At 71.9% G+C, this 57,671-nt stretch carries 45 protein-coding genes (2 of these 45 cut by a window edge); 26 read left to right on the top strand and 19 right to left on the bottom strand.

Going from position 1 to position 57,671, the window contains the following annotated elements:
• On the bottom strand, positions 1 to 1,971 hold the 5' portion of the coding sequence (gyrB, locus tag P2F65_RS08840) for a DNA topoisomerase (ATP-hydrolyzing) subunit B (protein WP_275806094.1). Its footprint begins 198 nt before the window's first position; the window shows 1,971 of its 2,169 coding nt (coding positions 1-1,971); it begins with the start codon at positions 1,969 to 1,971; its stop codon lies off the left edge, out of view.
• A gap of 351 nt (positions 1,972 to 2,322) precedes the next feature.
• Here gyrB and P2F65_RS08845 point away from each other — a divergent pair, with 351 nt between their 5' ends.
• Positions 2,323 to 3,081 (top strand): hypothetical protein, encoded by a 759-nt coding sequence (locus P2F65_RS08845; RefSeq protein WP_275806095.1) that lies wholly within the window; start codon positions 2,323 to 2,325, stop codon positions 3,079 to 3,081.
• A 5-nt stretch (positions 3,082 to 3,086) separates the two neighbouring features.
• Here the strand turns inward: P2F65_RS08845 and P2F65_RS08850 are convergent, their stop codons facing one another.
• Entirely contained in the window at positions 3,087 to 4,520 is a 1,434-nt protein-coding gene (locus P2F65_RS08850) for a protealysin inhibitor emfourin (protein ID WP_275806096.1), read from the bottom strand.
• Positions 4,521 to 4,607: 87 nt separating this feature from the next.
• On the opposite strand from P2F65_RS08850, the gene P2F65_RS08855 reads away from it, so the two are divergent.
• Positions 4,608 to 5,354: a metallophosphoesterase family protein gene (locus tag P2F65_RS08855; RefSeq protein ID WP_275806097.1), complete on the top strand. Its 747-nt coding sequence runs from the start codon at positions 4,608 to 4,610 to the stop codon at positions 5,352 to 5,354.
• Here the strand turns inward: P2F65_RS08855 and P2F65_RS08860 are convergent, their stop codons facing one another.
• The 5 genes from P2F65_RS08860 to P2F65_RS08880 form a co-directional block, all read right to left on the bottom strand.
• Positions 5,355 to 5,891 carry a DciA family protein gene (locus P2F65_RS08860; RefSeq protein ID WP_275807354.1) on the bottom strand — a complete coding sequence of 179 codons (537 nt, stop codon included), beginning with the start codon at positions 5,889 to 5,891 and terminating at the stop codon, positions 5,355 to 5,357. It lies immediately after the preceding gene.
• Positions 5,892 to 5,895: 4 nt separating this feature from the next.
• Complete coding sequence (gene recF, locus P2F65_RS08865) at positions 5,896 to 7,092, bottom strand: DNA replication/repair protein RecF (RefSeq protein ID WP_275806098.1); 1,197 nt, start codon at positions 7,090 to 7,092, stop codon at positions 5,896 to 5,898.
• Between the two features lie 58 nt (positions 7,093 to 7,150).
• Positions 7,151 to 8,197 (bottom strand): phosphogluconate dehydrogenase (NAD(+)-dependent, decarboxylating), encoded by a 1,047-nt coding sequence (gnd, locus tag P2F65_RS08870; RefSeq protein ID WP_275807357.1) that lies wholly within the window; start codon positions 8,195 to 8,197, stop codon positions 7,151 to 7,153.
• 105 nt (positions 8,198 to 8,302) lie between these two features.
• Positions 8,303 to 9,436 (bottom strand): DNA polymerase III subunit beta, encoded by a 1,134-nt coding sequence (gene dnaN, locus P2F65_RS08875; RefSeq protein WP_275806099.1) that lies wholly within the window; start codon positions 9,434 to 9,436, stop codon positions 8,303 to 8,305.
• 640 nt (positions 9,437 to 10,076) lie between these two features.
• Positions 10,077 to 10,814, bottom strand: coding sequence for a TetR/AcrR family transcriptional regulator (locus P2F65_RS08880; protein WP_275806100.1), 738 nt, complete (start codon positions 10,812 to 10,814; stop codon positions 10,077 to 10,079).
• A gap of 111 nt (positions 10,815 to 10,925) precedes the next feature.
• Between P2F65_RS08880 and P2F65_RS08885 the strand changes: the two genes are divergently transcribed.
• Complete coding sequence (locus P2F65_RS08885; protein ID WP_275806101.1) at positions 10,926 to 11,867, top strand: NAD-dependent epimerase/dehydratase family protein; 942 nt, start codon at positions 10,926 to 10,928, stop codon at positions 11,865 to 11,867.
• On the opposite strand, the gene dnaA is transcribed toward P2F65_RS08885, so the two are convergent.
• A complete protein-coding gene (gene dnaA, locus P2F65_RS08890) occupies positions 11,848 to 13,320 on the bottom strand; it encodes a chromosomal replication initiator protein DnaA (protein WP_275806102.1) in 1,473 nt (490 codons plus the stop codon). The two genes, P2F65_RS08885 and dnaA, sit on opposite strands and share 20 nt — an antisense overlap.
• A gap of 439 nt (positions 13,321 to 13,759) precedes the next feature.
• On the opposite strand from dnaA, the gene rpmH reads away from it, so the two are divergent.
• The 8 genes from rpmH to P2F65_RS08930 all read left to right on the top strand — a co-directional run bounded on the left by rpmH (position 13,760) and on the right by P2F65_RS08930 (position 20,026).
• Complete coding sequence (gene rpmH / locus P2F65_RS08895; protein ID WP_013885212.1) at positions 13,760 to 13,897, top strand: 50S ribosomal protein L34; 138 nt, start codon at positions 13,760 to 13,762, stop codon at positions 13,895 to 13,897.
• Between the two features lie 10 nt (positions 13,898 to 13,907).
• Positions 13,908 to 14,291 carry a ribonuclease P protein component gene (gene rnpA, locus P2F65_RS08900; protein ID WP_275806103.1) on the top strand — a complete coding sequence of 128 codons (384 nt, stop codon included), beginning with the start codon at positions 13,908 to 13,910 and terminating at the stop codon, positions 14,289 to 14,291.
• The gene (gene yidD, locus P2F65_RS08905; protein ID WP_275806104.1) at positions 14,288 to 14,545 is read left to right on the top strand and encodes a membrane protein insertion efficiency factor YidD; all 258 of its coding nucleotides are present in this window, start codon (positions 14,288 to 14,290) and stop codon (positions 14,543 to 14,545) included. The genes rnpA and yidD overlap by 4 nt, the downstream gene beginning before the upstream one ends.
• Positions 14,546 to 14,639: 94 nt before the next feature.
• Positions 14,640 to 15,674 carry a membrane protein insertase YidC gene (gene yidC / locus P2F65_RS08910; protein WP_275806105.1) on the top strand — a complete coding sequence of 345 codons (1,035 nt, stop codon included), beginning with the start codon at positions 14,640 to 14,642 and terminating at the stop codon, positions 15,672 to 15,674.
• A gap of 95 nt (positions 15,675 to 15,769) precedes the next feature.
• Positions 15,770 to 16,441 carry a R3H domain-containing nucleic acid-binding protein gene (locus P2F65_RS08915; protein WP_275806106.1) on the top strand — a complete coding sequence of 224 codons (672 nt, stop codon included), beginning with the start codon at positions 15,770 to 15,772 and terminating at the stop codon, positions 16,439 to 16,441.
• 19 nt (positions 16,442 to 16,460) lie between these two features.
• A complete protein-coding gene (gene rsmG / locus P2F65_RS08920) occupies positions 16,461 to 17,249 on the top strand; it encodes a 16S rRNA (guanine(527)-N(7))-methyltransferase RsmG (protein WP_275806107.1) in 789 nt (262 codons plus the stop codon).
• Positions 17,250 to 17,735: 486 nt separating this feature from the next.
• Positions 17,736 to 18,773, top strand: a complete 1,038-nt coding sequence (locus P2F65_RS08925) for a ParA family protein (RefSeq protein ID WP_275806108.1) — start codon at positions 17,736 to 17,738, stop codon at positions 18,771 to 18,773.
• Positions 18,774 to 18,823: 50 nt separating this feature from the next.
• Complete coding sequence (locus P2F65_RS08930; RefSeq protein WP_275806109.1) at positions 18,824 to 20,026, top strand: ParB/RepB/Spo0J family partition protein; 1,203 nt, start codon at positions 18,824 to 18,826, stop codon at positions 20,024 to 20,026.
• A 135-nt stretch (positions 20,027 to 20,161) separates the two neighbouring features.
• Here the strand turns inward: P2F65_RS08930 and P2F65_RS08935 are convergent, their stop codons facing one another.
• The 9 genes from P2F65_RS08935 to P2F65_RS08975 all read right to left on the bottom strand — a co-directional run bounded on the left by P2F65_RS08935 (position 20,162) and on the right by P2F65_RS08975 (position 30,809).
• Complete coding sequence (locus tag P2F65_RS08935; RefSeq protein ID WP_275806110.1) at positions 20,162 to 21,346, bottom strand: N-acetylmuramoyl-L-alanine amidase; 1,185 nt, start codon at positions 21,344 to 21,346, stop codon at positions 20,162 to 20,164.
• Positions 21,347 to 21,505: 159 nt separating this feature from the next.
• Positions 21,506 to 21,832: a thioredoxin gene (gene trxA / locus P2F65_RS08940; protein ID WP_091759046.1), complete on the bottom strand. Its 327-nt coding sequence runs from the start codon at positions 21,830 to 21,832 to the stop codon at positions 21,506 to 21,508.
• Positions 21,833 to 21,908: 76 nt separating this feature from the next.
• Complete coding sequence (gene trxB, locus P2F65_RS08945) at positions 21,909 to 22,928, bottom strand: thioredoxin-disulfide reductase (RefSeq protein ID WP_275806111.1); 1,020 nt, start codon at positions 22,926 to 22,928, stop codon at positions 21,909 to 21,911.
• 142 nt (positions 22,929 to 23,070) lie between these two features.
• A complete protein-coding gene (locus P2F65_RS08950; RefSeq protein ID WP_275806112.1) occupies positions 23,071 to 23,814 on the bottom strand; it encodes a hypothetical protein in 744 nt (247 codons plus the stop codon).
• 85 nt (positions 23,815 to 23,899) lie between these two features.
• Entirely contained in the window at positions 23,900 to 24,472 is a 573-nt protein-coding gene (sigM, locus tag P2F65_RS08955; RefSeq protein WP_275806113.1) for an RNA polymerase sigma factor SigM, read from the bottom strand.
• Positions 24,473 to 24,493: 21 nt separating this feature from the next.
• A complete protein-coding gene (locus tag P2F65_RS08960; protein WP_275806114.1) occupies positions 24,494 to 26,416 on the bottom strand; it encodes a hypothetical protein in 1,923 nt (640 codons plus the stop codon).
• A gap of 126 nt (positions 26,417 to 26,542) precedes the next feature.
• The gene (gene murJ / locus P2F65_RS08965) at positions 26,543 to 28,192 is read right to left on the bottom strand and encodes a murein biosynthesis integral membrane protein MurJ (RefSeq protein ID WP_275806115.1); all 1,650 of its coding nucleotides are present in this window, start codon (positions 28,190 to 28,192) and stop codon (positions 26,543 to 26,545) included.
• Complete coding sequence (locus P2F65_RS08970) at positions 28,189 to 30,351, bottom strand: DUF6049 family protein (RefSeq protein ID WP_275806116.1); 2,163 nt, start codon at positions 30,349 to 30,351, stop codon at positions 28,189 to 28,191. Before P2F65_RS08970 ends, murJ begins: the two co-directional genes overlap by 4 nt.
• Entirely contained in the window at positions 30,324 to 30,809 is a 486-nt protein-coding gene (locus P2F65_RS08975) for an NUDIX hydrolase (RefSeq protein ID WP_275806117.1), read from the bottom strand. The genes P2F65_RS08970 and P2F65_RS08975 overlap by 28 nt, the downstream gene beginning before the upstream one ends.
• 109 nt (positions 30,810 to 30,918) lie before the next feature.
• Between P2F65_RS08975 and P2F65_RS08980 the strand changes: the two genes are divergently transcribed.
• From P2F65_RS08980 to P2F65_RS09050, 15 genes are all read left to right on the top strand, one after another.
• Positions 30,919 to 32,397, top strand: a complete 1,479-nt coding sequence (locus tag P2F65_RS08980; protein WP_275806118.1) for a CCA tRNA nucleotidyltransferase — start codon at positions 30,919 to 30,921, stop codon at positions 32,395 to 32,397.
• 216 nt (positions 32,398 to 32,613) lie between these two features.
• Positions 32,614 to 33,129 (top strand): hypothetical protein, encoded by a 516-nt coding sequence (locus P2F65_RS08985; protein ID WP_275806119.1) that lies wholly within the window; start codon positions 32,614 to 32,616, stop codon positions 33,127 to 33,129.
• A complete protein-coding gene (locus P2F65_RS08990; RefSeq protein WP_275806120.1) occupies positions 33,129 to 33,920 on the top strand; it encodes a PP2C family serine/threonine-protein phosphatase in 792 nt (263 codons plus the stop codon). The genes P2F65_RS08985 and P2F65_RS08990 overlap by 1 nt, the downstream gene beginning before the upstream one ends.
• 5 nt (positions 33,921 to 33,925) lie before the next feature.
• Positions 33,926 to 35,506, top strand: coding sequence for an FHA domain-containing protein (locus P2F65_RS08995; protein ID WP_275807360.1), 1,581 nt, complete (start codon positions 33,926 to 33,928; stop codon positions 35,504 to 35,506).
• A complete protein-coding gene (locus tag P2F65_RS09000; RefSeq protein WP_275806121.1) occupies positions 35,503 to 37,143 on the top strand; it encodes a serine/threonine-protein kinase in 1,641 nt (546 codons plus the stop codon). Before P2F65_RS08995 ends, P2F65_RS09000 begins: the two co-directional genes overlap by 4 nt.
• A gap of 2 nt (positions 37,144 to 37,145) precedes the next feature.
• Positions 37,146 to 37,871 (top strand): hypothetical protein, encoded by a 726-nt coding sequence (locus tag P2F65_RS09005; protein WP_275806122.1) that lies wholly within the window; start codon positions 37,146 to 37,148, stop codon positions 37,869 to 37,871.
• A gap of 53 nt (positions 37,872 to 37,924) precedes the next feature.
• Positions 37,925 to 44,230: a fibronectin type III domain-containing protein gene (locus P2F65_RS09010; RefSeq protein WP_275806123.1), complete on the top strand. Its 6,306-nt coding sequence runs from the start codon at positions 37,925 to 37,927 to the stop codon at positions 44,228 to 44,230.
• A gap of 50 nt (positions 44,231 to 44,280) precedes the next feature.
• Positions 44,281 to 45,249 (top strand): MoxR family ATPase, encoded by a 969-nt coding sequence (locus P2F65_RS09015; RefSeq protein ID WP_275806124.1) that lies wholly within the window; start codon positions 44,281 to 44,283, stop codon positions 45,247 to 45,249.
• A gap of 2 nt (positions 45,250 to 45,251) precedes the next feature.
• On the top strand, positions 45,252 to 46,727 hold the full coding sequence (locus P2F65_RS09020; RefSeq protein ID WP_275806125.1) for a DUF58 domain-containing protein: 1,476 nt from the start codon (positions 45,252 to 45,254) through the stop codon (positions 46,725 to 46,727).
• Positions 46,724 to 49,132, top strand: a complete 2,409-nt coding sequence (locus P2F65_RS09025) for a DUF3488 and transglutaminase-like domain-containing protein (protein WP_275806126.1) — start codon at positions 46,724 to 46,726, stop codon at positions 49,130 to 49,132. Before P2F65_RS09020 ends, P2F65_RS09025 begins: the two co-directional genes overlap by 4 nt.
• Before the next feature lie 14 nt (positions 49,133 to 49,146).
• Positions 49,147 to 53,658 (top strand): FtsK/SpoIIIE domain-containing protein, encoded by a 4,512-nt coding sequence (locus P2F65_RS09030; protein ID WP_275806127.1) that lies wholly within the window; start codon positions 49,147 to 49,149, stop codon positions 53,656 to 53,658.
• A 112-nt stretch (positions 53,659 to 53,770) separates the two neighbouring features.
• A complete protein-coding gene (locus P2F65_RS09035; protein ID WP_275806128.1) occupies positions 53,771 to 54,037 on the top strand; it encodes a WXG100 family type VII secretion target in 267 nt (88 codons plus the stop codon).
• A gap of 72 nt (positions 54,038 to 54,109) precedes the next feature.
• Positions 54,110 to 54,415 carry a WXG100 family type VII secretion target gene (locus P2F65_RS09040; RefSeq protein ID WP_275806129.1) on the top strand — a complete coding sequence of 102 codons (306 nt, stop codon included), beginning with the start codon at positions 54,110 to 54,112 and terminating at the stop codon, positions 54,413 to 54,415.
• 97 nt (positions 54,416 to 54,512) lie between these two features.
• Positions 54,513 to 55,679, top strand: coding sequence for a hypothetical protein (locus P2F65_RS09045; protein WP_275806130.1), 1,167 nt, complete (start codon positions 54,513 to 54,515; stop codon positions 55,677 to 55,679).
• A 47-nt stretch (positions 55,680 to 55,726) separates the two neighbouring features.
• Entirely contained in the window at positions 55,727 to 56,203 is a 477-nt protein-coding gene (locus P2F65_RS09050; protein WP_275806131.1) for a hypothetical protein, read from the top strand.
• Between the two features lie 24 nt (positions 56,204 to 56,227).
• On the opposite strand, the gene P2F65_RS09055 is transcribed toward P2F65_RS09050, so the two are convergent.
• Both P2F65_RS09055 and P2F65_RS09060 read right to left on the bottom strand, forming a co-directional pair.
• Positions 56,228 to 56,926 carry a DsbA family oxidoreductase gene (locus tag P2F65_RS09055; RefSeq protein ID WP_275806132.1) on the bottom strand — a complete coding sequence of 233 codons (699 nt, stop codon included), beginning with the start codon at positions 56,924 to 56,926 and terminating at the stop codon, positions 56,228 to 56,230.
• A gap of 197 nt (positions 56,927 to 57,123) precedes the next feature.
• On the bottom strand, positions 57,124 to 57,671 hold the 3' portion of the coding sequence (locus P2F65_RS09060; RefSeq protein ID WP_275806133.1) for an inositol-3-phosphate synthase. 544 nt of this gene lie beyond the right edge of the window; 548 of the gene's 1,092 nt are visible here — the last part of the coding sequence; its start codon lies off the right edge, out of view; its stop codon occupies positions 57,124 to 57,126.

Genomic DNA, 57,671 nt, shown 5'->3' on the forward strand with positions numbered 1-57,671 from the left:
GTAGCGCTGGATGCCGGCGTCCTTCGGCAGGCGCCAGCCCTGGCTCTGGCCGGCCGCGACCATGGCGTCGCGCTCACGGTCGGAGTAGGCGAACTCGTGCGCGTGGTTGCTCCACTTGAGGCGGTAGAGCGGCGGCTGGGCGAGGTAGACGTAGCCGGCCTCGATCAGCGGGCGCATGAAGCGGAACAGCAGCGTCAGCAGCAGGGTGCGGATGTGCAGGCCGTCGACGTCGGCGTCGGCCATGAGCACGATCTTGTGGTACCGCGCCTTCTCGAGGTCGAAGTCCTCGCCTATGCCGGTGCCGAACGCGGAGATCAGCGCCTGGACCTCGTTGTTGGAGAGGACCTTGTCGATGCGGGCCTTCTCGACGTTGAGGATCTTGCCTCGGATCGGGAGGATCGCCTGGGTGCTGGGGTTGCGACCGCGGACGGCGGATCCGCCTGCCGAGTCACCCTCGACGATGAAGACCTCGGACAGGCTCGGGTCCTTGCTCTGGCAGTCACGCAGCTTGCCCGGCAGGCCGCCGGACTCGAGCAGGCCCTTGCGCCGGGTGGCCTCACGGGCCTTGCGGGCCGCCATCCTGGCCGCCGCCGCCTGCACCGACTTGCGGACGATGTCCTTGCCCTCGTTGGGGTGGGTCTCGAGCCAGTGGCCGAACTCGTCGGTCATGGCGCGCTGCACAAAGCCCTTGACCTCGGAGTTGCCCAGCTTGGTCTTGGTCTGGCCCTCGAACTGCGGCTCACCGAGCTTGACGGACACGACGGCGGTCAGGCCCTCGCGGATGTCGTCGCCGGTGAGGTTCTCGTCCTTGTCCTTGAGGAGGTTCTGCTTGCGGGCGAAGTCGTTGACCAGCTTGGTCATCGCCGCGCGGAAGCCCTCCTCGTGGGTGCCGCCCTCGTGGGTGTTGATGGTGTTGGCGTACGTGTGGACCGACTCGGAGTAGGCGGTCGTCCACTGCATGGCCAGCTCGAGGGAGAGCTGGCGCTCGGTGTCCTCGGACTCGATCGAGATGATCTCGGGGTGCACCGGCTCGGACTTCTTCGAGCCGACCAGGTGCGTCACGTAGTCGACCAGACCGTTGTCGTAGCGGTAGGTGACCTTCTTGACCTTCTGCTTCTTGGGGACGCCGCCCTCGGCCTCGGCGGTGGCCGAGTCGACCTCGACGGTCTCCTCGTCTGCCTCCGCCTCGAGGTTGTCGAGGTCGATGTCGTCCTTGCCCAGCTCGTCCTGCGCGACGCGTTCGTCGGTCAGGTTGATCGTCAGGCCCTTGTTGAGGAAGGCCATCTGCTGGAACCGGGCGCGGATCGTCTCGAAGTCGTAGGTGACGGTCTCGAAGATCTCGGGGTTGGCCCAGAAGGTGATCGTCGTCCCGCTGCGGTCCGACTCCTCCTCCTTGGCCAGCGGCGCGACCGGCACACCGTGGTCGAAGGACATGCGCCAGGCGTGGCCGAGCTGGCGGACCTCGGCGTCGAGCCGCGTCGACAGCGCGTTGACCACCGAGGAGCCCACGCCGTGCAGACCGCCGGAGACCTTGTAGCCGCCGCCGCCGAACTTGCCGCCGGCGTGGAGCTGGGTGAGCACGAGCTCGACGGTGGAGACGCCGTACTGCTCGTTCAGGCCGGTGGGGATGCCACGCCCGTTGTCGGAGACGCGCACGCCACCGTCGGCCAGCAGCGTCACGTCGATGGTGTCGGCGTAGCCGGCCAGGGCCTCGTCCACCGAGTTGTCGACGATCTCCCACACCAGGTGGTGCAGGCCGCGCTCGCCCGTGGAGCCGATGTACATGCCCGGGCGCTTGCGCACGGCCTCGAGGCCCTCGAGGACGGTGATGGCGCTGGCGTCGTAGTCCGACCCCTGGGGGGCTCCAGCGAGCTCTGCTTCCGCTGCAGCCCGGGCCTGCTCCGCCTCGGCGGCGCTCAGGCTCTCGGAACCGGACTCTCTGGGCATGGGCGTGTTGGCAGCCTCAGACACGGTGCTCCTTCTTCAGATGGCAGACAGCGGGCGGGCAGCCTGCGCTGGTGCCGCTCATGGCACGCGACCAGCGTGGAGACCACGGTGGTCGCGGGATCGTCCCTGAGTTTACCGGTCGAAGAGCCGGAAGACGGCTTCAGGAGGCCCGTGAGCCCACTTTCTAGGCAAATGTGGGGGCAGATCCATGTCGGGGATCGCACCCCGACCCCTCAGCGCCCCATTTCGGCGCTCCTCGGCGCTGGTCCGATTCGGCCATACGGGTGAGAACTCGGCCAAACGCGCCGCCCGCCTGGACCTCGCCCCTTATCGTTGCGCCCCATGCGGGGGAGTGCAGGGGGTACCAGGGCTGCGGTGGCGGTCCTCGTCACAGCGGTCGTGTTGACGGGGCTCGCGGGGTGCGGGGTGGTCGAGCGGGTGATGGCGACGCCGACCATCACCGACCTGCCGTCGGCGCCCGACGTCGTCACGCCCACGGCGCCGGTGGACGGCGCCTCCGGATCGGCCCCCGTGGCCACCGTGACGCCGGACGCCTCGGCCGGCGCGACTCCGTCCTCCGCGCCGGACCGGTCGGGGTGGCCCGACCCTTCTCCACTCGAGGCGACCGAGCGGCTGGTGGTGGTCGACAGCCTGGGCATCGGTTTCGCGGCCCCGACCCTGTCGACCGAGATCGACCCCGAGAAGTATGTCGAGGGCTCTGCCGCCCTCGACGAGCTCGCCGGCCAGATGGGCCTGACCCCCTCCCAGCTGCGCAACGGCATGCTCAACCAGCTCGACCGCATGGTGGTGGGGGCCGGCGACGACGGGATGCCGGCGAGCATCGTGGTGACCCGCACGCCGCTGGGGGAGCTGCCCTCGGCGTCGCTCATCCGTCGCGACACTGCCGACCTGCTCGGTGGCACGGTCAGCAAGGTCAGGCGCATCGAGACCCCGGCCGGCCCAGCGGTGCACGCCGTCTACCGGCTCGGGTCGACCTGGGCGAACCAGCACGGCGAGGCCTTCTACCTCGAGACACCCGAGGCCGTGGTGTCGATCAACGTGACCTCCTTCTCGGCGTCCGAGGCCAAGCGCCTGGGCACGCGGGTCCTGACGACGCTGCGCATCATCGAGTAGGCGCGTCAGCCGTCGGTGCCGGCGAGGGTCCGTTCCAACAGGCCCCGCACCTCCTCGGGCAGGCGGGGCTCGGGCAGGCTCACCTGCGTCGGGGGCGCGTCGCAGCGCACCTCGTAGCAGTACGCGTCCGGCCGGGCCGGGCCGTTGGCGAAGGCCGACAGCCGGCGGTCCGCGAGCAGGTGGGCCCACTGGTCGGCATCCTCGCGCGGCAGCTCCTCGAGCCGCACGGCCCGCTCCCGGGTGAGGCCGGCGAACCCGCCCGTGCGGCGGACCAGCACCTCGGTGCCTTCCCTCGGGGCGACCTCACCACCGGGGGCGCCCTCGGGTGAGCCGGCCGCGCCGCCGAGCACGCCGACCTGCCCCCAGGCGGACTCGACCGCCTGCGCGACCGCCGACCCGGCGCCGTGCTCGCCGCGTGCCGCCTCCACGGTCAGGGCGGCGAAGGTGGCGAAGTCGCAGTCCGCGCGGATCCCGGGGCCGGTCAGCACGGCATACCAGGTGCGGCCCACGGTCTCCCAGGCGTAGCCGCCGACCGCGGTGGCCGCGAGGTGGAAGGCGCGGTTGGGGATGCCGGAGTTGATGTGCACCCCGCCGTTGTCGTCGCGGGTGACGACGAAGTCGTCCATGTGCGCGGGCTGGGGGTCGCGGCCGAGCACCGGGTCGTCATAGGCGGTGCCGGGCGCCGCCATCGAGCGCAGCGCCACGCCCTGCACGGCGTCGGTGAACAGGTCTGCGCCGATGAGCCAGTCGGCCTCGTCGGCGCGCTGGCCGAGCAGCCGCTGGCGCACGAGGGAGCCGAACACGTCGGACACGCTCTCGTTGAGTGCTCCGGGCTGGCCGCGGTAGGTCAGCCCCGCCGTCAGCTCGGTGACGCCATGGGCGAGCTCGTGGCCGATGACGTCGAGGCTGGCGGTGAAGCGGCGGAAGTAGCGGCCGTCGCCGTCTCCGAACACCATCTGCGTGCCGTCCCAGAAGGCGTTCGCGTAGTCGCGGCCGTAGTGGACGGTCGCCAGCATCGGCATCCCTCGCCCGTCGAGGGAGTTGCGCCCGTATGCCGCGGCGAAGAGCTCCCAGGTCGCGCCGAGGCCGTCGTAGGCCTCGTCGGCCGCGACGTCTCCCGTCGGCGGCTCGCCCTCGCCGCGCAGCACCGTGCCGGGGAGCCGTTCGCCGTTGGCGGCGTCGGAGACCACCCGCTGCGGCGACCCGGGACCACCCGGAGGTGGTGCCACTTCCGGCGGCAGGCCGGGTGCCGGCGCCACCCCGGGCCGACCCTGCCGGCGGGCCCGCAGGACGGCGTCACGCTGCAGGGCCTCGGCGGCCCGGGCGGCGGCCACGGGGTCACTGGACTCCGCGATCGCCTGGAGCACGTAGGGCGGGATGATCGAGCAACGCTGGTGACGGTCTGGTCGGCTCGGCATCGGTGCTGGTGTTCCCCTCATGGAGCCAGTCTCCGCCGCGACACCGACAGCGCCAGCCGGGCAGGAAAAGGCATGACCTCCCTTTGACCTGCGCCCTAGCCTTCGGGCATGGCCGCCACCGTTGCTGTGCTATCCGACGTCCACGGCGTGCTGCCCGTGCTCGAAGCCGTGCTCGCCGAACCCGACGTGGCCGGCGCCGACCTCGTCGTCGTCACCGGTGACCATGCGGCAGGTCCCATGCCCGTCGAGACGCTTGACCTGCTCACCTCCCTGGGGGAGCGGTGCGTGCTCGTGCGCGGCAACGCCGACCGTGAGCTGGTGGGCCTCACCCGCGGCGAGTCGTGCGAACACCCCGAGTCGGTCTGGGCGGCGGCGCAGCTCCGGCCGGACCAAGTCGCCCTGCTCGACGCCCTTCCGCACCCGGTCACCCTCGACGTCGACGGCTTCGGGCCGGTGCTGTTCTGCCACGGCAGCCCCCGCGACGACGACGAGGTGGTGCTGGTCGACACCCGCCTCGAGCGCTGGGCCGAGGTGTTCGCCGACCTCCCCGAGACCGTGCAGACCGTCGTCTGCGGCCACACCCACATGCCCTTCGTCCGGCTCGTCGACCGCCGACTGGTGCTCAACCCCGGCAGCGTCGGCATGCCCTACGGCCGCCCCGGAGGCGGGTGGGCCCTGCTGCGCGGCGGCCAGGTCAGCCTGCGTCACACGCCCATCGACGTGGACGCCACCTGCGCCCGCATCGTCGCCGAGTCGACCTACCCCGACAGGCGCGACTGGGCCGATGAGTACGTCCGCTCCCGGCACAGCGACGCCGTGGCCCTGACCGTGTTCGCCCCTCGCGACGGCCGGTGACTACCCGTAGGTGTCGCGGGGGCCGGGGCCCTGCGACCGACGCGGTCCCTTCGACCACGAGGGCGCGCTGGGGCCGACGACCCTGAGCTCGGCGACCGTGCCCTTGCCGACCTCTCCCTCGAGGCGGCCGAGGATCGACGAGGTCAGCAACCGGATCTGGGTGGCCCACGCGGTGGAGTCGGCCCGCACGGTGAGCACGCCGTCCTCGAACGTCACCGGCGTGCAGTGCTGGGCCACCTCCGGGCCGACGATCTGCGGCCAGCGTCCCATGACCGAGCCGACCGCCACGTCGACCCGCCAACCCCGGTCGACCAGGAGCCGGTCCATCTGGTCGCCGAGGAGCAGCGGGTCACGGCCGTCGCGCGAGCGCGGGCTCACCGGCACACCCGGACGGCGACGGCGCATGGGCCTCAGCCCCGGCCGCAGCCCCTTGGCCTTCGCGGCGGCCCGGGCGCGCGCGAGCGCCGCGGCCGCCGCGTCGTCGACCCGCTCGTCCTCGTGATGGGGCGCGGGGGGCTCGGCCTCGGGCGAGGGCAGCTCGTCACTCACGCGGGCTCACCTCGCCCAGGCTCACGGCATACGTCTGCCCGCTGAGCGAGGCGGGCACGTCCGCGGCCACTGCCGCGGTGATGAGCACCTGCTCGCAGTCGGCGATCATCGCAGCGAGCCGCTCGCGCCGGCCGGTGTCGAGCTCGGCGAAGACGTCGTCGAGCACCAGCACCGGGTCCTCGCCGAGGTCGTGGCGCAGCAGCTGGTATGCCGCGAGCTTGAGTCCCAGCGCGAACGACCAGGACTCGCCGTGGCTGGCGTAGCCCTTCGCCGGCAGCTCACCGAGCGTGAGCACGACGTCGTCGCGGTGGGGTCCGACGAGGGAGACACCGCGCTCGACCTCGCGAGGCCGGGCCTCGTCGAGCGCGGCGAGGATCTCGGTGCGCAGCTGCTCGATCTCGGGCACGTCGCCGGTGGCGATCGCGGCCGCGACCTCCTCGCGCAGGCTGGAGCGGTAGGAGACCTTGGCGTCGGACTGGCCGGCGCTGACCTCGTCGTAGGCCTTCGTCAGGTAGGGCCCGAGGTCGCGCAGCAGCCGCAGCCGGGCGTAGAGCAGCTGTGAGCCCACGCTCGCGAGGTGCTCGTTCCAGATGTCGAGGGTGTGCAGTGCCGACGCGCGCGCCTCGTCGGCCGGCTCCTCCCCGGGACGCGGCCGGTGGCGAGAGCCCTTGCGCAGCACCGGCGCCGCCGACTTCAGCAGGGCGTTGCGCTGCTTGAGCACCTTGTCGTAGTCCGAGCGCACCCCGGCCCACCGAGGCTGGCGGGCGACGAGCAGCTCGTCGAGGAACTTCCGGCGCTCCGAGGGGTCGCCCTTGACGAGCGCGAGGTCCTCGGGGGCGAAGAGCACCGTGCGCAGCGTGCCGAGCACCTCGCGGGGGCGCTGCATCGGTGACCGCCCGAGGCGCGCCCGGTTGGCTCGCCCCGGGTTGAGCTCGAGCTCGATGAGCGTCTCGCGGCCGTCGCGGACCACGACCCCGCGGATCACCGCCTGGTCGGCTCCGAACCGCACCAGGGGTGCGTCGGTGGCGACCCGGTGGCTCGAGAGCGTCGCGAGGTAGCCGATGGCCTCGACCAGGTTGGTCTTTCCCTGCCCGTTGAGGCCGACCAGCGTGGTCACACCGGGCTCGAGCGGCAGCTCAGCGGTCTCGTAGCTGCGGAAGTTCGAGACGGACAGGTGGCGGACGTACACGGGTCAGGCCCGGGTCAGGCGCACGGCACGAGGGGCGACACGGCGGGAGCTGCCCGGGTCAGGACGTCTCGCCGCTGCCCGACGACGGACCGGCGTCGGCGGCGGCGCGACCCTTGGCGGCGGCCTTCGTGGCGCTCTTCGTGGGCTGCTCCGCCTTGCGCGTCTTGGCGCGGGTCTCCTTGACGCCCTTGGGCGCCTCGCCCCGACGCAGGGCCTTGCCCTCCTCGACACGCATGACCTCGTGGCCACCGAACTGGCCGCGCAGCGCGGCGACGGCCTTCATGGTGGGGGACTCGTCCTGGCGCGAGGCGAACCGGGCGAACAGGGAGGCGGAGATGACCGGCATCGGCACCGAGTTGGCGATGGCCTCCTCGACGGTCCAGCGGCCCTCGCCGGAGTCGGCGGTGTAGCCGGAGACGTCCTCGAGGTGGGCGTCCTCCTCCAGTGCCTTGACCAGCAGGTCGAGCAGCCAGGAGCGCACGACGGTGCCCCGGGTCCAGGCCTTGAAGGCACCCGGGACGTCGGTGACGATGTCCTTGGCCTCGAGCAGCTCGTAGCCCTCGGCGTAGGCGGCCATCAGCCCGTACTCGATGCCGTTGTGCACCATCTTGCAGTAGTGGCCCGCACCCACCTTGCCGGCGTGGACGAAGCCCTCCTCGCGGGGACCCTCGGGGCGCAGCGCGTCGAAGATCGGCATGGCCCGCCGCACGTTGGCCGCGGTGCCCCCGACCATGAGGCCGTAGCCGTTGTCCAAACCCCAGATCCCACCGGAGACGCCGCAGTCGAGGTAGCCGATGCCCTTGGCCTTGAGGAGCTTCTCGTTCTCGAAGTCGTCGGTGAACCGGCTGTTGCCGCCGTCGATCACGAGGTCGCCCTTGTCGAGCAGGTCGGCGAGCTTTGCCACGGTCTCGCGGGTGGGGTCACCCGAGGGCACCATCACCCAGACGACACGGGGCGCCTCGAGCTTCTTGACCATGGCCGCCATGCTCCGCACGTCCGAGACGTCGGGGTTGCGGTCGAAGCCGATGACCTCGTGGCCCGCGCGGCGCAGCCGCTCGCGCATGTTGCCACCCATCTTGCCCAGACCGATCAGACCCAGCTGCATGGTGAGGAAGCCCTTCGTCGTTGGTGGTGCGGTGTGCCGCGTGCTCGCCGCCGCGGCATACCGTCGCCGCGGGCGCGTGGCGCTCAAGGCTACGCCCGGGGCGGGTCAGCTCGCGAAGCGCACGGGCATGAGCACGTATCGGTACGAGGTGTCGGCCTCGCCCTCGAGCTCGGCCTGGCCGGAGAGGACCGCCGGGCGGGACGGCTGGGTGAAGGACAGGCGCGAGAACTCGGTGCCCACCACCCCGAGGCCGTCGAGCAGGAACTGGGGGTTGAACGCGATCTCGATCTCGGGACCGGTCAGCGTGGCCTCGACCGCCTCGGAGGCCTGGGCGTCGTCACCGGTGCCCGCCTCGATGGCGACCTGGCCCTCGGTGAACCGCAGCCGCACCGGGGTGTTGCGCTCGGCCACGAGGGATACACGCTTGACCGCCTCGACGAGCTCGGCGGTCTTGACGACGGCCTCGGTGTCGACGCTGGTCGGGAAGATCGAGGTGACCTTGGGGTACTCGCCGTCGAGCAGCCGGGTGGTGGTGCGGCGCTGCCCGGCCTCGAAGCCCACCAGCCCGTCACCGCCGGCCGAGCCGCCGAGCGCGACCTCGATGGAGCCCGCCGCGCCGAGGGCCTTGGCGGTCTCGGAGAGGGTGCGGGCCGGGATGAGCGCCACGTGGTTGGCGTCGGTGGCCTCGGGGTTCCAGGTCAGCTCGCGCATCGCGAGGCGGTAGCGGTCGGTGGCGAGCAGCGTCATCTTCTCGCCGTCGATCTCGACCCGGACTCCGGTGAGGATGGGCAGGGTGTCGCCGCGGTCGGCCGCGATGGAGACCTGGGCGACCGCCTTGGTGAAGACGTCGCCGGCGATGGTGCCGGTCGGGGCGGGCGAGGTCGGGAGGGTGGGGTAGTCCTCCGACGGCATCATGAGCAGGCTGAACCGCGACGAGCCACAGGTGACGGCGACCTTGTTGCCCTCGGTGGTGACGTCGATCGGGCGGTTGGGCAGGTTGCGCGAGATCTCGGCCAGGAGGCGTCCGAGCACGAGCACCCGGCCGGGCTCGGACACGTCGGCGGGCACGGTGACCTTGGCGGAGACCTCGTAGTCGAACGCCGACAGGGTGAGGCTGCCCTCCTCGTTGGCCTCGATGAGCACGCCGGCCAGGACGGGCACGGGCGGGCGGGCAGGCAGGCCCCGAGCCACCCAGGTCACGGCATCGGCGAGGACCTCACGTTCGACCCGGAACTTCACCTTGGAAACCCGCCCTTCAGGACTGCAGACACGCGTGTGACCACACCACTGTTCGTCGGAAGCACATTGTGGTGGGGGCACTGACCCTAGTGCCCCCGGGGGTGGCTGCAAACCCGGTTCGGGGAAGCCGGCTTCTTGTGGTTCGTCCGGTTCTTCACAAGCTTCGGCAGCACGGGTCGGTCGCACCCAGGTACTCGGGGCGGGATGAGTCATGGATGGATCTCATCTTCTCCATAGGCGGTGTGGATCCTGTGGAGAAGCCGCGTTCGCGCAGGCCAGCGGGCCGGTCGCCATGTGCACCGCTCGTGGACCGGCCTGCACACGGGGGCCTGGAGGCTGTGGACGGAATTTGGTTGTCCACAGGGCATCCACACGGTGTGGGCAGTCGTCCCCAGTCTGGCCTCCCGGCGTCCACGTCCCGTCCACGCGCTGTGCACAGCCCCGTCAGCGACTCCTTGGCCTGTGGACAAGCTGGGGGTCCCCCTGTGGTCAGCCACAGCTCTCCACAGGGTTTTCCCCAAGTGTGGACCACCGGCCAAAACGGGGCGAATGACACCCTTTGGGACGCCCACCTGCGCTCTTGCGCGGATCACGGTCAGGTCACGCGCTGCCCACATGTGTGGACAACCCTGTGGAGAGCTCAGCTGTGGACAGTCGTCGGTGCGGGGCTGAGGACCAGCCGGCCGGCGACGTCGAGCATGTAGGCGAAATAGGCGTCCCGATCGGCGATCGTGTCTCCCATCTGCTCGAACAGCTCGGTCGTGACCGTGCCCAGGAGCAGCGTCCACGCGGCCAACCCGGCCATCAGCGCCCGGCCGTCGAGGTCCGCTCCGGCGAAGAACGGGTCGTCGAGCAGGTGCCCGGCGGCCGCGTCGGCGAGCTGTCCCGAGCCCGGGGCGAAGGTCGCGGCCGCGTCGCTGAGCCGGCCCTCGCGCCGCGCGTCGGCCAGCAGCCTCACGAGCAGCGCCTGGACCCGGGTGCCGGGCTCGTTGGTCTGCTCGGCCGGGGCCCGGTAGTCCGGCACCGGTGAGCCGTAGACGAGGGCGTACTCGTGGGGGTGCGCCCTGGCCCAGTCGCGCAGGCCGTGGCCGACCGCCCGCCACCTGCCGTCGAGGTCGGCGGGCTCCACGGCGTCGTGGGCTCCGTGCACCTCGGCGCCCAGCGAGGTGTACGCAGCGACGATGAGCAGGGTGAGCAGGTCGTCGCGGTCCTTGATGTAGCGGTAGAGGGCGGAAGGGGCCATCCCCATCTCGCGAGCCACGGCGCGCACGGACAGGGCCGCCGCGCCGTGCCGGCGCAGCTCCACCCGAGCGACCCGCAGGATCTCCTCCTCGGTCGCAGCCCGGTTCCGCGCCCGTATGCCGTCGACTCGCGCCATCGCCTCAGGATGCCAGACCCCGCGCCGAAGTGCGAACAGTGTTCTTGCTTTTTCTGACCGGGTGCTATTCACTGGGAAAAGAGAGAACAGTGTTCACACTTGGAGGATGTCATGGGTCGTTTCGTGGTCCTGGGGGCAGGGGCAGTCGGGCAGGGGACGGCGCGCGAGCTCGCCGGCGCCGGCCACGAGGTGCAGGTCGTGTCGAGGTCCGGGCGCGGCCCGCAGGTGGCGGGCGTCACCGCCGTCGCCGCTGACGCGGGCGACGTCGACCGCCTGACCACCCTGGCATCCGGCGCCTCGGCCATCGTCAACGCGCTCAACCCCCCGAAGTACACGACCTGGGAGAAGGACTGGCCGCCGCTGGCCGCCGCCGCCCTCACCGCGGCCGAGCGCACCGGCGCCGGGCTGGTGACGGTCAACAACCTCTATGCCTACGGCCAGGTCGACGGGCCCATGACCGAGACGACGCCGCTGCAGCCCAACGGTCACAAGGGTGCGCTGAGGGCACGGATGTGGAAAGCGGCCCTCGAGGCACACCGGGCAGGACGGGTGCGCGCGAGCGAGCTGCGGGCGTCGGACTACACCGGTCCCGGGGTCGGGGCGCAGAGCCTGCTGAACTCGATGGTCGTCTCGCCCGCGCTCAGGGGCCGTCCGGTCTGGCTGGTCATGGGCGGCCCGGACGTGCCGCACACCTGGACCGACGTGCGCGACACCGCCCGGCTGGCGGCGGTGCTCGCCACGGACGACCGGTCATGGGGACAGGCCTGGCACGTGCCCAGCGCCGAGCCGCGCACGGTGCGGGAGGTCGTCGCCGACGTGGCGCGGGTCTGCGGCCGCGCACCGAAGGCCGTGCACGGCATACCGCGCGGGCTGGTCACGGCGCTGGGAGCCGTCGTGCCGCTGATGAGGGAGCTGCGCGAGACCCGGCACCAGTTCGAGCGACCCTTCGTGCTCGACTCCAGCCACACGCAGGGCATCTTCGGCCTGCGCCCCACCCCGTGGGAGCAGACCGTGAAGGAGACGGTCGACTACCTCAGCGCGACTGCTGCTTGATGCGGTTGGTCAGCTCGGTGACCTGGTTGTAGATCGCGCGCCGCTCGCCCATGAGCTCGCGGATCTTGCGGTCGGCGTGCATCACCGTGGTGTGGTCGCGGCCGCCGAACTGCTGCCCGATCTTCGGCAGCGACAGGTCGGTGAGCTCGCGGCAGAGGTACATCGCGATCTGCCGGGCGGTGACCAGCACGCGGGAGCGGGACGAGCCGCACAGGTCGTCGATGCTGAGGCCGAAGTAGGCCGCGGTCTGCGCCATGATCGTCGCGCTGGTGATCTGGCTGCCCTGCTCGTTGGGGATGAGGTCCTTGAGCACGATCTCGGCCAGGCCCATGTCGACGCTCTGGCGGTTGAGGCTCGCGAAGGCGGTCACCCGGATGAGGGCGCCCTCGAGCTCGCGGATGTTGGTCGAGATGCGCGAGGCGATGAACTCGAGCACCTCGTCGGGCGCGCTCATCCGCTCCTGGATCGCCTTCTTGCGCAGGATCGCGATGCGGGTCTCGAGGTCGGGGGGCTGGACGTCGGTGAGCAGGCCCCACTCGAAGCGGCTGCGCATGCGCTCCTCGAAGCCGGAGAGCAGCTTGGGGGGCAGGTCGCTGGTGATGACCACCTGCTTGTTGGCGTTGTGCAGCGTGTTGAAGGTGTGGAAGAACTCCTCCTGGGTCTGGACCTTGCCCTGGAGGAACTGGATGTCGTCGATGAGCAGCACGTCGACGTCGCGGTAGCGGCGCTGGAAGTTGCTCGCCTTGTCGTCGCGGATGCTGTTGATGAAGTCGTTGGTGAACTCCTCGGAGTTCACGTAGCGCACCTTGACGTGGGGGTAGAGGTTGCGCGCGTAGTGGCCGATGGCGTGCAGCAGGTGGGTCTTGCCCAGACCGGACTCGCCGTAGACGAACAGCGGGTTGTAGGCCTTGGCCGGCGCCTCGGCCACGGCCACCGCCGCCGCGTGGGCGAACCGGTTGCTGGCCCCGATGACGAAGGTGTCGAAGGTGTACTTCGGGTTCAGCCGGGTCGCCTCGGCCTCGGTGACCGAGATGCTGTCCTCGGGCCGGGGCCGGCGGGCCGCAAGGTTCTCCGGGTCCGGCATCGGGGGCAGGGACTGCACGGCCTGGTGCGGTGGGGCCACCGGGTCCTGCCCGATCGTCAACGGCTGCGGCACCAGGCCGGTCGTCGGCTCGACGTGGTCGAGGTCCAGCGAGGAGTCCACGGTCACCGCGAGGCGCACGTCGCTGCCGAGCTGGGAGGACAGGGCCCGGGTGACCTGCTCGCGGACCCGGGTCTCGACGACGTCCTTGGTGAACTCGTTGGGCACGGCCAGCAGGGCGGTGCCGTCGAGCAGACCCACCAGGCGGGCGAGGCTGAGGAAGGCGCGCTGCTGGGCGGGGATGCCGTCCGCATCGAGCGCCGAGAGGGTGTTCTGCCAGACCTGACCGTAGTTCAGATCGGCGTCAGCCACTGGTTACACCCCTGGGAAGCTCTGGTCGGTCTCGCGGTCTCGGTCTGGCCACTGACTCGCCATTGTGGGCTGTCCACATGCTTTTCCACAATCTGTGGGTGACGTCAGTCGGGGCGCCGACGGGGACGCTAACAACCCGGGAGCGAGACGAGCAACCTCATCGCCCAAATTGGATCCGGTTGAGCACGGAAAATTTGCGATGGGCCGGCGTGTCGTCGGGCGTTTCGTCGCTTTCCGTTGGTATTCGCCCGCGCTGGTGGAATCGAGAGGTGCTGGTTTGACCCTGTCACCGGCGCTCGCGTACCGTAGGCGAGGCCCTGTCGGCCGTTTTCGCATGCCCGTGACTCGCTTCGCGGGTTTCCGATTGCGGCCGGCGTCGGCCGCCGCCCCCGCCAAGCACTCGCGGACCACCGGGGTCCGACCAGTTACGGAGATCAACGTGAGCAAGCGTACTTTCCAGCCGAACAACCGCCGCCGGGCCAAGACCCATGGTTTCCGCCTGCGCATGCGCACCCGCGCTGGCCGCGCCATCCTGGCCGCCCGTCGCCGCAAGGGCCGCTCCGAGCTCTCCGCCTGAGGCCCCGGACGTGCTGCCCGCGCAGCACCGGCTGCGTCACAGCGCCGACTTCGCGGCAGCGGTCCGAGCATCAGGGGGAGCACGATCGGGCTCCCGCCTCATCGTGGTTCACGCCAACCAGACCGACGCGCGTGCGGGTCTCCCGCCGCGGGTCGGTTTTGTTGTCTCCAAGGCGGTCGGTCCGGCCGTGGTCCGCAACCTCACCAAGCGCCGCCTGCGTGCCCTGGTGCACCAGCGCCTGGACCGCATCCCCACCGGCACCGACCTCGTGATTCGGGCGAATCCCCCTGCAGCACAAGCTGATTCGCAGCAACTGGCGGATGACCTCGACCTGCTCCTGGCTCGAGTGCTGAAGCGCCTCACGGCCGCCTCCCCGACAGGCGGGGCGGCATGAAGACCCTCCAGAAGGTGCTCGCGGCGCCGCTGGTCGGGCTCATCCTCTTCTACCAGCGGGTCATCTCGCCGATGACCCCGCCCACGTGCCGGTACTACCCGTCGTGCTCCCAGTACGCCCTCACTGCCATCCGGCGGTTCGGTCCCCTGAAGGGAACCTGGCTGGCCGTCAGGAGGTTGCTGAGGTGCCACCCCTGGACACCGGGTGGCGTCGACCACGTCCCGCCCGCCCCGCCCGCCCCGGCCGCCCGCTGACGGCGGCCCCCGACGTCTCGCCGGCCACGCGGCATACCGCCTCTGGCCCGGCACCACTGGTGAGCCGACCGCTCACCTCCACACAGAGGACAGCATGGACTTCTTCACCAAGTTGATCTACCCGTTCGAGTGGCTCGTGGCCTGGATCCTCTACGGGTGGCACTCGTTCTTCGACGCGATCGGCCTCGACCCGGCATCGGGTGCCGCCTGGGTGCTCTCCATCATCGGTCTCGTGGTGGTCATGCGCGCCGCGATGATCCCGCTGTTCGTCCGCCAGATCCACGCCTCGCGCCGGATGCAGCTCATTCAGCCCGAGATGCAGAAGATCCAGGCGAAGTACAAGGGCAAGACCGACCCGGACTCCCGTCAGGCCATGACGCAGGAGACCATGGACCTCTACAAGAGGACCGGCACCAACCCCTTCTCGTCGTGCATGCCGATTCTCATCCAGTCGCCGTTCTTCTTCGGGCTCTTCCGGGTGCTCAACGGCCTGGAGTCGATCGCCACCGGGAAGACGGAGCCGATCGGCCCGATCACCCAGGACGTCGCCGCGCAGGCGGAGCAGTCGACCTTCCTGGGCGCACAGCTCTCCGACACGTTCATGAGCGCCGACAGCACGGCCACCTACATCGTCACCGTGCTGCTCATCCTCCTGATGTCGGCGACCACCTTCACCACCCAGCACCAGCTGATGCGCAAGAACATGCCAGCGTCGGCGCTCGACAACCCCTTCGCCAAGCAGCAGAAGGTGCTGCTGTACCTGATGCCGATCTTCTTCGCGATCTCCGGCATCAACTTCCCGATCGGTGTCCTCATCTACTGGACGGTGACCAACATCTGGTCGATGGTCCAGCAGTTCTACGTGATCCGCCGTATGCCGGCGCCGGGCTCGCCGGCGGAGAAGGCGCTGCACGAGCGGCGCGCCAAGCGCGGCAAGCCGGTGAAGGAGCTCACGGTCAAGGGACTCGAGGACACGTCGGCACCGGCGGATGAAGCAGCCCCGCAGAAGACCTCCGGCCAGCGCCAGCAGCCCAAGCGGTCCAAGAAGCGCAAGGCTGGTGGCGCCCAGACCCGGCCGAGCCAGGGCGGCGGGTCGCCGGCCAAGCCGGCACCGAGTCCCGAGAAGTAACCAGACGTAGGTCCGGTCGCGGCGCGCAGCGGGTGCTGCCCGCGGCCAGTCCAGCAGACCCGGCTTTTCCACAGGCTTTTGCACAGGAGATGAACATGAGCGACCAGACCGATTCCCAGACCCAGGAACAGGGCACGGAGCAGGACGGGCAGGCCCCCACGCTCGAAGGCACCGTGGACTCGCACGCATCGGTCCCGACGGGGTCCGCGGCAGACGTTGCCGACTCGCTGGAGTCCGTGCAGTCGACCGAGTCCGCCAGCGAGGCCGGGGCGGCCCAGGCACGCGGCGGCCGTCGCCAGGTGGCGGACCTCGAGCGCGAGGGTGAGGTCGCGGCCGACTTCCTCGAGACGCTGCTCGACATCGCGGACCTCGACGGCGACATCGACGTCGACGTGGACGGCGACCGCGCCGCCGTCGCCATCGTGGACTCGGAGGAGGGGCGTGTGCCCCGCCGGCTCGTCGGCTCCGACGGCAAGGTCCTCGAAGCGCTGCAGGAGCTGACCCGCCTGGCGGTGCAGTCCGCGACCGGCGAGCGGAGCCGACTGCTGCTCGACGTCGCCGGTCACCGCGCCGAGCGTCGAGCCGAGCTGGTCGGCATCGCCCGCGAGGCGGTCGCCGAGGTGCGCGCCTCTGGGGAGAAGAAGTCCCTGTCGCCGATGAGCGCCTTTGAGCGCAAGGTGGTGCACGACGAGGTCCTCGCGGCCGGTCTCGCCTCGGAGTCCGAGGGCACCGAGCCGCACCGGCGCGTCGTTGTCCTCCCGGCCTGACGTTTCACGTGAAACGCGCATGACGCACCGTTCCGCCACTGAGCGCGAGCAGGAGGAGCCGTCGGCAGGTCTGCCGGCGGCTCCTCCTGCTGCGGCCTCCATCTTCGGCGGCCGACTCCCGCTGGCCGAGCGCTTCGCCGCCGTGCTCGCCGACACCGGGGTCAGTCACGGCCTGATCGGGCCCCGGGAGGTGCCGCGCCTGTGGGATCGCCACATCCTGAACTGCGCCGTCGCCCACGAGGCATTCCCGGAGTCGACGACGGTGATCGACGTGGGCTCCGGCGCCGGCCTCCCCGGCCTGGCCCTTGCGGTGGCCCGTCCGGATCTGCAGATCCATCTCGTGGAGCCGATGCTGCGCCGGACGAACTGGCTCAATGCGACGGTCGAATCCCTCGGGCTCGACAACTGCACGGTCCACCGTGGTCGGGCGGAGGAGTTCCGGGGCCGCCTCAGCGCTCCCTACGCGACGGCGCGGGCAGTCGCGCGGATCGACAAGCTCGCCCGCTGGACCTTCCCGATGCTGGAGACTGACGGGGTTCTCGTCGCCCTCAAGGGAGACCAGGCAGCGCAGGAGCTCGCGGAGGAGCGGGAGGTGCTGGCCAAGCTGGGGATGGTGCACGCCGACATCCGTACCTATGGGGCCGGACTCCTTGAGGTGCCGACCGTGACCATGGAGCTCACCATCGGCGCGAACACCCAGGGGGTGTCGCGTGTCCCGAGGAAGGCAAAGAAGCGACCCTCGGCCCGGTCGAAGAAGGCAGGAGACGCGGTCCGCGAGACCCGTCGGACACGGCACACCGAGAGCTGACCTCCCCGGTTTGGAACCCGGTCCCTCGTACGGTTGGATGAACCCCATGTGCGACGAGGTGACGGAGTGACAGAAGCGCGGCAACTCGAACGAGGCCTCGGTTGGCCCGGACTCGTCGGCACCACCACCGCCCCCCTGGGCTGGCCGAAGGATGACCGTGTTTCACGTGAAACTGCGATCTCGTCGGCCCCGGTGAGTCACAACGGGCCCCAGGCCGGGGGCGTTGAGGGTGACCGTGAGAGGGGAGACGCGATGCACTTCGAAGCGAGGCCATCCGCCGCAACCGCACAGTCCGTGGAGCCTCAGGCCACGGAACCCGATCGTGCGGAGCGCGCACCTGCCGCGCCGGCTGCGCCGGCCGCCGCGGAGACCGGAGAGCCCGCAGGGGTGGCAGGGCCCCCAGCGGCCGCGGAGCCGCTGGCCGCGGTTTCACGTGAAACCGACGCTGATGCGGAGATCGCTGGTAGCGACGGAGCCGGCATTTACATGCACAACAGGGAGACCACGGCTGTCGCCACTCCTGACACCCACCACCAGGGGGACGCGCTGGCTGCGGAAGAGGCACTGGCTGCAGTAGTTTCACGTGAAACAGATGAGCGCACCGAGCTCGCCTCGGCCCTTCCTGCGGCCGGCGCCGACACTCCGTTGGCCCAAGCGGTGGCGGAGGACGCCCGCAAGCGGATCGCCCTGAGTGGGCGAGTCTTCCCCAAGCCGACCATGACCCGGGTCATGACGGTGGCGAACCAGAAGGGCGGCGTGGGTAAGACGACCACCACGGTCAACGTCGCCGCGGCACTGGCCCAGGCTGGGCTCACCGTGCTGGTCATCGACATCGACCCACAGGGCAACGCCAGCACGGCGCTGGGTATCGAGCACCACGCCGAGGTGCCGAGCATCTACGACGTGCTCGTCGACGGGACCCCGATCAGTGAGGTCGTGCAGGAGTGCCCGGACGTCTCGGGCCTGTTCTGTGCGCCGGCCACGATCGACCTCGCCGGCGCCGAGATCGAGCTCGTGTCGATGGTGGCCCGCGAGACGCGTCTGCAGAAGGCGATCGCTGCTTACATCGCGTCTGCCGACGAGCTGGGCCACGCGGTTCCGGACTACGTGTTCGTCGACTGCCCCCCGAGCCTGGGACTGCTCACGGTGAACGCCTTCGTGGCGGCGGATGAGGTGTTCATCCCCATCCAGTGTGAGTACTACGCGCTCGAGGGCCTCTCGCAGCTGCTCAAGAACATCGAGCTGATCAAGAACCACCTGAACCCCACGCTGCATGTCTCGACGATCCTGCTGACGATGTACGACGGTCGCACCCGCCTCTCGGCGCAGGTGGCGGAGGAGGTGCGGGCGCACTTCCCCCAGCAGGTGCTGCGCACCTCCGTGCCGCGCTCGGTCCGGATCTCCGAGGCGCCCAGCCATGGCCAGACGGTCATGACGTACGACCCCAACAGCAGCGGGGCCCTCTCGTACCTCGAGGCCGCCAGCGAACTCGCGGACCGCGGCGTGGCCGCGCGCGCCTCATGAGCACCAGCACCTCCAGCCCACCCCCGGCACAGGACAAGAAAGGCCAGCAGATGAGCGAGAAGCGTCGCGCCCTCGGGCGCGGGCTCGGCGCCCTGATCCCCTCCACCCCGGCAGGAGAGGGGGCTGCGCGGCCGGTCGACGTGTTCTTCAAGGACAACAGCGCTGCGGTGCAGGCGCGCTCGACCGTGCTGGCCCCGCCGGCCGAGGGGACGGATCCGTCGGAGGTGGCAGACCAGCTGGCCACCACGGAGCACCGGAGCACGCCAGGACAGTCGAGTGAGGTCGATGGCGCTGACACGCGCGCGGCCTCCGAGCAGGGGGCCGGGTCGGGGCGGTCCGACGGGGGATCCCTGAACGGCGAGGCCCCGGGGTCCGCCCTGGACGAGGCGTCGAGCGACGCGCCCACCGACGGTGAAGGCCTGGCACCGGTGCCGGGCGCGACCTACGCCGAGGTGCCGGTCACCGCCATCCGGCCCAACCCCAAGCAGCCGCGCAGCGTCTTCGACGAGGACGACATGGGCGAGCTCGTGCACAGCATCCGCGAGATCGGGGTCCTGCAGCCGATCGTGGTGCGCCCGGTCAGCGATGGCGAGGAGGGGGTCCGCTTCGAGCTCATCATGGGTGAGCGCCGGTGGCGGGCCACCCAGGAGGCCGGTCTGGAGACGATCCCCGCGATCGTCAAGGAGACCGAGGACGACGCCCTCCTGCGCGACGCCCTGCTCGAGAACCTCCACCGCAGCCAGCTGAATGCGCTCGAGGAGGCCGCCGCCTACTCGCAGCTGCTCGAGGACTTCGGCTGCACCCACGACGAGCTGGCTGGTCGGATCGGCCGCTCCCGGCCGCAGATCTCCAACACCATCCGGCTGCTCAAGCTCCCCCCGCTGGTGGCCCGCCGTGTCGCCGCCGGGGTGCTGAGCGCCGGGCACGCCCGCGCCCTGCTGGCCCTCGAGGACGCGGCGGCGATGGAGCGACTGGCACAGCGGATCGTGGCCGAGGGCCTCTCGGTGCGCAGCGTCGAGGAGATCGTCGCGCTCGGTGGCGACCAGGAGCGGGCCAAGCCGCGGCGTCCGCGTGCCGGCAGCCGTCACCCCCAGCTCGACGACCTCGCCGCTCGCCTGTCCGACCGGTTCGACACCCGGGTCAACATCGCCCTCGGCCAGCGCAAGGGCAAGCTCACCGTGGAGTTTGCCTCGGTCGAGGACCTGAACCGGATCGTCGACCTCTTGGGCATCGACCCTCGCGGCACAGCCTGATAGCACGAAAGGCATGAATCCCGGCGATTCTAGGGATAAATATCAGCAATAAACCAAAAAGAGGGCCCTTCCATCTCATGACTGAGATGCAAGGGCCCTCTTCTGCTCTCCGGCTGAGCCGCGGAGACGTTCCGCTCAGGCACCCCCACCCGAGGCCAGGTAGGCCCGCAGGTCGCCGAGTCGCAGCACACCCGTCGCGTTGGTGTCGTCCTCGCCGAGGTACATGCGCTGGAGGCTGACGAGGACAGCCTCGGCCAGGGTGTCGCGGAACGCCGGGTCGGCGAGGCGCGCGGCATCCTCCGGGTGCGAGAGGTAGCCGGCCTCGAGGCGGACGGCGGGCATGGTGGTCTGCTGCAGGAGGCGCCACGACCGTCCGTGCGAACGGCAGTTGGCCAGCCCCGTGCGCGCCACGATCTCGCGCTGCAGCAGGTCGGCGAGGTGCTCACCCACGGCGGACCACGCGGTGCGGCGGTCACGTCCGAAGAAGAAGCTCGCGACACCGCTGGCGTCCACGTGGTCGTGGGAGTCGCAGTGCAGCGAGAGCAGCACGTCGGCCTCGGCGCGGTTGGCGAGGGCGGCCCTCTCCTCGTCGCTCGGGCAGGTGCTCTCGGTGCGGGTGTAGACCACGGAGACGCCGATGGCGGTCAGTCGCCCCTCGATGCGCCGGGCGAGGTCGAGCACGAGGTCGGCCTCGCGGAGCCCGCTGCGGGTGGCGCCGGGGTCGTCGCCGCCGTGGCCGGGGTCGAGCACCACGGTCCGCCCACTCAGGCTGTGCCCGGAGCGGCGGACCCGTTCCTGCTCGCGCAGCACGGTGGCCGACCCGCCCGAGACGCTGCGGCGCAGGTCGGCGAAGGCGCGGAGGGTGTCGGGCCCCACGGATCCGTCGGCGGGCAGGCCGTAGGCGCGCTGGAATGCGCGAACCGCCTGCTCCGTGGATTGCCCGAACCGCCCGTCGACCCTCCCTGCGGCGAAGCCGAGCGTGTTGAGGCGCTCCTGAAGGGCGGCGACGTCCTCACCGTGCTGCAGGTGGCCGGGGGTGTGCAGCAGGATCCGGTCGCCGAGGGTCCACCGCGCACCGTCGATGGCCGAGAACGTCTCCGGGCCGACGATGCCGTCGACGATCAGGCCCTGGCGCTGCTGGAAGTCGCGCACGGCCCGCTCGAGTGCCTCGTCGTACAGCTCGTGGTCGACCTCGGGCCCGTCGAGGCTGGACCTGTCGGCCACGTGGGTCTGAGACAACGCCACGAGGCGGCGGCGCACGTCGGCCACGGCAGGCCCACGGCTGCCACGACGGAGCAGACCGTTGTTGCTGCTGGACACGAAGCCTCCTGGACAAGGGGCGCCCCACGCACGGTGGGCGACGGAAACGGGAAGAGCCTAGGCGAGGGCGGGCGGGCGGGCCAACCACGGAAACCCACCTGGCACGACGATGCCGGCCGCCCCGGGTGGGGCGGCCGGCATATGGGGGTGGGGCGGTGCTCAGCCGAGGTAGTCGGCCAGCTCGCGCACCAGCTTCGGCTTGGGGAGGGCACCGACCAGGGTCTTGACGACCTCGCCCTTGACGTAGACGTTCAGGGTCGGTATGCCGGTGATGCCGTAGCGGCCGGTGATCTCGGGGTTCTCGTCGGTGTTGAGCTTGACGACCTCGATCTTGCCGGCGTGCTCGTTGGCGAGCTCCTCCAGCACCGGGGCGACCGCGCGGCAGGGGCCGCACCAGGGTGCCCAGAAGTCCACCAGCACGGGCTTGTCGTTCATCAGGACGTCCTGGTCGAACGTCTTGTCGGTGGTCTCCTTGGTGGCTCCCACGGTGGGGGCTCCTCTCATTCGGTGTGGCGTCGGTTCGGAAGGTGAAAGGGGTGGCCCAGGGCCCGGGGCGAGTGTGTCAGCGGCTGCTGACAGCGCCCTCGAGGGGGTTCTCGGACTCGATGAGGGCGGCGTCGGTGGCGGGCTCGCCGGCCTCCTCGCGGGCGGCGAGGTAGCGCTCGGCGTCCAGTGCTGCCGCGCAGCCGGAGCCGGCAGCGGTGATGGCCTGGCGGTAGGTGTGGTCGACCAGGTCGCCGCAGGCGAAGACGCCCTCGACATTGGTGAGCGTGGTGCGGCCCTGCACCTGGACGTAGCCGGCGTCGTCGAGGTCGACCACGCCCTTGACCAGCTCGTTGCGCGGGTCGTGGCCGATGGCGACGAAGACGCCGGTGACCGGCAGCTCGCGGCTCTCGCCCGTGACGGTGTCGGTAAGCGTGACGCCGGTGACCTTGGCGTCGCCGTGGATCGCGGTGACCGCGCTGTTCCACGCGAACTTGATCTTGTCGTTGGCCAGAGCGCGCTGGGCCATGATCTTGGAGGCCCGCAGCTCGTCACGGCGGTGCACGAGGGTCACCGACCTGGCGAACTTGGTGAGGAAGGTGGCCTCCTCGACTGCGGAGTCGCCGCCACCGACCACCACGATGTCCTGGTCGCGGAAGAAGAAGCCGTCGCAGGTGGCACACCACGAGACGCCGTGTCCGGACAGGCGCTTCTCGTCGGGCAGGCCCAGCTCGCGGTAGGCCGAGCCCATGGCGAGGACGACCGCGTGGGCGCGGTAGGTGTTGCCCTCGGAGTCGGTGACCGTCTTGACCTCGCCCTGCAGGTCGACCGCAGTGACGTCGTCGGTGACCAGCTCGGCACCGAAGCGCTCGGCCTGGGCGCGCATGTTCTCCATGAGCTCGGGACCCATGATGCCGTCGCGGAAACCGGGGAAGTTCTCCACCTCGGTGGTGTTCATCAGCGCGCCCCCGGCGGTGACGGCCCCTTCGAACACCAGCGGCTTGAGGTTCGCCCGGGCGGCGTAGACCGCGGCGGTGTAGCCGGCCGGGCCGGAGCCGATGATGATCACGTTCCGGACGTCGGACACGTCGCTGCTCACAGGTACTGCCCCTTGTGGTCTGGGTGGTTGCGGACCGCAAGATGCGGTGCTGCTGGCTGAACAGAATCGTAGGGCCTGTTTGTTCCGTGCAGGCACGCGGCAGGCCGGGACACGGCCGGGTCAGGTGGGCGACGCGGCTGGTTCAGGGGACCGGCACCGGGCCGGCGAGCGGGGCGGGGCGCCCGATGGTGCAGGTGCGCTGCACCGCGTATGCCGTGCGGCCGCTCTCGGTGGTCAGGACCACCACCACCGCGGGGTGGCCGTCGAAGCTGCCGAGGTCGGCCAGGGCTGCCGTGAAGTGCCCGGTGGTGAGGGCCGAGAGGCAGGAGCGCAGGCCGGTTTCGGTGCCGATCGGGCCGATGGCGGGGGACTCCGCCCCCAGCGGCGGCAGCGTGACTCCCGGGTCGTCGAGCAGGGCCCGGGCCTGGTCGACGAAGGCGGAGGAGGTGTAGGCGGTGTTGGTGTGGTGGATGCTCACCACCGAGGTGGCCGACTGCGCCTCGCTGTCGGCACCGCCGCCCGCCGGGGCGCGGCCGGCCGCGTCGTCGGAGACCGCCTCCGAGGTGGACCCGCCGAACAGGGCGCCCACGTCCCCGGGCGCGGTGCCGGTGAGCAGCGAACCGGCGCCCAGCCCGATGACGGCGGCCGCCGCGGCAGCCAGGCCCGCGGTGCGCCACACCGGCGTGCGCCGGGAGGGGCCGGCTGCGTGCAGCGGCCGGGCGACCGGCCCCCGCTGCTGCTCGGCGGCGAGGCTGGCGGTGATCCGCGCGACCAGGTCGTCGGGCATCGGACCGGGGTCCGGCAGCGAGGACAGCAGGGCGCGCATGCCCGTGGGGTCGTCATCGGGGTCGGGTGGCCCAGGCGGCGTATGACGCAGGGTCACCACGACGACCTCCTGGGAGAGCGCTGTCCGGCCCCCGATGGGACCGGGAGAGCCGTCTGTCGACGGCAGTACTGACATGTGTACGACGTCACGGCGCCCCCGAAGGTTCCGCGACGTCCGTGACCGAGGGCCCCAGCATCGCGGCGAGGGCGGCACGGCCTCGGGCACAGCGGGACTTCACCGTGCCCTCGGCGACCTCCAGCACCGCGGCGGCCTCGGCGACCGGCAGCCCGTGCATGTCCACGAGGACGAGCGCCATCCGCTGGCCCTCCGGCAGGCGCGCCAGCGCCTCGCGCACGTCGATGCGGGTCTCGGCCTGACCCGTGGCGTCGCGGCGGTCGGGGAGGTCGTGCTCGGGGAGGGCGGCGACGGGACGCTCGCGCCGCAGGCGGTCGAGGCAGGCGTTGACGACGATGCGGTGCAGCCAGGTCGTCACGGCCGCGTCGCCCCGATAGGACTCCGCCCGCCGGAACGCGGCGATGAAGGCCTCCTGCAGGCAGTCGGCGGCCAGCTCGCGGTTGCTCGTGGTGCGCAGGGCGACCGCCCACATGCGGTCGCGGTGCCGGCGGAAGAGCTCGCCGAAGGCTTCTGGGTCGCCGGCGCAGTGCTGCGCCATGAGGTCCCGGTCGGTCCGCTCCCTCAGGGGGAGCTCCTCGCCCATGGCGGCCGTCCCGGGACCTTCCTACCGCACCGTGATCTCGGCGAGGGTGGCGCGGAAGCGACCACCGTCGACCTTGCTGACCTCGGTGAACCACACCATGACGTACTTGCCCGCCACCTCGGCGTCCTTCGCCGCGATGGTGACCTTGCCCTTCTTGCCCGTGGAGGTGCCGAGCTCGGTGGCGCTCTCGCGGTCGTTGTCCTCGCCGACGTAGACGGTGACGTCGGCTGCGTGCGGCAGCGCGAGGGTGACCTCCTTGACCTTGGCCGGCTGGCCGAGGTCGACGATCACGCCCACGCCGGGCTTGAGGCCACCGAGGTTGCTCGTGGCGTAGCCCTCGGAGCTCCAGAACGTGGAGGTGTCACCGTCGTAGACGCGCGGCGCCTCGCTGTTGCGCTCGCTGCCGTCGCCCTCGGGGTCGAAGCCGGTGGCCTTGAGGATGGCGAGCGGCTCGCCCGCCGGGTCGGTCGACGGCTCCTGGGTCGGGGTGTCACCCGGCGTGACGGTCTGGGCCGGCCCGGTCACCGTGACGGTGGGGCGGGGCGTGCTGCCCGACAGGTCTATGCCCGTGTTGGAGCCGAACTGCGAGACGCCCCAGAAGCCGATGAGGGTCGCCACGACGACGAAGGCCGCGATGATCGCCAGGGCCATCTTGGACTGGTCGCGCGTCGGTGCCGCAGCCGTCTCCGGAGGGAGCATCGGCAGCGGGGGCTCCACGTCCTCGTCCCCGGCGAGCAGGGCGTCCTCCAGGGAGACCCGGTTGCGCTCGGCACGCTCGTGGGCCTCCACGCGGGCCGCTCGCTTCTCCGCCGCCTTGTCGGCCGCGGCCCGCGCGAAGCTGCCGACCTTGCCGGCCGCTGCGCCGGCTGCCTGGCCCGCGGCCTGCCCGGCGGTGCCGAGCGCCCCGGCGACGGCAGTGGCCGCTGCTGCTGCGGTGTGCTGGTGCCCGGGCTCGCGGTCGCCCGCCGCAGCGTCGGCGTCCGAGTCGTCGTCCGAGTCGGAGTACGGGGCGTGGTCGGGCTGCACGGCGGGCCCGGGCGGGGGCGCCGGCGGAGCCGCCGCGCTGGCCCCGGAGCCGCTCCGGCCCGGCAGGGGGAGGGCGAGGGTCTTGTCGACGCCGCCGCTGGTGGTGGCGAGGTCGGCAATGGCGATGGGCGCGGTGCTGGTGCCGCCGAGGCCGCTGATCATGGCCCGGGACCACGGCGCGATCTGGGTCGCGAAGTCGCCGGGGGTGAGCGGGCCCTCGTCGTCGTTGAGCGTCAGGCGGCACAGCGCGTCGAGGTCGCCGGGCACCCCCGCAGCGATCTCCGAGGGCGCCGGCACGCCGCCGACCAGGTGGGGGGCGGCCTCCAGGCCCGGCACCCGGCCCGGGAGCGGCCACCTGCTGGTCAGCGCGGCATACGCAATGGCGACGACGCCCACGGCGTCGGTGCGCGAGGCCTCGGTGGAGCCCTGGTCGTCGACGCCGGCCAGGGCGGCGGCGGTGGCCAGCCCGGACACCTTGACGGCACCGTCACCGGTGCGCCACACCGAGGAGGGGGTGAGCTGGAGGTGGTGCAGCCCCCGGCCGCGGGCGGCTTCGAGCCCGGCAGCCGTCTCGCCCGCGATGCGGCGGGCCTCTTCCGAGGGCAGGCCGCCCTGCTCGAGGAGGTGGGTCAGCGTGTGCGCCTCGTGGAGGGCCTCCTCGACGAAGAAGGCGACGTCCTCGGACCGCCCGACGTCGAGGATGCGGACCAGTCGCTCGTTGTCGAGCCCGGCGGCTCGTCGGGCCGCGTCGAGGGCGGCATCGGCGTTGGGGTCGTCGGCGGCGAAGACCACCACGACGACGTCGCGCTCCAGCGTGGTGTCGTGCGCGGACCAGCGCTCGGCGCGCGGTTGCTGCTCGAGGCGGCGCTGGACGGCATACCGCCCTCCCAGCACCGTCGATGGTCCTACGCCGTGCACGCTGCCTCCTCGCTGGGGCCGGGTCGGTTCGCGTCGGTCGGGTGGCCTGGGTCGGGGTCCAGGCCAGCCCTGGTGGGTCTCCGGGCCGGCGTGGGGTCTGGGCGCGGCGCCCGGTGCCCGCTCATCCTAGGGTGTGCTGCCGGCGTCGCGACCACGGCGCGCGCGGACCCGGCGCAGCACCGGGTCGAGCAGCAGGCCGACCTCGTCGACGCGCAGCCGGTGGGCCAGCCACAGGGCCGTGAGTGCGAAGACCCCGCCGCCGACCAGGAGCTCGAGCAGGGCCCCGGTCCAGGTGGCGGCGTCGACGCCGGCCCGGTCCAGCCCCACCAGCACCAGCCAGCCGACGACGCCCGCGGCAACGGCCGCGGTCGCGAGGCGGGCGTAGGCCAGCACGGTGGGGCGAAGCCGCAGGGAGCCGAACCGGCGCCGGAGCAGGAAGAAGCCCACGAGGGCGGCGGCCAGGTTGCTGACGGTCTGGCCCAGGCCGACCACGATCCCTGTGCGCAGCGGGTCGACGAAGGCGGCCACGAGGTTCACCACGGTTGCCAGCAGCGTGACGATGATCTGCAGGTAGAAGGGCGTCTTGGCGTCCTCGAACGCGTAGTAGACGCGCTGGATGAGGTAGAGCCACCCGAACGGGACGATCCCGAGCATCATCGCGACCATCACCTCGGAGATCGCCTCTGCTGCCTCGGGGGAGTTGTCGTAGAACGCCACCCGGACCAGCTGCTGTCCGAGCAGGGCGACGCCGACGGTCGCCGGGACGAGGACCACCGCCGGCATGCGCAGCCCGCGGCCGAGGTCGGCGACCACTTCTCGGTCGTCCCCGCGGTGTGCCGCCTGCGACAGCCTGGTGAACAGGGCGGTCACGAGGGAGACCGTGACCAGCGAGTGGGGCAGCATGAAGAGGAGGAAGGCCAGGCCGTAGGCGAAGATGCCGGCACCCGTCTGGCCCCGCTCCTCGATGAGGTCGCCGGCCCGGGTCATCACTTTCGACGTGACGATGAAGCCGAGCTGGCTGACGGCCACGGCCGCGAAGGTCCACACCGCCACCCGGGACGCGGTGCCGAGGCCGGAGTCACGAAGTCCCCACGTGGGACGGTAGCGGAAGCCGATGCGCCGCAGCGGAATGACCAGGACCAGCGCCTGTGCCGCAACGCCGAGGGTGGCCGTGCCCGCGAGCACCCAGACCATCTCGGGCGTCCAGTCGCTGACCGGTGCCTCGCTCGGGTAGTTCGCCCTGAACCAGAGGAGGCCGGCGATCGCGACGAGGTTGGCCAGGGCGGGTGCCCACATGTATGCCGCGAACCGGCCGCGCGCGTTGAGGACCTGGCCGAGCAGCGTGTAGAGCCCGTAGAAGAGGATCTGCGGGAGGCAGATCGCGGCGAAGGCCGCCGCGAGGCCGAGCGCCTCGGGGCTCCAGTTCTGCGAGAACAGCCGCACGAGGAGGGGGGCCGCCGCGGTGACCACCACCGTGGCCGCGACGATGACGGCGAACGAGATGGTCAGCAGGCGGTTGACGAACTCGTGCCCGCCGTCGTCGTCCCGGAGCGCGGCCTTGGTGATCTGCGGCACCAGCACCGCGTTGAGCACGCCACCGGCCAGGAGCAGGTAGAACTGGTTGGGCAGGGTGTTGGCCACCTGGAACGTGTCGGCAGCCACGCCGATGCCCACGACACCGCCGAGCACCGCAGCCCTGACGAAGCCCAGCAGTCGGGAGACGACCGTCCCGGCCGCCATGACGGCGCTGCTGCGGGCCAGGCTTGCGTTGCTCATGCAGTTCCTTGCGAGGTCGGGAGGGGCTCGGCCGCGTTGACCGGTTCGGGCTTGCGGCGCACCGAGCGCCAGATGCCGAGCAGGAGGATGATCCCCGCGAAGCCGCCGAGGGTCCAGTAGACCCAGTCACCGGTCGGGGTGACCTGGACGAGCACGTCCGCTCCCTGGCCGATGACCGTTCCGTCGGGCGTGGTCAGCGTCGTGCGGATCGGCACCGGTCCGGCCGCGAGGGTCGTCACGCTCACGACGGCGGTGGCCCGGCTGTTCGCGCCGATGCGCATGACGGGCGGCTGGCTGTCGATGCGCAGCCGGGGGTTCGCCGGCTCCAGGGTCAGCTTGACGTTCTCCACCGCCACGTCGAGGTCATTGGTCACGGTGATCTGGAGGCGCCCGGTCTCGGCGAGGAAGTTGATGTTGCGTCGTGACACCTCGATGCTCGTGGTCGTCTCGCGGGTGGCGGCGGTGATCTGTGCGTTGAGCTTCGTCCACCCGGCCGGGAAGGCACGCCAGCGGCTGGACGCGAGCTGTTCGGCGGCCCTGCCCCAGGTGCGGGTGAAGGCGTCGCCGTCGTCTCGGATGAGCCCGACCCCGCGCACGATCTGCTCGCTCTCCTCGAGCTCGCGCAGCCGACGGGGTGTGAGCGTCGGCCGCTTCGTGGCGTACGGGTCGGCGGACGCGGTCGGCGTGCCCTGGGGCGTGGGGCGGGTGCCGACCTGCTTGGGCATGGGCACCGCCCGCTTGGCGTCGGCGAGCAGGGTGTTCGTGGTCACCGGCTCCAGCCAGGGGATGCCGTCCACGGCCTGGAGGAACGCGGCGGCGGCCGTGGGGTCGGGGTCGAAGGAACGGGGGGCCGCCACGAGCACCGACCTCCCCGAGGTGCCGGGCCGCTCGTCGAGGAGGGCGACGGTGTCGGCGATGAAGTGCTGCAGGCCGAGGGCGGCGCCGGCCGGGGAGCTGGTCTGCGCGAACAGGGCACTGAGGTCGTCGTCGTAGCCGAGCACCGGCAGGCCGTCGGCACTGCGGCGGTGGGCGTCCTGGGTGTTGCCCCCCAGCGGCAGCGTCGACTGGGCGGCCAGCTGCGCGCCCAGGCGGGGCTGCGAGGAGAAGAGCCGTCGCAGGGCGTCCTCCCGGGCGGCGGTGTAGCGCCCGTCGGCGGGCCAGGCGACGTCGGCGCGCCCGTCGAGCGCCCGGGCGACCCCCGATGAGCGGCCGATCAGGTCGGCCATCAGCCCGGACGTCGCCCCGGCATCGGCGACGGCGGCGACGTCGGCGTCGGTGTCGGGCAGCACCCACGGCGAGTGCTGGGCCGCTGCGCCGCGGATCCGCTCCTCGACGGCCGACCGCAGGGCTGCCTCGTCGGTCTCGCTGTCCGGTCCCGACGACAGGGGCTCACCCGTGTCGTCGGGCAGCAGGCTCGGCACCAGGGTGGGGTCGAGCGCCCACGTGACCGGCGCCGACTCAGTGGACTCGACGACGCGTCCGAGCCGGGAACCGGTCCCCAGCGCCTTTTCCCACGCGGCGTCGCGGGCCGGTCCCTCGGGGCCGAAGAGCTCCGGGTCGGCGTCGAGGGTGAGCGGCACGACCCAGCCGAGGCGCAGCGGCTGGTACTGCTTCTGGCGCTGGTAGCCGGCGAAGGTGCGCAGGCTGCTGCCGGCCACCTCGACCGAGAGCGGGAGCGCGCCGTAGGTGGCCTGTCCGAGGCCCGCGGCGCCCTTGACGTTCACCACGAAGTCGGCGGTGCCCCCGGCCGGCAGGGAGGACCCCAGGGGCGTGCGCCCGACCTCCCGGCCCTGGGCGGGGCCCTGGGCCGCGGCCCAGCTGTCGACGGCCTCGCGGGTGGGCAGGGGCTGCTCGCCGAGCACGACCCGGGCCACCGGTCGAGGGACCGCGGAGGTGCCCCGGTTGCTCACGGTGCCGCGCACGGTCACCGTCTGGCCGGGACCGGCGATCGTCGGCGAGACGGAGGTGAGGCTGATCTGCAGCCGCGAGTCGGCGGCCGGCGCCCCCGGCAGGTCGGCCGCCGCCGGAGCAGCGGCCGCTGGAGCAGCGGACGCCTGCACGGCGCCCATCCCGAGCGCAGGGAGAAGCAGAGTGACCACGGTGAGCGCCCGGCATACCCCGAGCCCCCGCATCACTCGCTCCCGGACAGTCGCTGCCATGCCTGTCGGGCGATGCGCCGCTCGTTGGGAAACGTCAGGTGCCGGTGCGCCTCCGCGAGCGGCAGCCAGGCCACGTCGATGGCCTCCTGGTCGGGGTCGTTCTCGATGGTGAGGAAGCCTCCGGTGGCCTCGAGCAGGTAGTGGTGCACGTACTTGTGGACGCGCTTGTCGCTGGTGGCGAACCAGTAGTCGATGGTCCCGAGCTCGGTGAGCACCCGGCCCTCGATGCCGGTCTCCTCGGCGACCTCGCGGGCGGCGGCCTCGGCCAGGGTCTCGCCGTCCTCCATGTGGCCCTTGGGCAGGCACCACTCGATGCGGCCGGCGCGGTTGCGGCGGGCGATCACGGCGATCCGGGCGGTGCCCTCGAAGACGTCGACGATGATCCCGCCGGCCGAGCGCTCCTCCACCGCGGGCAGCCGGCGGGTGATCCGCTCGGGGTCGCGCGCGGGGGAGGTCATGGCGGTCACTCTAACCAGCGTTCCTCGACAGTCACCTCTGCGGCGCGGCCCCCGCAGGCCGGCCGGTGGCGTCCGGGAGCGCCGGATCCGTCACCTACCCTTGTCTCTCGTGTCCTCGCCCAAGCCCCCCACCGCGCTGCTCCAACAGGCGGTCGCCCACCTGGCGCCCGTGGTGCCGCTGCTGAAGGAACTGGGCGAGCTCTTCACCTCCGCCGGCCACGAGATCGCGCTGGTCGGAGGCCCTGTCCGTGACGCCTTCCTCGGGCGCACGTCGCCGGACCTGGACTTCACCACCAGCGCGGGCCCGGAGCAGACCCAGGCTCTGCTCGCCGCCTGGGGCGAGACCCACTGGGACATCGGCAAGGAGTTCGGCACCATCGGCGCGCGCCGGGACGGGGTCACCGTAGAGGTCACCACCTACCGGGCCGACGCCTACGACCGCCAGACCCGCAAGCCGGTCGTCGCCTTCGGCGACAACCTCGAGGACGACCTGGTCCGGCGTGACTTCACGATGAACGCGATGGCGCTGCGACTGCCCTCGCTGGAGTTCGTCGACCCGTATGCCGGTCTGGTCGACCTCGCGCGGAGGGTGCTGCGCACTCCCGGCCCGCCCGACGTGAGCTTCGCCGACGACCCGCTGCGCATGATGCGGGCGGCCCGCTTCGCGGCCCAGCTCGGCGCCAGCCTCGACCCCGGCGTCGAAAAGGCCATGCGGGAGCGTGCGCAGACCCTGGCCATCGTCTCGGCCGAGCGGGTCCGCGACGAGCTCACCAAGCTGGTCCTCGCCCCCCAACCCCGTGAGGGCCTCGAGGTCCTCGTAGACACCGGCCTGGCGGCGCAGATGCTGCCGGAGCTGCCGGCCCTGAAGCTCGAGGTCGACGAGCACCACCGTCACAAGGACGTCTACGAGCACTCGCTCACCGTGCTGGAACAGGCCATCGCGCTCGAGGGTCCGCCCGACGGACCCGAGGACTCCGTTCCCGGTCCCGACCTGGTGCTCCGGCTCGCCGCCCTCCTGCACGACATCGGCAAGCCCCCGACGCGACGCTTCGAGCAGGGCGGCGGCGTGAGCTTCCACCACCACGAGGTGGTGGGGGCGAAGATGGCCGCCAAGAGGCTCAAGGCGCTGCGCTACGACAAGGAGACCGTCAAGGCGGTGGCCCGGCTGGTGGAGCTGCACCTGCGCTTCCACGGGTACGGCGAGGGGCAGTGGACCGACTCGGCGGTGCGCCGCTACGTGACCGACGCCGGGCCCCTGCTGCAGCGCCTGCACCGGCTGACCCGCTCGGACTCGACGACCCGCAACCAGCGCAAGGCCCAGCGGCTGTCCCGCACGTACGACGAGCTCGAGGCCCGGATCGCCCGGCTGCAGGAGCAGGAGGAGCTCGGCAGGGTGCGCCCCGAGCTCGACGGCAACCAGATCTCCGAGACGCTCGGCATCGAGCCCGGCCCCCTGCTCGGACGCGCCTACAAGTACCTGCTCTCCGTGCGCCTCGACGAGGGGCCGATCGGGGAGGACGCGGCCCGCGAGCGGCTGCTGCAGTGGTGGGCCGACCAGCCGGAGTCGCGCGCCGGAAGCGTGGGCTGACCCTCCGCCGCAACCCCGCCAGGTGCCACCGGGGACCGTGTCACGTGTGCGGGACTTTCTCCCTATTGACCCGATGTGGAAGGCTGTGGCCCCGGCAGGCCCGATGGGGAGTGCTCCCCATGTCGGGGCGGGGGAGACGTCCATACCCTTGGGCGGGCCACGAACAGCAGGACGACGTGGGCCGCAGACCACCAGGTGCGAGGGAGGAACACCGCCATGAGCGCAGCCGTCGCGGGCGCCGCGGCCGAGGCGTCCGGTGCCCAGACGCTGGCGTATCCCAGCACGCAGTTCCCCGGTCCGCCGACCGTGTCGATCGACATCCCCGGCTCCTGGTCGCCCGTGCGCGTGGCCGGCACGCTGCTCGCGGCCCGGCGCACGTCCTCCGCCGGCGCCTTCGCCCCCAACGTCGTGGTCCGCGGCTTCACGCGCTCCGGCCAGTTCACCATCGGACGCGCCCTCGGTGAGCTCCAGGCCTACGTGGCCCGGCAGCAGGACGGAGAGGTGGAGTCCCCCTTCGAGGTGGAGATCGCCCGGGTGCCCTTCGTCGGTGTCAACGTCTCCTGGACCGACGACACCATCGGCGACGTCGTCCAGGCCCACCTCTTCGCCGGCGCCCGCCGCGGACAGGTCGTCGACCTCCTCCAGGTGACCGGGTCGGTGGGTGGCCCGGACGCCGAGGCCGAGTACCCCGAGATCCAACAGGTGATGCAGACCGTGCGAGTGAGACGCTGATGGCCCCGAGCATGGCCCTGCGGGCCGGTGCCGCGACCGATGTGGGCCGGGTTCGCCAGCACAACGAGGACAGCCTCCTCGCCGAGGGCTCGTTGTTCGTCGTCGCCGACGGCATGGGCGGGCATGCCGCCGGTGAGGTGGCCAGCGGCATCGTCGTGGAGACGATGGCAGGCCTGGTCGGCCGGGACCGTCTGCGGCCCGAGGACGTCGTGGCGGCGCTCGCCGAGGCCAACCGCGCGATCCTGCACTCCGTGGCCCGCCACCCCGAGCGGACCGGCATGGGCACCACGGCCACCGGCCTGGCCGTCGTGACGGCAGGTGGCAGCGACCACTGGGCCGTCTTCAACGTGGGCGACTCACGGGTCTACCGCCTCATCGACGGCGAGCTCAGCCTCGTGACCGTCGACCACTCCGAGGTGCAGGAGATGGTCGACGCCGGGCTGATCACGGAGCAGGAGGCCGCCCGGCACCCGCTGCGCAACGTGGTCACCCGTTCGCTGGGCACCGAGGCGATGCCGACACCGGACATCTGGGTCTTCCCGCCCCACCCCGGGGAGCGCTTCGTGATCTGCTCCGACGGCCTGTCCAACGAGCTCGACCGCCAGCAGATCCAGCAGGTGCTCACCCAGCACGACGACCCGCAGCAGGCGGCCGAGGCGCTGGTGCGCGCGGCGGTCGACGCGGGCGGTCGCGACAACGTGACGGCCATCGTGGTGGCGCTCGACGCGGGTGAGGACGAGGGCTTCGACGTCGACACCGCCCCGCGGAACGGAGTGGGGTCGTCGGTGTGAGCAGCATGGACGTGACCGTCCAGGAGCAGCGGGGGTGGACCGTCCTCGTCGCTGCCCGGCTTCATGTCCTCGTCAGGTGGGACGCCGCGGCCCCCGGCCTCGAACGCCTGCGCCGGGCAGTCTCCGAAGGCGACGTCGACGAGGTCCTCGACGCCCTCATGACCGCAGGCGTCCGCCGGGCGCCCGACTTCGTGGCCGTACAGGAGGGCCTACCGGCCCGCATCGTCGCGCGTGGCAGCGCGTATGCCGTGGTGTCCGGCCCCACGGGCGAGGTCACGGTGCGCGCGGCGGGACGCGGGCCGTGGACCGACGAGGACGCCCCGCACGGTGCCCGGAGCATCGGACTGCACACGGGGGAGCCGGAGCCCCATCCGGTGGAGCAGCCGGTGGAGCAGGCGCCGGCGCCCTCCGGGTGGCGGTTGCCCAGCCGACTCGGGCGCGGCCGGGCCACCGACGGCGAGCCGGCAGCCCCCGCTGCGGCAGGGGCTGACGAGGTGGAGGAGCTGCCCAGCTACGACCACCTCTTCGGCGCCACCCAGCACGGAAGACCCGACCCCGCGGTCCCGCACTACATCGAGGCCCACGACACGGACAGCCTCTCCGAGCCGGGCATCGGCCAGGCGCCGGTCGCCGCGGCTGGGGGGTTCAGCGCCCCGGCGCCGCAGGCCGACCAGACCCTGCCGCCGCCCGACGACACCGAGCGCGCCCGTCCCGCTGCGCTCCGGCCGGCCGTTTCCCCGGCGCCGCCAACCGTGCCGACCGGGCCTTCGGCCCCTGCGGTGCCTACCCCGACGCCGGGTGCCCTGATCGACTCCGTGCCCTGGCGCAGCGGCGGGAGCAACGTCGCCCCGCCGGAGCCGGCGCGACATCAGCCCGCGCAGCCGCCGGTCCGTCCGGCACCCGTGCGCCCGGCCGGGGTGCACACCCCTGCGCCGGCCCCCACCCTGCGCCCGATCGGCCCGCCGCCGTCCTCCCCGGAGGCACCGCCCGCGGCCGCAGCACCGCCCGCTCCCGCGGCGCCCCCTACTGCAGGGGTGTCCCTGGGCGACCTCGACGACCTCGACGACGCCGAGGCCACCGTCGACCGCAGCGCCCTGCTCGCGGCTGCCCAGGCCGAGTCCGGACCCCTGGTCGCCGCCGTCCTCTGCCCGGCGGGACACCCCAGCCCCCCGCACGCGGGCACCTGTCGCTCCTGCGGACGCGAGATCCCCGTGCAGCAGCCGTTCCAGACCGCGCGCCCGCCACTGGGCGTGCTGCGGCTGGCCACCGGCGACGTGGTCGCCCTCGACCGCGGGGTGCTGCTCGGCCGCTCGCCCAAGGTCAACGCAGGCCTCCCGGCGGCCGAGCGGCCGCACCTCGTGCGGGTGCCCAGCCCGGAGAACGACATCTCGCGCAACCACCTCGAGGTCGTGCTCGAGGGCTGGCACGTGCTCGTGCGCGACCTCGGCTCCACCAACGGCACCACGGTGGCGCTGCCCGGCCAGGTGCCGGTGCGGCTGCGTCCCGGCGACCAGCAGGTCATCGAGCCCGGCACCATCCTCACGATGGCCGACGAGGTCAGCCTCACCTTCGAGGTGGGCCCGTGAGCGCGGCGGTCCCCCCCGACATCCCGGGCCTGGTCTACGTCCAGCCGGTCGGCTCGGGCGGTTACGCCGACGTGTTCCTCTACGAGCAGCAGATGCCGCGCATGCCGGTGGCGGTGAAGGTGCTCAAGGGCGAGGGCCTGACCCCGGCGATCCGCCAGCAGTTCACCGACGAGGCCGACACCATGGCCCAGCTCGGCGACCACCCCTACATCGTGCAGGTGTTCCGCGCCGACACCGCCGCCGACGGCCGGCCCTACCTCGTCATGAAGTACTACCCGCCGCCCAACCTCGCGGTGCGGGCTCGGCGGGAGCGCTTCACCGTCGAGGAGGTGCTGCGCACCGGCATCCAGCTCGCGAGCGCGGTCGAGACGGCCCACCGGGCCGGCATCATCCACCGCGACATCAAGCCGGCCAACGTGCTGGTCAGCCAGTACGGCGCCCCGGGCCTGACGGATTTCGGCATCGCGGGCCAGCTCGGTCACCGGGGTGGGTCGGAGGACGACGGCGACGACGTCGGCGTCTCAGTGCCGTGGGCCCCGCCCGAGGTGCTCTTCGGCCAGAGCAACGGCGACGCGCGTGCCGACGTCTACTCCCTCGCGGCCACGCTGTGGCAGCTGCTGGTGGGACGCTCTCCCTTCGAGGTGCCCGGCGGTGACAACACTGCCTACGCGCTCATGCCGCGGATCCGCTCCACACCGGTGCCGGCGACCGGGCGCGCCGACGTGCCGGTCTCCCTCGAGCGCCTGCTCGCCCTGGCGATGGCCAAGGACCCGGCTGCCCGTCCGACCAGCGCCCTGCAGTTCGCCCGGGCGCTGCAGGAGATCGAGCAGGAGCAGCGCTTCCACCGCACCGCAATCGTCGTGCTCGACGAGCAGGGGCAGACCACCCTCGCCGGCCACAGCGGCCCCCGACCCGACGACGGCGACGACGACCGCACGCGCGTGCGGGCCCCCAAGGCGGTGCAGGCGCAGGCGCCGGCCCCCACCCGGCCCAGCCCCCCGGCATACCCGGCCCCGCTCTCGGGGGCCACCACGATCCCGGCGGCCGGCCGGGTCACCGCCCACACCGGCAGCACCGCGGCGCCGCGGCACGACCTGCCCCACGACCTCGCCGACGAGGGCACCGTGCGGGTTGACCGCAGCCGGGCCCGAGCGACGACGGACGAGCAGGCCATGCCCGATGCGACGCTCGGCGAGCAGCAGCAGCACGAGATCCGGCCAAGCGTGCTGCTCGGGATCGTCGGCGCCATGGTCGCCGTGCTGGTGGCAGTCACCGTGTGGGCGGTCACCCGCGGCGGCGACATCCCGACACCCGGGCCGTCCCAGACCACGGTGGCAGGGCCGGTGGAGGACGACCCGTTCGACGTACCCCAAGTCCCCGAGATCGCGGCCAGGGGCACGACCGGCGGAGTCGCCTTCTCGTGGACCTACTCCGGAGCCCAGAAGGGCGACACCTTCCGCTTCCGGTGGGCGAGCGAGGTCGGCCAGCTCGAGGAGGCGAAGTTCGGCCCACCGCTGGCCACCTCGAACACGGTGGTCAAGGTGGCCGAGGGAAAGAAGGTGTGCGGCCAGGCGCGGGTCATCAGGGGAGGCCAGCAGACGAACTGGTCGGAGCCGCAGTGCGAGAGGGCGGGGTAGCCATGGGTGTGACGGTCGACTTCTGCGGTGAACTGTTCGTGGCTGACCCGGCGGAGCCGCTGACCATCGGGCGGACGGGCGACATCGAGATCGACGACAACCCGTACCTGCACCGCACCTTCCTGCAGGTCGTCGAAGAGGGCGGCCTGTGGTGGCTGGCCAACGTCGGCTCGACGCTCACCGCAACTGTCGCCGACCAGAAGGGGCTGTTCCAGGCCTGGCTCAGCCCTGGCGCACGGATCCCGTTGGCCCTGGAGCGGTTCACCGTGTGGTTCACGGCCGGCCCCACCACCTACGACCTCGAGCTCATCGTCGACAGCCCGGCCTTCACGTCCGTGGCGCCAGACCCGGTCGAGGACGACCGCACCGGCGAGACGACCGTCGGCCGGGTGTCGTTCACACCAGACCAGAAACTGCTCATCGTCGCGCTGGCGGAGCCGTTCCTGCGCCGGGGGCAGGGCGGTGCGACGCAGATCCCGTCCTCTGCCGATGCGGCCCGCCGACTGGGCTGGAAGGTGACCAAGTTCAACCGAAAGCTGGACAATGTGTGCCAAAAGCTCGCGGATGCCGGTACGCGTGGGCTCCACGGGGGGCCGGGCAAGCTCGCCAGCAACCGGAAGGCGCGGCTCGTCGAGCACGCGCTCTCCACGAGGCTGGTGACGGAGGCGGATCTGGTGCTGCTCGACGACGAGCAGGTCGTTGGGGGAAGCGACGAAGGGGAGCAGTAGTCGTGGGGACTGTGGCAGGTCGGAAAGTGGGGGTCGCGTCGAGCCTCGTCGTCGTGTTGACGGCGGGCGTGCTGACGTATGCCGCGGTGTCCTCCAAGGGGGAGACGGTCCACGAGACCGACCTCGACGACGGCAGCGTGTGGGTGTCGTCGTCGAAGGACGCCCGGTTCGCCAGGGTCAACAAGGCGGTCGGTCAGTTCGACGGGGGCATCGCCACGTCGGGCGGTTCCGGTGACCCGCTCGACATCCTCCAGGACGACAACGCGGTAGCCGGCCTGGTCCTCGGCTCGGGGTCGCTGACCCCCATCGACACCAGGGCCAACCGGGTCGCCGAGGGGTCCGGGGTCTCGGTCCCGGCTCCCCAGTCCGGCACCAACCAGCAGGTGTTCGTGCCGCGCACCGTGGACCTGCGCGGGGGGACGATCGCCACTGTCGACCCCAAGACCGGCAAGGTGTGGGGACAGCCCTACTCCCCCGACACGGGCCTCTCGACGCTCGAAGGGCTGACCGCCGGGGCCAAGCCCCTGGCCACCGTCGGGGCGACCGCGGCCGTCGCGGTCGACGTGCTGGGCGGCATCCACGCCGTGTCCGGCGCGACCGGCAAGGTGGTCTCCATCCCGCGCACACCGACCGGTTTCGGCAGGCCGGTCACCGACTCGATCAAGCTGGAGTCGGCGAAGGTCGTCGACATCACCGCGGTCGGGACTCGCTGGGTCGTCTACAGCGCCGGCGACGACAAGCTGTGGGCGAAGGGCACCCGAGAGGCGGTCGACGCCGGGACCACCCGCACCGAGGGCCAGCCCGCGTACGCCGCCCTGCAGCAGCCCGGCCCCGACGCGGAGTCAGTGGGGCTCCAGGACCCGACCACCTTGCGCCTCATCGGGATTGTTGGCGAGGGCGGCACCGGCGGGGTCGAAGTCACCTTGGGCGGCAACGAGACGCCGCCCATGGTGTCGCGCCCGCTGAGGACGGGGGCCTGCATCCACGCCGCCTGGGCGAGCACGACCGTCAACTACTACGGCAAGGACTGCGGGTCGGAGCAGCCGCAGCCGGCCGTCTCCATCCAGCGCCAGACGACCGAGGGCGTGAAGAACGGCGTCGCCCTGCGCACCAACCACGGCCTGGTCGTCCTCAACGACCTCGACGGCGGTGAGGTCTGGGACCTCGACGGCAAGCCCAAGAAGCTGGACGAGTGGGACTCCCTCATCCCGCCGCCGCAGAAGGAGGACCAGAACAAGAAGAAGGACAACATCATCGACGAGACGTCGGTGGCCCAGCCCCCCAAGGCCGAGGACGACAAGCTCAAGGCCCGCCCGGGGCGGGTGTCCAAGCTGCACGTCCTCGACAACGACACCGATGCCGCCGGCTCGGTCCTGGCCATCGACCCCGGCGACGTCTCCCGGGTGGACGTGACGGGCGTGACCGCGAGCGTCGCCGCAGACGGCCAGAGCATCGACGTCTCCGTCCCGGACAACCCGCAGCGGCAGTCGTTCTCCTTCACCTACAAGATCAACAACGGCAAGTCGCCGCAGAAGGACGAGGGCCGGGTGACCGTGACGCTGGTCGCCGACGAGGTGAACGGCCCGCCGGTGCTGCGTCCGGGGACGGCCAACCCGTCGCGGAAGGTGTACCCCGTCAACGCGGGCAAGCTGCTCCCGGTGCAGGTCATCGGGGACTGGCGCGACCCGGAGAGCGATCCGCTCACCCTGCAGGCGTCGGCCGCCGGCTCGTCCGTGGACGGCATGGGCCGGTTGAACGTGCTCGCCCCGATGAAGGCGGGAACCCAGGGCGTGGAGTATGCCGTGGGGGACGGCCGTGACACCAGCAAGGGCACGGTGTCGGTCCAGGTCCTCGACCCCGACGAGCCTCTCGTCAAGCCCCAGAGCCGGCCCGACGTGGTCCGTGGCGTGGTCGGCAAGCCACTCCAGCTCGAGCCGCTCGGCAACGACATCCCCGGCGCCGACCCCACCGAGCCGGACGCCAGGCTGCGGCTCTCCCGCGAGCTCCAGTCCTCCAGCGCACTGGCCGTCGACACTAACCTCGACACCGGCGTCGTGACGGTGACCGGCTCGTCCGCGGGCACCTTTGAGCTCAGCTACGGCGCCCAGGTCGGCGGCGGCATCGACGCCGGCCGGATCCGCATCGACCTCATCGCCGATCCCGACCCGAACGCCCCGCCGGTCGCGGTCCCTGACTCGGCCACGCTGCGCGACCAGACGCCGGTGCTGACCGACGTGCTGGCCAACGACTACAGTCCGCGCGCCGACGTCCTGGTGACGCGATCCGTCACCGTGTCGTCGGAGAACGGCTGGCTGCGACCGTCCATCTACCAGGGTCGATGGGTGCGGATCGAGGCTCTCGACCCGGCCGCGACCGGTGGGAGGCCACGCACCGGCACGGTGAGCTACACGATCAGTGACGGCGCCAAGACGACCACCGGCGAGGTCGCGGTCACCCAGCTCCCCGCCGACGACCGGTCCACCCCGGTGGTGCAGGACGACGTCGCCGTGGTGCGCGCACAGGACTCGGTGACCATCCCGGTGATGGACAACGACAGCATGGCCGACGGCATACCCCTCGTCCTCGACCCGGCCAGCGTCAAGGTGCTCACCGGCGCCGGCTCGGCGTTCGCCTCGGGCAACGTCGTGCGGTTCGTGCCGAAGAACCGGAATCCGGCCACCGCGGAGCCGGTCACGGTGGAGTACGCGGTGTACCCGATCGGCGCCAGGGAGAAGGCGACCACGGGCCGGGTCGGCATCACGGTCATGCCGTTGCCGACGCAGGCCACGCCGAACCAGCCGCCCGTCGCTCGCAGCTTCTCCACAAGTGTCGTGGCGGGAGACCCGCTCACGATCACGGTCCCGAGCTCCGGCGTTGACCCGGACGGCGACAGCGTGACGGTGGACGGGCTCACGGGTGTCGAGGGTGGCGCCGTCGACCTCAGGTACGGTCGGGTCACCGGCTTCGGCCCGTCGACCATCAAGTACGAGGCGTACCCGACCGCGGCCGGGACCGAGGTCCTCAACTATGTCGTCCGCGACCGGTTCGGGTCGACGAGCACCGGTTTCGTGCGGATCGGCGTGGTGCAGCCGGGCGACCCACAGCCGCCGGTGGCCGTCGAGGACGAGGTGCGGGCCAGGCCTGGCAAGTCCGTCACCGTCGACGCCACCCAGAACGACCTCATCGCCCGCGGCGACAGCGTCGAGCTGCTCTACAAGGCGCCGCACAACCCCGACGCCGAGCTGTCCAGGTGGAAGGTGGACGAGGCCAACACCTACTTCAGCACCAAGGTCCCCGACGCCAAGGCCGGCGTGCAGGTGGTCAACTACGGGATCTCGAACGGACTGTTCGACCCGTCCAAGTCCACCATCACGGTCATCCCGGATCCCTCCGCGAAGAACCCGCCGATCGCTGTGGACGACACGGCCAAGCCCGAGGAGGGCGAGGCCAGCACGGTCGTCGACGTCCTGGCCAACGACCGCGACGTGGACGGGTCCCGCGAGTCGCTCAAGGTCTCGGCCGTGCTCTCGCCCGACGGCACCATCGTCGAGGACGGCACCAAGGTGCGGGTCACGGTGAAGCCCTACCCGTACACCGTTCCCTACGTCGTCACCGACCAGGACGGCTTCACCGGGATGGCGCTGATCCACGTGCCGACCGGCGAGTCCGGTCTCCCGTTCGTCGTCTCCGGCGCCCTGATCGAGATGGACAAGGACGCGACCAAGAAGGTCGACCTGGCCGACTACGTCAAGTCCCCACGCGCCCGGGTCGTGAGCATCACCACCGGTGACAACGTCAGTGCCTCCCCGGCCGACCGGCTCAGGGCCGAGGCAGACGGCCGCTCCGGCCTCACCCTCACCTCGTCGGGCGGTTACGTCGGGCCGGGCTCGGTCATGCTCGAGGTGAGCGACCAGGAGAAGGTCGAGCAGACCGACTTCAAGACCACGTACGTCTCCATCCCGGTGCAGGTCGGGCCGAAGATCCCGTTGCTGCGGTGCCCCAACTACTCGGTCCGCCTGAATGCCGGTGGGCTGGCGCGCAGTCTCGACATCCCCACCCTGTGCCACGCCTGGGTCCCGGTCGGGATGGTCCTCGACGACGTCGTCTTCGAGAGCTCGTGGAAGACCGAGTCCAAGGGCGTCAGCCTGACCCGGTCCGGCACGGGTGACCGGACGGTCGAGCTCGAGGCCGACGACCGCGCGCCGAGCAGCATCGACGGCCGCCTGGCCGTCAAGGCGCGAGGAGGCCCCGAGTCGCTCATCGCGGTGTCCGTCCTCGGGGTCGACGGCGGCGCCGTGGACGCGGACGGCAACCCGCTCCCGACCCTCGGACCACCTCGGTTGCGACCCTTCGCCGTGACCGGGCTCGAGGCCGGTTCGTCGGCGACCGTCGACCTGCGCGGCTACCTCGACTCGCCGCTGGAGAGCCCGGACTGTGCGATCTCGTCCGCAGCACCGTCGTCGGGGTCGGGGTTGAGCACGTCGTTCTCCGGCTGCACCCTGACGGTCCGTGCCGCCCCAGAGGCGCGCGGCAATGCCACCGTCACGGTGGCCGCCACGGACGGACCGCCCGGGCGCAGCGCCACCGGTCGCGGCACGGTGACCATCCTCGGCACACCCGACCCCCCCACGGGCGTCGCCGCCGAGGCGGACCGGGTGAGTGGTGGGTTCGCCCGCGTCCGCTGGGCGCCCCCGGCCGTCGACGGCGGAAGCCCCATCACCCGCTACGTGGTGACCACCCACGGCTCGGGCGGGACGAAACAGAACTGCACCGCATCGCCGTGCACCATCCAGGGCCTCGAGAACGGCGAGTCGTACACCTTCACCGTCGCGGCCGTGAACGCGATCGGCACGAGCAAGGAGGGCGGCCCCAGTGGTGCGGTCGTCCCGGACAGCCTGCCCAACCCGGTCAACGGGGTGCGCATGGCCGGCCGCGGTGACGGCTCGCTGACGGTTGCCTGGACCGCCCCGGAGAAGAAGGGCAGCGACGTCACGACCTACCAGGTGAGGGTCAGCGACACCACGTCCGGCTCGGTGCGCAGCCAGGAGGTCGCGGCCCCCACGCTCCAGGCGGCGATCTCGGGGATGGTCAACGACCACCAGCAGAGCGTGCAGGTGCGGGCCAAGAACAAGCTGGGCTGGGGCCCGGTCGGCAGCGCGGTGAAGATGCAGTCGGCCGGCACCCCTCCTGCCGTGCCTGCTCCCACCGTCACCAACGCCGGCGACGGGCCTGCCGACGGCTCGTCGCGCCTGACCATCTCGTGGCAGTCAGTGCGCCCCAACGGCCCACCGCTGACCCACTACACGGTCTACGAGAGCAGGAACGGCGGGGCCTGGCGGTCGATCGGGACGACGTCACCGGACACGCGCACCCTGGGTCACACGACGGTCTACGACGGTTCGAGCTACCGGTACGTGGTGACCGCCACGAACGGGGCGAACAAGGAAGGACCCCAGTCCAACCCGACGGCCTTCTCGTCGGTGGGCGCCCCCGAGGTGCCGGGACGCCCGAGCGCCACCACGCCGCAACCCAACGGCGACGTCGTCGTGCGGGTGTCGGTGGGCGACTCACGGGCGACCGGCTTCACCCAGCTGCAGTGGCGCACGGCCGGAAGCACCGGCAACGTGTCCTGCGGTTGTGCCGAGGGCTCGATCAGGCAGTTCACGATCCTCGATGTCGGCACCGCCAACGACCACAACGTCCAGGTCCGGGCCTACAACGGCCGGAACTGGTCGAACTGGTCCGCCGACAGCAACCCGTACCGGACGTACCACGCGACGCCGGCGCCGAGCAGCTTGTCCTCCAGCCGCAACGGCAACGACATCACGTGGACCTGGAACAACCGCACCGACGGTCGCAACATCGAGACGGTCCAGATCTCGATCAACGGCGGTGGCTGGCAGAGCTTCGGTGGGGCCAAGGAGTCCCACAGCATCAACGGCAGCGCCGGCAACACCTACGGGCTGCGCGTCCGCACGATCGCCAACCGGCGCATTGGTGACGCAGACTCGCCGAACTGGTGGACCAGCCCCGTCGCCGGGCCGGCAACGGAGTCCATCCCCGACCCGAAGCCGACCCTGACCGTGTTCCAGGACGGCTACGGCAGCGACCCCGGCGGCACGGACTCGTGTCGCATCTCGTGCGAGAAGGTCGGACTCAGGATCGCCAACTACCCGCCGAACCGCTCCTACTCGGTCGTGTGCTCGCACACCAAGAACGGCACGTTCACCTCAAGCGAGAAGCTCCGGACCAACGGCAGCGGCAACGGCTACACGTGGTACGGGTCCTGCCTGTTCAACAAGAACGGTGGCACCGTCACCGTCACGGTGGGCCCCGACTCGGACTCCGCTCCCTGGTAGCGCTCGGGCCACTCACGAATCGTCAAGCACAACAACGGAAAGCGACAGACATGACCGTCACCAACGACCAGGCCCAGTGGTTCGCGCAGGCCTTCACCCGGATGGTGGACAACTGCGACCGCGCCGTCCTCGGCAAGCAGCACGTGATCCGCCTGGCGCTCACCTGCATGCTGTCCGAGGGGCACCTGCTGCTCGAGGACTTCCCGGGCACGGGCAAGACCCAGCTGGCGCGCGCGATGGCGGGCACGGTGCAGGGGACCAACAGCCGCATCCAGTTCACGCCGGACCTGCTGCCGAGCGACGTCACCGGCGTGACGATCTTCGACCCGAGCAAGCAGACCTTCGACTTCCACCCCGGCCCGATCTTCGCCAACATCGTGCTGGCCGACGAGATCAACCGGGCCTCGCCAAAGACCCAGTCCGCCCTGCTCGAGGTGATGGAGGAGGGCCGGGTCACCGTCGACGGCACCCCGCACCCCGTGGGTGAGCCGTTCATGGTCATCGCGACCCAGAACCCGATCGAGCAGGCCGGGACCTACCGGCTTCCCGAGGCTCAGCTCGACCGGTTCCTGATGAAGACCAGCCTCGGCTACCCCGACCACGAGGCGACGGTCGCCGTCCTCGCGGACGCCAAGACGCGCGACCGCACCAAGGCACTCGAGGCCGTCGTCACGAGCAACGTCGTGGTCGAGATGGCCAAGCTTGCCGACGAGGTCCACGTCGACCCGGCGATCCTCGCCTACGTCTCGCGGATCGCCGAGGAGTCGCGGCGTCACGTGAGCATCAAGCTCGGCCTGTCCGTCCGAGGCTGTCTCGCCTTCGTGCGTTGCGCCAAGACGTGGGCTGCCAGCCAGGGTCGCACCCACGTCATCCCCGACGACATCAAGCTGCTGGCCCACCCCGTCCTCTGCCACCGGCTGCTGCTCACGGCCGAGGCGCAGTTCGCCAACATCACGGTCGACCAGGTGATCACCCAGATCCTCGCCGGGGTCGCACCGCCCGCGGAGCGAGTCGCCTGAGCATGAGCCAGCAGGACGCGTCCGACGCCGGGCAGTCGGCGGAGCACACCACTCGGCGCGCCGACCTCAAGAGGGGTCGGGGCCGCCGGCGTGCCGGCGTGCCCGCGTCGTCCCCCCTGAACCCGCCACCGTATGCCGCGTCGCCGGGTGCCGAGGGCAGCAGCGCCACCCGCCCGCGCCGCCTCCCCAGCCTGCCGACCATCACGGTCACGCGGCCGAAGCTCCCGGCTGTGGTGACCCGGGCGGGGGAGCGTGTCGGCGGTGCGGTGGCCGAGCGCAGCGGACCTCTGCGCGAGGCCACTCGCCCGGTGTGGCAGCCGGTGGTGGAGTTCCTACGGTGGGTATCGCCACTGGGGTGGAGCGTGTTGGCGCTCGGCCTGCTCTGCTGGGTCGTCGCCGCGGTCGCCGACTGGGACGAGTGGGCGGTGATCGGGCTCGCCGCGATGGCCCTGCTCGTCCTCTGCGTCCTGCTCGCGGTCGGGCGGACCCGCGTGCGGGTCGACACCGAGGTGGACCCGTTGCGGGTCACCGTGGGAGAGCCCGCCTCAGGCCGGATCGCGGTCACCAACGAGTCGCGCCGCGGCATGCTGCCGCTGCTCGTCGAGCTACCGGTGGGGGTGACCGCCGCACGGTTCACGCTGCCGGCCCTGGGCTCAGGCAAGGCGCACGAGGAGCTGTTCGTCGTGCCGACCGAGCGCCGCGGGGTCATCCCCGTGGGCCCCGCGTCGACCGTGCAGGGCGACCCGCTCGGCCTGGTCCGCCGGACGTTGCGGTGGACCGACGTGACCGAGCTCTACGTCCACCCGCGCACGATCTCCCTGGAGAGCCTGGGGTCCGGGCTGCTGCGTGACCTCGAGGGCGAGACCACGCAGGAGATGTCGATGTCGGACCTCGCGTTCCACGCGTTGCGTGAGTACCAGCCAGGTGACGACCGCCGCTACATCCACTGGCGGTCCTCCGCGAAGGCCGGCCGGCTGCTGGTGCGGCAGTTCCTCGACACGCGCCGGTCCCACCTGACCATGCTCGTGGACGCCGACCCAGCGAAGTACCGCGGCGGCGAGGTCGACGCCGAGACGGCCATCTCGGTCGCCGCGTCGCTCGCGATCCGGGCGCACCTGGACGAGCAGGACTTCACCGTGCTGTGCCGGGGTGCCAGCGCGTCACGCACCAGCGCATCCCTGGCGCTCGACGAGCTCTCCCGGGTCGAGCTCGGCCCCAGCGACATCTACGCCCTCGCCGGAGATGGTCTCGCGCTCGCGCCGGACACGTCGATGGCGGTCCTCATGAGCGGCACGAGCACGCCCTTCCTCGAGGCGCAGCGGGCGCTGGGCAGGTTCGAGAGCGAGGTCCTCAAGGTGGCGCTCACCGTCGACGACCGGCAACCGATCGGGGTCAAGAACGTCGGGGGCATCATCTTGATGAACATCCACGGACTCACCGACCTGCGTGCGGTGCTGGCGGGCGTGATGGCGGCATGACCGCGAACCCGCTGCAGGCACCGCGCGCCTCGATGCTGCCCCAGGAGCGCACTCGCGCTGACCGCGTGGCCGAGCACCGTGCGGCGCTGCTGCCGACCCGCGACGACCTGGTCGACGTCGCGTTCACCGTGCTCCTCGTCGGGCTGGGCCTCATCGGGTTCCGCACCGTCTTCTTCGGCTGGGAATGGGTCGTCGCCGCCATCGGCGGCGTCATGCTCGGCCTGCTCGTCACCCACGTCGTCACGGCATACAGGCTGCCGGCGGTGGTCACGCTCGTCGGCCTGGCCGTCGCGTACTTCGTCTTCGGCGGCCCGCTCGCCCTGCGCGAGCACCTGGCGCTGGGTGTCTTCCCCACGGGCCGCACGCTCCGCGATCTCGCGAGCACGGCGGTCCACGGTTGGAAGCGGCTGCTGACCCTGCTTCCCCCGGTCGACTCCACCGTGGACCTGCTCGCGGTCCCGCTCCTCGTCGGCCTGGTCGGGGCGGCGGTCACCTACGGCGTCGCCCGCCGCTCCAGTCGGCCGTATGCCGGGGCGCTGGCACCGCTCGCGGTGCTCGGCCTGGTCATCTTGCTCGGCACCCTCGAGCCGGCGTCCCTCATCGCGCAGGGCGCCGTCTTCGCTCTCGGCCTCATCGGCTGGCTCGTCGTGCAGAGCACCCGAACCCGGGCCCCGCTGCACAACGGCGCCGGCCGCGGGGCCCGCGTGGGCATCGGCACCGGGCTGCTGGTCCTGGCCGGCGTGGTCGGGCTGGTCGCCGGGCCCGCGCTGCCCGGCACCGAGTCCGAGCTGCGGCGGGTGGCCCGCACCGAGGTGGTGCCGCCGTTCGACATCGCCCAGTTCGCCAGCCCGCTGGCCGGTTACCGCAAGTACACCGAGCCCAACGAGGCCGCCTTGTGGGACCGTCCGCTGCTGACCGTGAAGGGTGCGCCGGCCGGGACGCCGCTGCGGTTCGCCACGCTCGACGCCTACGACGGCACCGTCTGGGGAGCCGGCGAACGGGCGAGCGAGAACTCTGCCGACCCCGGCACCGCCTTCCAGCAGGTGGGCTCCCGGGTCGCGGCCCGCGGCGGCGGGAAGCCCGCCACGGTGCAGGTGACCGTGCCCGAGGGCGGGTACACCGACGTGTGGCTGCCCACCATCGGCCAGGTGACCGGCGTGCAGTTCGGCGGCACCCGTCGCGAGCTGCTCTCCTCCCGGTTGTGGCTCAACATCGACACGAGCACCGCCATCGTCCCGGACCGGCTGCGCGCCGGTGACCGCTACGCGATGCAGGTGCTGCTGCCGACCCAGGTGGCCGCCGACAAGCTGCCCGACAACCTCACCCCAGCCTCGGGTGACCTCGTCCAGAACCAGGAGCTCGGCTTCCTCGACACCCGCATCGACGGCTGGACGGGGAACGCGGACGGCCCGTGGGCGCAGTTCAGGGCGATCGCCGCGGCGATGCGGTCAGATGGTGCCTACACCGACGGCGGCGCCAAGAACTCGGTCGAGAGCTACTACCTCGCAGGCCACTCGCGCGGTCGGCTCACCCGGTTCGTCGGCGCCACCCAGCTGGCCGGCAACGACGAGCAGTACGCCGCCACGCTGGCGCTGGCAGCCAACCGGCTGTCCATCCCGACCCGGGTGGTCATGGGTGCCGAGCTGCCCGAGGGGGGCGTCGTCCGCGGCCGCGACGTGCACGCATGGGTCGAGGTGCAGAACCAGACCGGGCAGTGGATCCCGTTGCTGTCCAAGACGTTCCTGCCCGACCGGAACCAGAAGCCCAATCAGCTGCAGTCCAAGACCGACCAGCAGAAGGTCGGGGCCCAGGTGCCACCTCCGGCCGGGGTGAACCCCCCGAGCGTGCTGCAGGGACCGGACCAGGCGCAGAACGCCGTCAACCTCAAGAAGCCGCCGAAGAAGCTCTTCGATCCTGCGTCGTGGCCCTGGTGGATGCGGGTCCTCGTCCTCTACGTCCTGCTGCCGCTGCTGGGTCTCGTCGGGCTCTACTGGGGGATCCGCGGGGCCAAGGAGTGGCGCCGCAACCGGCACGCCACCCACGGGCCGGCGGTCAAGCGGATCGCCTGGGCGTGGGACGACCTCATGAACACCGCGCAGACGTATGGCCACAAGGTGCCGAGGCGGGCGACCCGCATCGAGCAGGCCAGCTCGCTCCAGCGGGTGCCTGTCAGCCACGAGCTGGCGGTCGCAGCCAACGCCCACATCTTCGGCCCGGGTGAACCGGACATCGACCACGCCCGGGCCTACTGGGCGCAGACCCGCCAGGCCCGTGCCGACCTGCGCGCCCAGTGCGACTTCTGGCACCGGCTACGCGCCGACGTCGACCCACGACCGCTCTTCGCCCGCGGACCGCACCGTGACACCTCCCCCCGGCGTTCCCGACCTCCGATCCCGCTGACCTGAAGGGCCACCGCCTCGTGAAGCTGAAGTTCACGCTCCGCTCCGCCGGTGAGGTCGACACCGACCTCGCCGCCACGGTCGACGCCACCACGACTATCGGCCAGCTCGCCGAGTACCTCGTGGTGGCCGACCCGTCACGCGGTGGCGCGCCGGCGCAGGACGCGACCGGGCAGTTCACCCTGGCCCTCGTCGACGAGGACTACCGCGCCCTCGACCACCGGGCCACCCTCGCCGAGAGCGGCCTGCGGTCCGGCGTGCACGTGGCGGTGAGCCGGGCCCGCGACGGGTATGCCGACGGCGCCCGCGCCGTCGCCACGGCGGTCGTCACCGCCGGCCCCGACCAGGGGCGCGAGGTCCCGCTGGCGCCGGGCACGGCATACATCGGCCGCGGGCGCGGCTGCGAGGTGCGCGTCGCCGACCCCTCGGTCTCGCGCCGGCACGCCAAGCTGCTCGTCACCGACGTCGCCGAGGTCGTCGACCTCGGCTCCTCCAACGGCGTCGTCATCGGCGGCGACCAGGTCGACCGCGCCGTGCTGCGCACCGGTGACCGGTTCCGGCTGGGCGAGACCGAGATCGAGCTGCGCATGCTCGCTGGCGCCACCGGGGTCGTCGCAACGCGTGGGGTGTCGATGCCCTTCTCGCGCTCGCCGCGCATCGCCCCGCTCTACCGCGGCCGGCAGTGGCCGATCCCGGAGCTGCCGGAGCGGCCCAAGCCGGAGCGGATCCCGTGGCTGAGCGCCTTCGCGCCCGCCCTGTTCGGCGTGGTGCTCGCGGTGGCACTGCAGAACCTGTTCTTCCTGCTGTTCGTGCTGCTGAGCCCGATCATGATCTTCGCCCACTTCGTGGAGTCCCGGCGGCACGCCAAGCAGGACTACGCGGAGGCGATGACGCACTTCCGCGAGGACCTCGACGCGATGGTCGGCGCCCTGCGCGAGGAGCAGGAGCGCGAGGTCGCCGGGCGGCAGGCGGAGCACCCGTCGGCCGCCGAGGCGGTCGAGGCCGTGGTGGAGCGCAGCCCGCTGCTGTGGACCCGCCGGCGCGCCGACCCCGGGTTCCTCGAGCTGCGCCTCGGCCTGGGCACCCTGCCCAGCCGCAACCCCATGGAGCTGCCGCAGCTCGGCCGGGCCCGCGCGGAGGCCTGGCTCGAGACCTCCCGGGCCGTCGAGGGGCTCGGTGCCGTGTCGGACGTGCCCGTAGCCGGCCTGCCGCTGCGCACCGGTGCGCTCGGGGTCGCAGGCCCCAGGGCCCGGTCGCTCGAGGCGGCCCGGGCGCTGCTCGCCCAGGTGGTCGGTCTGCACTCCCCGGCAGACGTGGTCGTGGCCGCCTTCGCCTCACCCGCCACCGCGCGCGACTGGGACTGGCTCAAGTGGGTGCCCCACACGGCGTCGCCGCACAGCCCGCTCGGCCCGCGCCACCTCGCGAGCAGCGGCCCCGCCTGCGCCGGCCTGCTGACCGAGCTCGAGGAGCTCGTCGCCGGCGACGGCGACGCCGGTGCGGCTCCCGGGGCCGCACCCGTCGAGGACCCGCAGGGCTTCACCCCGCCGGCCCTGCCCGCAGACCGGCCCGCGGTCGTCGTGCTTGTGGAGGACGACGCACCGGTCGAGCGCAGCCGGCTCGTGCAGCTCGCCGAGAACGGCTGGCGCCACGGCGTCGTCGTCGTGTGGGTCGCCCCCACCACGCCGCTGCTGCCCGCCGCCTGCCGCACCTTCGTCGAGACCTCGGCCGACGCCAGCAGCGACACCGTCGGCTACGTCGGCGAGGCGGTCGTGCGCACCCCCCTCACCACCGACACCGTGGCGGTCGCCGACGTCGAGCGCGCCGCCCGGCTCATGGCTCCGGTGGTCGACTCCGGCGTGCCGGTCGACGACGACAGCGACCTGCCGCGCTCGGTCTCCTTCCTCAGCCTCGTCGGCCCTGAGCTGGCCGAGGCCCCGGGCGCCGTCATCGAGCGCTGGGGCGAGAGCCGCTCCATCCTCACCGGCCCGTATGCCGCGCCCGCGGCCGCGCGCGCCAAGGCCGGCAACCTGCGCGCCGTCGTCGGCCAGTCCACCCAGGGCACCTTCTCCATCGACCTGCGCGCCGACGGCCCGCACGCCCTCGTCGGCGGCACGACCGGTGCGGGCAAGTCCGAGCTGCTGCAGGCGTGGATCCTCGGCATGGCCGCGGCCCACTCGCCCCAGCGGCTGACCTTCCTGCTCGTCGACTACAAGGGCGGCTCGGCGTTCCGCGACTGCGTCAACCTGCCCCACACGGTGGGTCTGGTCACCGACCTCTCGCCCCACCTGGTGCGCCGGGCGCTCGCCTCGCTGTCGGCCGAGCTCCGCCACCGCGAGCACATCCTCGCGCAGCACAAGGCCAAGGACCTCGTCGAGCTCGAGCGGCGCGGCGAGGTGGCCGCACCGCCGAGCCTGGTCATCGTGGTCGACGAGTTCGCCGCCCTCGTGCAGGAGGTGCCCGAGTTCGTCGACGGCGTGGTCAACGTCGCCCAGCGCGGACGCTCGCTGGGCCTGCACCTCATCCTCGCGACCCAGCGCCCGGCCGGCGTCATCAAGGACAACCTGCGCGCCAACACCAACCTGCGGCTCGCCCTGCGGATGGCCGACGAGGCCGACAGCGAGGACGTGCTCGGCACCACCGCCGCGGCCTACTTCGACCCGGCCCTGCCGGGGCGCGCGGTGTCCAAGTCCGGCCCGGGGCGGCTCACGCCGTTCCAGACCGGGTATGCCGGCGGGTGGACCTCCGACGAGCCGCCCCGGGCCGAGGTGACGGTCGAGACGCTCGGCTTCGGCTCCGGCGTGCCCTGGGAGCGCCCGGTCGCCGAGGAGCACGGCGCCGCGGCCGCGGACCTCGGTCCCACCGACATCCAGCGGATCGTCACGCAGATCGGCACGGCGTCGCAGGAGGCCCAGATCCCCTCTCCCCGCAAGCCGTGGCTACCGGAGCTCGCGCCGGTCTACGACCTGGCCGCGCTGCCCACCGCGCGCCGCGACGACGAGTTCGTCTTCGGCGTCAGCGACGACCCCGAGAGCCAGTCGCAGCCGGTCATCAGCTTCCGCCCCGACGTCGAGGGCAACCTCGCGGTCTACGGCGCCAGCGGCTCGGGCAAGAGCGCGTTCCTCCGCTCGATCGCCGTGGCGGCCGGCTTCACGGTGCGCGGCGGGCCCTGCCACGTCTACGGGCTCGACTTCGGCAACCGCGGCCTGGCCATGCTCGAGGGCCTGCCGCACGTCGGCAGCGTCATCTACGGCGGCGACCACGAGCGCCTGGTGCGGCTGCTGACCATGCTGCGCGAGACCATCGACGAGCGGGCGGTGCGCTACTCGCAGATGAGCGCGGCCACCATCACCGAGTACCGCCGGCTCTCGGGGGCCCGGGACGAGCCGCGCATCCTCGTGCTGGTCGACGGCCTCGCCGCCTTCGCGCAGGCCTACGACAACGGCCCCGGCCAGAAGTGGGTCGACGAGCTCACCTCGATCGCGGCCGACGGCCGGCCGGTCGGCGTGCACCTCGTCGTGACGGTCGACCAGCGCAGCGGCATGTGGGGGACCCTCTCCTCGGCCGTCCAGCAGCGCGTCGTGCTGCGCATGGCCTCGGTCGACGACTACCTCAGCCTCGACGTGCCGTCCGACGTGCTCTCGCTCGCCTCGCCACCCGGGCGGGCGATCGTGCACGGGCGGGAGGTTCAGGTCGCCGTGCTCGGCGGTTCCGCCGAGAGCACCTCCCAGGCTCGCGCCATCAAGGCCTTCGGCGAGGCCGTGCGCCGAGCCGGTGGGTCGGAGGCAGCGCCCATCCGGTCGCTGCCGGAGCGCGTCGAGCTCGCCGAGTTGCCGGCGCTCGACGCCGAGGGTCGCGCCGTCGTGGGGCTCTCCTCGACGACGCTGCGGCCGGTCGGCTACGTGCTGAGGGGCCCGCACATGGTGCTCGGTCCTTCCGGCAGCGGGCGGACCACCGCCGTGCTGACGATGGTGCAGGCGGCCCGGCGGGCGCGCCCCGGCCTGCAGGCGTGGCTGTTCAGCCCGCGCAAGTCCGCGCTGACCCGGGCCGAGGGCCTGTGGGCCGGTGTCGCGATCGGGGCCGACGCCTGCGAGAGCGCCGCCGAGCGGCTGCGGGCCCAGGTGGTCGACGCCGGCGACGACGGTGCCTCGATGCTCGTCGTCGTCGAGCGGGCCCAGGACCTCGACAACAGCGGCTGCGAGGACGCCATCGCCGACCTCGTGCGCGAGTTGCTCGGGGCCGAGCAGGTCGTCATCGCCGAGGCGGACTCGTCGTTCTTCAACTCCAGCTACGGCCTGGCCGGCGGGTTCCGGGGGGGGCGCTCGGGCATCTCGCTCCAGCCCAACGGCGACGACTCGCAGGCGTTCTCGGTCGACTACCGAGGGGTCAGCGGGGACCAGGTGCTGGAGGGACGGGGCTACCTCGTCACTCGCGGCAACCCAGAGCTCGTCCAGGTCGCTCTGCCGGTTCCGTTGGGGCGCAACGGAATCTCAGGCGACCTCGACGGAACCCGCGTGCCGCAGCACACGGGGTAGCGGGGTGGGGAGTGCTCCCCATTGTTGTCACGGAGAGCCGCCCCTAGGTTTGACCACACCAAGGACGCGACAGGCACGCAGGTGCCTCGCAGGGAAGGAACGAGGGGAACCGATGGCTGGATTGAACCCGCCGGTCTGCCGCGCGCAGGCCGAGGTCCTGGAGAACCAGGCGCAGAAGATCAAGACGATCAGGGCCAACGTCGACAGCCTGGTCGAGGAGCTGAAGCAGCACTGGTGGGGGCCGGACTCCAAGCAGTTCGCCTCGCAGTGGGAGGGCACGCACAAGCCCGAGCTGACCAAGGTGCACTCGCAGCTGCAGAAGGTCGTGCAGGACGTGCGCCAGAACATCAAGCAGCAGGAAGCGGCCTCGGGCCACTGACCCGAAGCTCCGACCCGCACCGGGTCGGCTCCACCACCCACACCCGTACTTCAGCAGCGCAAGGAGAAGACCATGGCGACAGCAGAGGGCAACGCCGGAGGCAGCACCCAGTTCACCCACGGCATGGACGTCGCGCGGGTCGAGGACATCCTCACCCGCCTCGCCAAGGCTCGGCAGAACCTCACCGAGGTGCAGAGCAAGGCCGACGCCGCCGTGCGCAAGCTCGGCTCGAACTGGGGCGGCCCGGACGCCTCGGCGTTCCAGGCCCAGTGGCCCAAGCACTCGAGCCAGATCGAGAACGCGGTGCAGTCACTCGACCGCATGGAGAAGGCCGCCCGCAAGGACGTCCAGGAGCAGCGCCAGGCGTCCAAGGCCTGAGGCCACACCCGCCGGGCACGCGCCACGAAGGCCGTGCCCGGCCGGGCGGCACCACCACCACAACCACCGCCAGACGGCCTGAACACGAGGGGGAGCCATGGCAGAGCGCTACACGCACGGCATGGACCTGGGCCGCGTCCGCAGCATCGCCGACCGGCTTGCCGCCGCGCAGCGCGACCTTGCCGGGGTGTCGACCCGGGCCGACGACGCCGCGCGCCAGCTGCGCGAGGCCTGGCAGGGCGAGGACGCCCAGTCGTTCGCCCGGCGGTGGCCGGTGCTGCGCCAGACGCTCGACGACCAGGCGAGCGACCTCGAGACCCTCGTGCGCCGGCTGCGCCAGCAGGCCGAGGAGCAGGAGCGGGCCTCCGGCGTCGGTGGGAACGGCGACTCCGACGGCGACGGCATCCCGAACCGGCGCGACCGTGACCGTGACGGCGACGGCACGCCCGACACGCGCGACACCGACGACGACAACGACGGCACCCCCGACTCGCGGGACCCGGACCACCCCACCGTCAACGTCGACGCCGACGTGCCCAGGGACGGCGACGGCGACGGCTACGACGACACGACGGGCGAGGAGGTCGACACCGACGGCGACGGCACGCCCGACCTGCGCGACCCGGACTCTCCTCCCCAGGACCCGACGGGATGGAACAAGACCTGGGAGAAGGAGTGGGTCGACAACAACCCCCAGCACGAGGCCGACCTGCGCGTCGACGTGAGCCTGGAGCTCGGCAGCGTCGAGAAGGAGCTGTGGGACGCCTCGGTCTACGACACGACCTGGGGCGACGAGAACGGCACCCACGCCACGGTCGACCTGCTCTCCACCGAGGGCAGGTCCGAGGGCACCTGGTCGATCGACCGTGACGGCCTGACCACGGCTGGGGCGCTGACCGCTGGAGGCTACCTCGCCAAGACCAGTGGCGCCTGGTCCAACAGCCACGGCACCAGCGCGAGCGGTTCTGCCTACGTCGGCGGCGAGGCGAACGCCAAGGCCGGGCTCTCGCTGGGCCTGGACGGGGTGAGGGCCAACGCCGGCTTCGACGCCTTCGTCGGCGGCAAGGCGGAGGCCAACATCAACCAGGACTTCGGCCCGGTCGACGCCGGCGTCGGTGGCGAGATCTCCTACGGCCTCGGGGCCCACGCCGAGGCCGACGGCGAGTTCTCCGCCGACCGCGTGGGCGTCTCGGTCGACATCGGCGCCACCCTCGGCATCGGCGGCGGTATCGAGATCGACCTCGGCTTCGACCCGCCGTGGTGAGCCACGTGACCCCTGCCCCCGCACCGTACTCCCACGGAAGGCCTGAGATGACCACCCTGAGCTACCCGAGCGACCGCTTCCCGGCCCCGCCGTCGGTGACCCTCGACATCCCGGACGACTGGGAGCCGGTCTCCGTGCCCGCGGTCGCCCTTGCCGCCAAACAGAGCGGCGGACAGCAGGCGTTCACCGCCAACGTCATCGTGCGCCTCGGCACCAGGCCCGGCCTCGACCAGCCGGCCGACGCCCTCATGGAGCTCGCCGGAGCGGTGCAGGGCCGCCAGGACGCCACCGTCGGGGAGATGCAGCACGTCGAGCTCGGCGGGCTGCCGTTCGTGCGGGTCGACGTCGCCTGGACCGACCCCCGCGGCATCGCCATCCGCCAGCACCACCTGTTCACCGGCCTGCCGCGCGAGGACGGCCTGCAGGACTTCGTGCACCTCACCGGCTCGGTCGGCGGTCCGGAGGCCGACAGCGACGAGGCCGTCGTGATCAAGGTGCTCGAGTCGGTGCGCGTCAGCCGCTGACGGCTGGTCCGGGCCCGCGGCGGCTCAGACCGCGCAGCTCTCGCCCTCGCAGGTGGCGTCGCCGTCGGTGGTGACCATCTGCAGCGGGTGGGCCTCGCTCCACGCCTGGTTCAGGGCCTGGGTGAACAGCTCGGTCGGCTGCGCGCCGGAGATGCCGTACTTCCCGTCGATGACGAAGAACGGCACGCCGCGGATGCCGTAGGCCTGGGCCTGGGTGATGTCGGCCCGCACGTCCTCGGCGTGAGCACGCGACTCGAGCACCCCGCGGGCCTGCTCCTCCTCGAGACCCGCGTCACCGGCGAGGCGCACCAGCACCTCGCGGTCGCCGATCTGCTCTCCCTCGGTGAAGAAGGCGCGCAGCAGCCGCTCCTTCATGGCGTCCGCACGGCCCTGGGTCGCGGCGAAGTGGATGAGCCGGTGGGCGTCGAAGGTGTTGCCCGACTTGGTCTCCCGCCAGTTGAACTCGAGCCCGACCGTGGCCGCGTTGGCCGCGAGCGACTCCTGGGCGGCGACCGCCTGCTCCAGCGTCATGCCGTACTTCGCGGCGAGCCTGTCGACGGTGCGGCCCTCGGCGATGGCCGGGGCGCCCGGGTCGAGCTGGAAGCTGTGCCAGACGACCTCGACCTCGTCGCGGTGCGCGAACGACTCGAGGGCCTCCTCGAGCCGGCGCTTGCCGACGTAGCAGAACGGGCACACGACGTCTGACCAGATGTCCACCTTCATGGGACGGTCAACTACCTCCCCGCCAACCCCATTCCCGACTTTGTCTGCGCGACGAGCGCAAGACCCGCCAGCACCTCCCTCACCCGTTCCTGCCGCAGACGACGTCGGGGGTGCAGACAGCGGTATGCCGCCCGCTCAGGTGAGCGGGCGGCATACCGGGTGGTGCGGGGCTGGGAAGCGCTGGGTCAGCGCGTCCCTCAGCGCTCCTCGGTGCCGGCGATGAAGGCCTCGAGCTTGGTGCGGCCCTCGGTGTCCTCGCGCTGCACGGGCGGGGACTTCATCAGGTAGGACGAGGCGCTGATCAGGGCGCCGCCGATGCCGCGGTCCTTGGCGATCTTCGCCGCCCGGATGGCGTCGATGATGATGCCGGCCGAGTTCGGGGAGTCCCAGACCTCGAGCTTGTACTCGAGGTTCAGCGGCACGTCGCCGAACGCGCGGCCCTCGAGGCGCACGTAGGCCCACTTGCGGTCGTCGAGCCACGCGACGTAGTCGGACGGGCCGATGTGGACGTTCTTGTCCTCGATCTTGCCGGCCAGCGGGCCGTTGAGGTTCGAGGTGACGGCCTGGGTCTTGGAGACCTTCTTGGACTCGAGGCGCTCGCGCTCGAGCATGTTCTTGAAGTCCATGTTGCCGCCGACGTTCAGCTGGTAGGTGCGGTCGAGCGTGACGCCGCGGTCCTCGAACAGCTTGGCCATGACGCGGTGGGTGATGGTGGCACCGACCTGGCTCTTGATGTCGTCACCGA

Origin of the sequence: Knoellia sp. p5-6-4 (genome assembly GCF_029222705.1) — a bacterium.
Taxonomy (GTDB): domain Bacteria; phylum Actinomycetota; class Actinomycetes; order Actinomycetales; family Dermatophilaceae; genus Pedococcus_A.

Coding starts and splice junctions, on each gene's coding strand:
- P2F65_RS08850 (WP_275806096.1), bottom strand. CDS start 4,520: ATGAGGGGAACACCAGCACCGATGCCGAGCCGACCAGACCGTCACCAG.
- P2F65_RS08855 (WP_275806097.1), top strand. CDS start 4,608: ATGGCCGCCACCGTTGCTGTGCTATCCGACGTCCACGGCGTGCTGCCC.
- gnd (WP_275807357.1), bottom strand. CDS start 8,197: ATGCAGCTGGGTCTGATCGGTCTGGGCAAGATGGGTGGCAACATGCGC.
- P2F65_RS08880 (WP_275806100.1), bottom strand. CDS start 10,814: ATGGCGCGAGTCGACGGCATACGGGCGCGGAACCGGGCTGCGACCGAG.
- P2F65_RS08885 (WP_275806101.1), top strand. CDS start 10,926: ATGGGTCGTTTCGTGGTCCTGGGGGCAGGGGCAGTCGGGCAGGGGACG.
- yidD (WP_275806104.1), top strand. CDS start 14,288: ATGAAGACCCTCCAGAAGGTGCTCGCGGCGCCGCTGGTCGGGCTCATC.
- yidC (WP_275806105.1), top strand. CDS start 14,640: ATGGACTTCTTCACCAAGTTGATCTACCCGTTCGAGTGGCTCGTGGCC.
- P2F65_RS08915 (WP_275806106.1), top strand. CDS start 15,770: ATGAGCGACCAGACCGATTCCCAGACCCAGGAACAGGGCACGGAGCAG.
- rsmG (WP_275806107.1), top strand. CDS start 16,461: ATGACGCACCGTTCCGCCACTGAGCGCGAGCAGGAGGAGCCGTCGGCA.
- P2F65_RS08925 (WP_275806108.1), top strand. CDS start 17,736: ATGCACAACAGGGAGACCACGGCTGTCGCCACTCCTGACACCCACCAC.
- P2F65_RS08930 (WP_275806109.1), top strand. CDS start 18,824: ATGAGCGAGAAGCGTCGCGCCCTCGGGCGCGGGCTCGGCGCCCTGATC.
- sigM (WP_275806113.1), bottom strand. CDS start 24,472: ATGGGCGAGGAGCTCCCCCTGAGGGAGCGGACCGACCGGGACCTCATG.
- murJ (WP_275806115.1), bottom strand. CDS start 28,192: ATGAGCAACGCAAGCCTGGCCCGCAGCAGCGCCGTCATGGCGGCCGGG.
- P2F65_RS08970 (WP_275806116.1), bottom strand. CDS start 30,351: ATGGCAGCGACTGTCCGGGAGCGAGTGATGCGGGGGCTCGGGGTATGC.
- P2F65_RS08975 (WP_275806117.1), bottom strand. CDS start 30,809: ATGACCTCCCCCGCGCGCGACCCCGAGCGGATCACCCGCCGGCTGCCC.
- P2F65_RS08985 (WP_275806119.1), top strand. CDS start 32,614: ATGAGCGCAGCCGTCGCGGGCGCCGCGGCCGAGGCGTCCGGTGCCCAG.
- P2F65_RS08990 (WP_275806120.1), top strand. CDS start 33,129: ATGGCCCCGAGCATGGCCCTGCGGGCCGGTGCCGCGACCGATGTGGGC.
- P2F65_RS08995 (WP_275807360.1), top strand. CDS start 33,926: ATGGACGTGACCGTCCAGGAGCAGCGGGGGTGGACCGTCCTCGTCGCT.
- P2F65_RS09005 (WP_275806122.1), top strand. CDS start 37,146: ATGGGTGTGACGGTCGACTTCTGCGGTGAACTGTTCGTGGCTGACCCG.
- P2F65_RS09015 (WP_275806124.1), top strand. CDS start 44,281: ATGACCGTCACCAACGACCAGGCCCAGTGGTTCGCGCAGGCCTTCACC.
- P2F65_RS09020 (WP_275806125.1), top strand. CDS start 45,252: ATGAGCCAGCAGGACGCGTCCGACGCCGGGCAGTCGGCGGAGCACACC.
- P2F65_RS09025 (WP_275806126.1), top strand. CDS start 46,724: ATGACCGCGAACCCGCTGCAGGCACCGCGCGCCTCGATGCTGCCCCAG.
- P2F65_RS09035 (WP_275806128.1), top strand. CDS start 53,771: ATGGCTGGATTGAACCCGCCGGTCTGCCGCGCGCAGGCCGAGGTCCTG.
- P2F65_RS09040 (WP_275806129.1), top strand. CDS start 54,110: ATGGCGACAGCAGAGGGCAACGCCGGAGGCAGCACCCAGTTCACCCAC.
- P2F65_RS09045 (WP_275806130.1), top strand. CDS start 54,513: ATGGCAGAGCGCTACACGCACGGCATGGACCTGGGCCGCGTCCGCAGC.
- P2F65_RS09050 (WP_275806131.1), top strand. CDS start 55,727: ATGACCACCCTGAGCTACCCGAGCGACCGCTTCCCGGCCCCGCCGTCG.
- P2F65_RS09055 (WP_275806132.1), bottom strand. CDS start 56,926: ATGAAGGTGGACATCTGGTCAGACGTCGTGTGCCCGTTCTGCTACGTC.